The organism is Actinoallomurus sp. NPDC052308 (assembly GCF_040679195.1).
Taxonomy (GTDB): domain Bacteria; phylum Actinomycetota; class Actinomycetes; order Streptosporangiales; family Streptosporangiaceae; genus Actinoallomurus; species Actinoallomurus liliacearum.
On sequence record NZ_JBFAUM010000030.1, the window covers coordinates 1 to 56570 of the forward strand.

The following is a 56570-nucleotide window of genomic DNA, read 5'->3' on the forward strand; positions in this document are numbered from 1 at the left end:
CCAGTGGCCCGAGCACCTCGCGGACCAGGCCGCCCCTGTCGAGCCAGTCCGTGTAGAACGCGTCCGGGTCCTCCCGGCCGTACTCGAAACGGAGCACCGACCGGCCACCGGCCCGCGCGGGTCTGGGACGCGTTCCGCCTCAGTTGGTGGCCACCAGGTGGTCCCGGAGGCCGACGCCGTACGACGTGGGCGTGCCGTCGTACGAGCTGATCAGCGACGGGCCGCTGCTGCAGTCCCAGGTGTTCCACGTCCACCCCAGGTAGCCGACGGCGTGCGCGTCGGCCCAGTTCATCAGGGTGTCGACGAAGCCGTGCGAGCAGTCGTTCTCGCCGATCTCGCTGAGCGTCAGCGGCACCTGCGCCGCGACCGGCCCGAGCTGGCCGTCGTAGCAGGACGTGCTCGAGCAGGTGTTGAAGTTGTAGATGTGCGCGAACGCGGCAAGGTTGTTCTTCGGGTCGGTCGGCCGGTACTGCAGCCACTGCGTGAGGTCGTTGGAGTACGCCAGCCCGCCGACGAGGATCACGTTGCCGGCGCCGGTCGCCCGTACGGCGTTCACGAGGCTCTGGAAGCCGGCCACCTGGTAGGGAATGCCGGAGCAGGTCCCGCCGTCCCGCCAGCAGGTCCAGCCGGAGGTCTCACTGCCGGTCGCGCGCTCCGGGTACGGCTCGTTGAACAGGTCGAAGACCACCGCGCCGTCGCCCTTGAAGGCGTTCGCGAGACCCGTCCAGAACGACGGCGCGTACTGGGCGTCCGGCATCGGCTTCTGGCAGGTGGCATGGACGTCCGAGCAGCCGGACGAGGGACCGGTGTAGGTGCCGTAGTTCCAGTGCATCTCGAGGATCGGGGTCATGCCGTGCGCCTCGAGCCGCGACACGAAGGACTTCACCTCGGCCTGGTACGCCGTGCCACCGTACCGCGAGTCGATGTTGCTCAGGCCGAGCCAGCACTCCTCGTTCAGCGGGACCCGGACCGCCGTGATCTTCCACGCGGCCATGGCGTTGATCGACGCGTCGTCGACCGGGCCGTCCCAGATGCCCCGGCCCTGGACGCACATGAACTCGCCGCCGGAGCGGTTCGCCCCGCGAAGGCGTACGGTCGTGCCGCTCGTGGTGACGAGCTTGTTCCCCGAGACGTGCAGCGCGGGCGCGGGTCCGGTCGTCCCGCCACCGCCGCCACCGCCGCCGCCTCCACCGCCGCCTCCGCCGCCGGAGCCCGAGCCGGTGCACACGGTGCCGTTGATCGAGAAGGACGTCGGATCGGTGTTCGTGCCGGTGTAGGTGAAGTTGGCGCCGATCTGGGCGCTGGCGCCGCTCGCCAGCGTGCCGTTCCAGCCGGCGTTGGTGACGGTGATGTTCTTACCGCTCTGGGACCACGTGCCGCTCCAGCCCTGGGTCAGCTTCTGGTCGCCGGTGTAGGCGTAGGTCAGCGTCCATCCGTTCAGCGAATCGCCGAGGTTCTTCAGCGTGATGGTGGCGCTGAAGCCCGACCCCCAGTCGTTCTTCGCGTAACCGACGTCGCAGGCCACGGCGGCGTGCGCGGCGCCGGTGACGAGGCCGACCCCGCAGACGCTGAGCAGGAAGGCCACGAGAAACGGGATCACGCGTCGAGGTCGCATTGACGGCTCCATGGCAGGTTGCGGGAGAGGTGTGGGAGCGCTCCCAAGCTGCCCGAAGGTAACCCTGGGGACCGGAGCCGGGAAAGACCCTTTCATCGCCGTTCACACCGGAGACCTCGCAGGATCCGACCCTGGGCCGCTCGACCCCCGCGGGTACGCTGACAGGACACGCGGCGACACTCCGGGCCCGGCGCCCGCCGTCGCCCCGACTCGAGGAGCGCGACGGCGCGAACCCCGGCAGGGGCGCGCGACGGGAGTCGCGCGTCACGCAGCCGCCGGGACCACCGGACCGGGATCCGCGCGAATGGGCGCTGGCCGTTTCCGGCCATCGTTAATGTGATTAACAAATAATGTTAATGTGGTTAACGATCATCGCAGGAGATCCCTGCCGGATGCGATCCGACGATCTTCAGGAGGCGCCGTGACCAGGTTGAGGTCACATCCGATCATCCTGGCGGCATGCGCCGTGCTCGCCCTGGCCGCGCCCGCGTCGGCGGCCGCCCGCCCCTCCTCCCCCGCAGGCGGCGCGACGAACCGGGCCGGTGCGCTCGCCGTCGCGCCCACTCCACCGCCCGGCACCGCCTCGGTCACGACCTCGGCCACTCCCTCCTCCGCCGCCGACCTGAGCTCCGGCTGGAAGATCCAGTCCTCGGCCGTCGCGGGCGCGTCGGGCGCGACGATCTCCCGCCCCGACTACGCGACCACGGGCTGGCTGGCGATCAGCCGCCCGGAGACGCTGATGGCGGGGCTGCTGGAGAACGGGCGCTACCCGAACGTCTTCTACTCCGACAACCTGGCCAAGGTCCCCACCGACCAGTTCAACGCGAACTGGTGGTACCGCACGCAGCTCACCGTCCACCCGCGGCGTGACGGCCGCACCGTCCTGATCATGAACGGGGTGCTCGGCACCGCGGACCTGTGGGTCAACGGCACCAAGGTCGCCGACCGGTCACAGCTCCAGGGCGCGTACTCCCGGTTCGAGTACGACATCACGCCGTACGTCCGGGACGGCCAGAACGCCATCGCGCTCGACGTCGCCAAGAACGACCCGAAGACGTACCTGACCGACAGCCTGCTCGACTGGAACCCGCCGGCGCCGGACCGCAACACCGGTCTGCGCTTCGCGCCCCAGCTCGCCCAGGCCGGCCCGGTCGCGCTGCGCAACGTGCACGTCGTCCAGCACAACGCCGCGGACCTCGGCAGCTCGGACCTCACCGTCAGAGCCGACCTGCGCAACGACACGGACGCCGAGCAGAAGGCGCGGCTGGACGCCACGATCAGCCGCGGCGGAACGCGGATCGCCGTGTCCGCGAACGCGAGCGTCCCCGCCAAGTCGACCCGGACGGTGACGCTGACGCCGGCGGACCACCGGGCGCTGCACCTGGCGCACCCCGCCGTCTGGTGGCCGTACCAGCTCGGCGCGCAGCCGCTCTACCACCTGACCGTGAGCGCGAACGCCGGCGGCCGGGTCTCCGACCGCACCGACGAGGACTTCGGCATCCGTACCGTCACCTCGTACCTGACGCCGGTCAAGCCGGGCACCCACACCACGCACGGCGGGCGGCAGTTCGTGATCAACGGCGTCCCGCTGGTGATCCGCGGCGGCGGGTGGTCGCCGGACATGTTCATGCGCTACTCGCCGCAGAACATCCGCGACCAGCTCGCCTACGTCAAGAACCTGGGACTGAACACCCTGCGGTTCGAGGGGAACCTGCCGCCCGACGACATGTTCGCCCAGCTGGACCGCGTCGGCCTCCTGGCCATGCCCGGCTGGCAGTGCTGCGATCGGTGGGAGGACCCGTCCTCCAAGTGGCCGGACGCCCTCAAGGCGAACGCCGGCGTCCAGGCGACCCACGTGGCGCAGTGGCTGCGCGACCACCCGAGCGTCTTCACCTTCTACCAGGGCAGTGACGAGGCGCCCGACGCGGTCAAGGAGGCCATCTACCTGAAGGCGTTCGCGGCGGCCGACTGGCCGACGCCGCAGGTCGCCGCCGCGGAGTACAAGGCGTCGCCGCAGCTCGGCATGTCCGGTTCGAAGGAGGGCCCGTACAACTATGTCCCGCCGGGCTACTGGTGGGCGAACGGGCCGGAGACGGTCGATCGCGGCGACCCGACGTTCACCAACCAGGGGAGCGCCTGGGCGTACGGCAGCGAGACGAGCGCCGGCAACACGGTGCCGACCCAGGACTCCCTCAACCGGTTCCTGACACCGGAGGAGCAGAAGAAGATCTGGGATCTGAGCACGACGAACGGGCCGGGGACCGGGCCGGACCTGTTCCACGTGTACCCGAAGTTCAACAGCTACACGAAGACCGCCCGGATGGGGCAGTACAACACCCCGCTGTGGAACCGCTACGGCCACTGGTCCGACATGGCGTCCTACCAGCGGATCGCGCAGATGGGCGGGTACGAGGTCACCCGCGCGCAGTTCGAGGCGTACCTCGGCCATTCCAAGGATCCGGCCAATCCCAGCACCGGCGTCATCTACTGGATGCTGAACAAGGCCTGGCCGTCATTGCACTGGAATCTCTACAATTACGACCTCGACCAGCCCGGCGTGTACTTCGGCGCGCAGAAGGCCGGCGAGCCCGTCCACGTGATGTACGACTACGCCGACGGCTCGATCAGGGTCGCCAACCTGACGAACGCCCGGCAGTCCGGCCTGACCGCCACCGCGCGGTTCATCGATCTGAACGGCACGGTCAAGGCGACGGCCCGGCAGACGGTGCCCGCACTGGCGAGCCAGGACGTACGGACCGTGCTGACGCCGAAGGTGCCGGCGGGCATCTCCCGCACGTACTTCCTGGAGCTGACGCTGACGCGTCCGGGCGCGACGGTGAGCCGTAACGTCTACTGGCTCTCCACGAAGACGGACGAGGTCGACTGGCCCAAGTCGCTCGGCCAGGGCAGCGGCGCGGTCTTCAAGTCCGACGGTTACGCCGACCTCACGGGTCTGCAGAGCCTGCCCGCCGCGAACGTCAAGGTGTCCGCGTCGACGCACCGGAGCGGCGGGGAGGCGACCACCACGGTGACCATCCGCAACGTGGGTTCCAAGCCGGTGCCCGCGGTGTTCACCCGCGCCGACGTGCGCCGGGGCACCTCGGACGGCCGCGCGCTGGGCGGCGACGACCAGGTCCTGCCGATCGAGTGGAGCGACAACGCCGTCACGCTCTGGCCGGGACAGAGTCAGACGCTGACCGCGCGCTACCGCGTCGCGGACCTGCGGGGCGCGGCGCCGGTGGTCGGGATCACCGGCTGGAACCTCGCCGGTCTCACCGTCCCCGCACGCGGCTGACACCCTTCGCTCCTTATTTCACACGTCCGGAATCATGACCGGATCCGGACAATGGACACCGCCCGGCGGCGCGTGTTCGGCGGAAAAGGTGGCCTCGAAGGCCGTCCGCCCGGCCGAATCGCGCCCCGGGCGCTCCTTCGCGTCCCCTTCGGGAAATGGCCCGATGGCCGCCGATCCGCGCGATCGGCGGCACCGCGTAACCGTCTCGTCCCGCTCCGCTCATAATGACGGTGCGCATGACGACTTTTCACTTTTCGGCACTTTAAATGTCCGTACCGCCCTAAACTCCTCTCGCAATCCGGTCTCGATCACCATGCGATCGGCCCTCTGGAGAGGCAGGTCGATGCCGAGGACGCGCCACAGGCAAGGACGGCTCGACCCCCCACGGCGCCGGAGGCTGACGGCGTCGCTGGGCGACAGGATCTCCGCGCTGGGCGGAGTGGTCGTCATCGCGGTGGGTCTCGCACTGGCCGCCATCGTCGAGCAGGCCGTCATGCCGCCGGCCGCCCGGCACGCCGTCGCCGGCCGCCGCCCCGTGCACGTCAGGCACTCGCGCACGCCGCGTCCGGCCCCGTCCCGATCCTCGCCGTCGCGGGCTCCGGTGAGCCCGGCCGTCCAGCTCAGCCGGAAGGTCGAGACGGTCGTCCTCGCCGAGCGCAGCCGCGTGGCCCGGCGGGACTACGGAGTCGGGGCGCTGCCGACCCCCATCGTGCGGCTGACCAGGATGGACCGCGCCCGCACCTGGGCGTTCGGCACCGAGACGATCCCGCCGCCGAGCGGGATGACGGTCATGCCGGAGTCCTCGCTCTATGTCGCGCAGCGCACCCGTGCCGGCTGGCAGGTGGCCCTGGCCGGCACCCCGCAGTTCACCACGCTCCTGCGGAAGGCGCCCGCCGCGGTCGTTCCGGCCGGCGAACGACCGGTGCTCGAGCGGTTCAGCGCCGCGGCCGACCCGCCGCTGGACACCGGCCTGATGCTCCCCTGGGGAGTCGGCCAGTCCTGGACCCTCCTGGCCACGGACGACGGCGTGTCCGGCTTCGACGGCGGTGACGGGCGGGTCCTCGCCCCGGGCGACGGCCGGATCTACCGGCTCTGCTCCTCCGCGGCCGGCCACGGGCTCGTGCTCCTCATCCACCCGAACGGCCTGGCCACCGAGTACTACCAGATGTCCGACGTGACGAAGGTCCGCGACGGCGGCCTCGTGAAGCGCGGCGACTACCTCGGCCGAACCGGTACGGAACAGCCGTGCGGAGGCGGGGAGGCGCCGCAGCGGATGGTGCGGTTCGCGGTCACCGACGCGACCGGCACGATGCGGCTCGACCACTTCCAGCTGGGCGGCTGGACACTGCGCGAGACGGCGGCGGCGACGTTCGCCGAGCGCGCCGGCGTCCGCGTCGACGCCGGCAACCCGCTGCTGAACTTCGGGGCCACTCCCCCGTCTCCCGCCCCCGCGCCGTCCGGGAGCCCCTCCCCCGGCCGTACGCCCAAGTCGGGCCCGCCGAGCGTGCGCGTTCCCGACGTTCCTCTGCCCGGTGGGAGTCCCGGTGCCGTCGTCTGAGCGGGCCGCCGCCCCGCGGCACGCTCCCAGGGAGCCCGGGGCGCGGCGGAGGCGGGCGCGGCGCCGCCCCTCCCGAAGACCCGGGCGTACCCGGGCGACGTTCCTCACGCTGGTGCTCCTCGCGGTCGTCCTGGTCGTCGGCCGGACCTCGTGGGGAGCGGCGGAGATCGAGCGGCTGCGGCGGTTCCTGGAGTTCTACGTCGGCGTGTTCACCCTGCTGGCGGCGACCGCGGCGGTCGTCGCCGGGGTGGCCGCCGCGCAGCGCACCCTGCCGATCGGACTGCGCATCCTCGCCCAGGGCGCCCACCGCGCGACCGCGGTCATGGCCGTCGGTTTCCTGGTCACGCACATCGCCTTGAAGGTCATGGAGGCGCACGCGACCGTCTTCGACGCGTTCCTGCCCTTCACCGGCCACGGGCGGCGCGCCGTCCTGGTCGGCCTGGGCACCATCGCCGGCGACCTGCTGATCGTCATCGTCGCCACCGGCGTGCTGCGCGGCCGGTTCGTCACCGCCCCCCGGCCATGGCTGTGGCGCACGGTGCACGCGCTCGCGTACGTCATGTGGGCCGTGGCGATCGTCCACGGCCTGGCGGCCGGCCGCACCCCCAAGGCCTGGGTCACCTGGAGCTATCTGGTCTGCGTCGCCCTGGTGCTGGTCGCGGCGACGAGCCGGCTGCCGCGCCTGGCCCGTGACCGTCGCATGCTGCGCGCGCGCAAGGCCAGAGGCGACGGCCGGGTGACGGGGACCGGGCCGCGTCACGGCGCCGCCGACCCCCGCGACCGGGTGAGCGCGGAGGCCCGGGCCGCCGCGGAGACCGGCGACCTGCCCGACGAGCAGTTCTGGGCGGCGTTGCGCGCCGAGACCGCCCCATGGCTCGGTGACCGGAGATGACGGACTTCCGGTACGTGGGGCCGCCGCGCCTCGGCCGTGGACTGGACCGGCACCAGCGCATCGACCAGACGGCCCACCGCGCGGTGCACGGGGAGTTCCGGCGGCGCGGCCTGCGCGAACTGCTGGCACTGGCCGAAGAGGTCGACCTGCGCGGCCGCGGCGGCGCGGCCTTCCCCTTCGCCCGCAAGCTGAAGGCGGTCGTGTCGGCGGCCCGCCGTCAAGACGCCCAGACCGTCGTCCTGGTCAACGCGACCGAGGGCGAGCCGGCCAGCGCCAAGGACAAGCTGCTGATGTCCCGCGCCCCGCACCTCATCCTCGACGGGGCGATGCTCGCCGCCCTCGCGCTCGGCGCCCGCGAGGTGGTCATCGGCGTGACCGACGGCGGCCGGGCCGGCCGGTCCATCCGCAGCGCGGTCGTGGAGAGCAACCTCGGCGGGTTCGTCCGCGTCGTCCGCCTCCCGGAGCGGTTCGTCACCGGTGAGGGCGGCGCGCTGGTCAACGGCGTCAACGGCGCCCCGGCGCTGCCCCCGGGCCGCAAGGTGCGGGCCGCGGACCGCGGCGTGGACGGGCTGCCCACCCTGTTGTCGAACGCCGAGACGTTCGCCCAGCTGGCGCTGTTGTCCCAGCTCGGCGCGGACCTCTACCGGGCGATCGGAACGCCCGAGGAACCGGGCACCGTCCTCCTCACCGTCTGGGGTCCGAGCGGCCGGCCCGTCGTCGTCGAGGCCCCGGCCGGCACCCCCCTGTTCCAGGTGCTCGACCTGGGCCGCGCGGACGTCGGCCAGGGCGTCCTGATGGGCGGCTACCACGGCGCGTGGCTCACTCCCACCGCCGCGAACCGGGCCCGCGTCTCCCGCGCGGACATCGCCCGGGCGGGCGCCGCCCTCGGGGCCGGCATCATCCTGCCGCTCGCCGCGGACGTCTGCCCGCTGGGCGAGGTCGCCCGGGTCGCCGTCTACATGGGCATGGAGACCGCCGGGCAGTGCGGTCCCTGCCGCCTGGGGCTGCCGGCCCTCGCCCGGTCGCTGCGCGCGCTGGCGGAAGGCGACTCGCGCTCCGAGGCCCTCGCGGCCGTACGGCAGGGCATGCAGGTCGTCAAGGGACGCGGAGCCTGCCACCACCCGGACGGCACGTCCCGGTTCATCGCCTCGGCGCTCGAGGTCTTCGAGGAGGACGTCGCCACCCACCTGGCCGCGGGAGGCTGCGGCCGCCCGGTACGCGGGCTGCTGCCGATCGACGGCGAGGAGGCGGCCGCGGAGGAGTCCGAGGACACCGGGCTGCGGCTGACCGTGGACTGGACCCGCTGCGCCGGGCACGGCCTGTGCGGGCACCTCGTCCCCGACCTCGTGAGCCTCGACGAACACGGCTTCCCGGTCGTCGAGAGCACGTCGGTGCCACGGCGACTGCTCCGTCAGGCCCATCAGGCGATCGAGATGTGCCCCGCCCTCGCCCTGCGCTTCAGAGACCCCTGATCACGCCTCCGGAGGTCCCGTCTCCCCGCCGGTCGCGTCCAGGTGGTCCGCGAGGATCCGGCTGATCGTGCCGAGCGACTGGACCTGTTCGGCGTCGAGCGCGTCGAACAGCGCCCGGCGGACGGCCTCGACGTGCCCCGGTGCCGCGGCGGCCAGCGCGGCGAACCCCTCGTCGGTGAGCACGGCGAGCTGACCGCGCCGGTCGGTGGGGCAGTCCTCCCGGCGCACCCAGCCGCGCTCCTCGAGCCGGGTGATCGCGTGGGACAGCCGGCTCGCGGAGACACGGGTGCCCTCGGCGAGCACGGACATCCGCAGCGTACGACCGGGCGTCTCCGAGAGGCGCACCAGGATCTCGTAGTAGGCGTGCGGGATGCCCGAGTCGCGGCGCAGCTGCGCGTCGATCTCGTCGAGCAGCAGGCGGTGCGCCGTCAGGTACGCACGCCAGGTGCGCTGCTCATCGGGGCTCAGCCATCGGGTCTCGCTCACCCGGACGAGTCTAGTCCTGTTGTTGAGCTTTCAAATAGCTGGTAGGTTCCTTGAACGTTCAAGTACTCGCTTTTACGGAGGAGCCCCGACTCATGTCCCGTCGCATTCCCTCACCCGTGGTCGACGTGGCCCTGCTCGTCGCCCGTGTCGCGATCGGCGTCGTCTTCGTCGCGCACGGCTGGCAGAAGCTGCACACCAACGGCCTGACCGCGACCGGGCACGCGTTCAAGATGATGGGCGTCCCCGCGCCGACGCTGTCGGCCTACTACGCCACCTTCGTCGAGCTCGGCGCGGGACTGCTGCTGATCCTCGGGCTCCTGACGCCCATTGCCGGCGTGCTGCTCTTCCTCGACATGGTCGGCGCGTTCCTGACGGTGCACGTCGACAAGGGCCTGTTCGTGGACAAGGGCGGCTACGAGCTCGTCCTCACCCTCGCCGCCGTCACCCTGGCCTTCGCGGCGGTGGGCGCCGGCCGCCTCAGCGTCGACGGGCTGTTCCGCCGGCGCACCCCCACGACCGCGTCCTGAGCGAGCGCGCCTGAGCGACCGCGCCCGGCCTGGCGGGGCCGCCTACCGCTCCGGCGCGGCGGGCGGCCCGTCCTCGCTCAGGTCGTGCAGGCCGATCCCGTGCCGCCGCAGCAGCCGTTCCAGCTCGGCCAGGTGGTAGCAGTAGCCGTCGCCGACGAGATAGCCCCGCCGGCTGACGCGATAGCAGGGACGGTCGTCGAGGACGATCGCCTCGATGACCCAGCCGCCCGCCGCGCTCCAGCGTCCCGCCACGCCGCAAAGGCTATGTGACCTGCGACGATGCCCGGACTGCGAGGAGCGCGGCGACCCCAGGTGGCCGGCGTTACGCCGGCAGGACGTCGCGCGCGGCGATCGCGGCGCCGCGGGCCCCGGCCATGTCGAGGTCGGGGACCAGGGCGAATCGCGCGGCGCGGGCCTGCTCGTCCCGGAGCACCGTGTGCTCGCGGACCTTGCCCAGGAACCACTCGCGGAACTTCGGTCCGGTCTCGACGACGCCCCCGCCGACGAAGTACGCGCTCGGGTCGGTGAAGTTCGCAGCGATCGTGAAGAGGCGGCCGAGCGCGATCGCCTGCTGCTCGAAGATCTTCAGGGCGAGCGGGTCCTCCTTCTCGGCGTACCCCCGCACGAGCTTGGCCGCCTTGCCCGGTGTCTCGTCCGCCAGCGGATGCCCCTCGAACCGCGTGAGCCAGTACGGCAGCAGGTTGTTGGCGATGCCGGTGAGCGAGGCCACGCTCTCGGCGTCGGCGGAGAAGCCGCAGTTGCAGGCGGGCATCGGCTGGGCGTCCTCCAGCAGCCCGTGCATCGGGATGTGGACGTGCCCGAGCTCGCCGGCCATCCCGGCGGCGCCCTTGACGACCTTCCCGGCCTCGACCACGCCGCCGCCCAGGCCCGTGCCGACGATCGCGGAGACCGACGAGTGCCGGAACGCGTCGGCCCCGAAGTGAGCGTGGTGGGCGTACAGCGCCGCGGCGTTCCCGTCGTTGTTGTAGACGACCGGCAGCCGCAGGCGCTCCTCGAGAGCGGTGCGGATGTCGAAGCCCCACCACTCGGGCTGGGGGAAGTTGGTGGCGCCCTTGCTCGAGATCACGCCGGTCGCGCTCGCCGGGCCCGGGGTGTCCAGACCGACGGCGCGTACCCGCGCCGGGTCGACACCGGTCACCTCGAGGACCCCCGCCAGGGACGCGGCCAGGGCCTCCACCGCCACCTCGGGCCCTTCCAGTACCCGGCTGGGGGTTTCCACGAGACGATCGACGAGGAAGTTCCCTCCGGCGTCCAGCACCGTCGCGTTGTTGCTGGTCCCGCCGTTGTCCAACCCGACGACCACCCACGTCTCCGGCATTCCACATCCCCTTTCGGCCCCATGATGGTAAGGCTCGTGACGACACGCACGGGAGGGGCCTGATCCGGCCGCGGTCGTCCCGCACTCGCTCACCCCGATCGGCCGGTCGCTCCCCTGTCCCAGCGGTGGCTCGCGCACGCGGTCCGGCGGCGGTGACTCACCCGGTTCAGCGCTCGGGGACCGCGTCGGCGGGCGGCTTGACCGCGACGCCGCCGTACCCCCAGATGTTCCGGACGGCGCGTTCCAGTATCTCCGCGGGCTCCCCGTCGGGGTTCCAGGTGGCGGCCAGGCCGGGCTCGACCAGGTCCAGGCCGTCGAAGAACCGCAGGATCTCGTCGTAGGTCCGCATGTTCATCGTCGACGAGGCGTTGGCCCAGCCGGCGGAGGCGGCCAGGCCGGTCTCCGGGTCCGGGTCCAGTGACGCGTGCGTCAGGATGAGCATGCTGCCGGGCGCGAGCCCGGCCCAGAGCCGCTTCACCAGGCCGTACGGGTCCTCGTCGTCGCGGACGAAGTGCAGCACCGACACCAGCATCAGCGCGACCGGCCGGTCGAAGTCGATGACGTCCCGTATCTCGGGAGTCGCGAGGATCTTCTCCGGCTCGCGCAGGTCGGCCAGGACGATGGTGACGCGGTCCCGGTGCTCGCCGGACAGCAGGGCCCGCGCGTGGGTCAGCACGATCGGGTCATGGTCGACGTAGGCGATGCGGGCGTCGGGCGCCAGCTCGTGGGCGACCTCGTGCACGTTGCCGGCGGTCGGGATCCCGGTGCCGATGTCGAGGAACTGGGTGACGCCCCGGCGCACGGCGTACCGGACCGCGCGGCGCAGGAACAGCCGGCTCAGCCGGATGCTCTGCGGCATGTCCGGCATCGCCTCGAGCACCTTCTTCACGGCCGCCCGGTCGACCGCGAAGTTGTCCTTGCCGCCCAGCAGGTAGTCGTACATGCGAGCCGTGTGCGGCACCGAGGTGTCGAGGCCGGGGCCCCGGCGGGCGTGCGCGTCGGCGTCGGCGGGTGACGAGTCCCCGGGTCCTGCGGATTCGGACGCCATGGCACCTCCAGCTTCAAACCACCACCGATCCGGCGCGGTGATCAAGGATACGACGACGCGCGCCGCACGATCACGCCGCGACGTGGCGTTCCCGAGCGGGTCCGCTCACTTGCGCATGACCTCCGGCTCTTGGCGGCGGAGCATCCGGGCGACCAGGAAGGACAGCACGATCACCTGCAGGAGCATGACGCCCATGTCCAGGCTCCAGGTGCCGAGGTCCTGCTTCCACAGCGGGTCCGGCGGGTTGTCCCGGTGGGGGATCAGCTGACCGGCGTCGAGCGTGCCGGCCATCGCGGCGAGCGCCCATCGGGCGGGCACCAGCCACGAGATCTGCTCCAGCACCGGCTTGCCGTCCAGGTGGACGAGGGCACCGCAGAACACCACCTGGACCAGCGTCGACATCACCAGGAGCGGCATCGTCATCTCGCTGGTCTTGACCAGCGCGGAGATCAGCAGGCCCATCGTCATCGCGGTGAAGGACAGCAGCGCGATCGCGAGCACCAGCTCGATGAGCGGAGTCGTGAGCACGCCCTTGTCGTGCGTCGTGACGCCGAGCATGGCCACCAGGGTCAGCACGATCCCCTGCCCGATGGTGATCAGGCCGAGCACCAGCAGCTTCGAGGCGAGATACGCGGATCTGGACAGCCCGACCGCGCGTTCTCGCTGATAGATCGGTCTTTCCTTGACGAGTTCGCGCACCGCGTTGGCGGCGCCGGTGAGACATCCGCCGATGCACAGGATGAGCAGGAGGTTGGCCGCCTGACCGTTCGTGCCCGGGCGTGCGAGCAGATCGCCGGTCGGCACCACACGGGCCAGCAGGCCCATGATGATCGGGAGCAGCACGGTGATGCCGAGGAACATCGGGTCCGCGACGATGCCCCGCACATACCGGCGGATCAGCGTGCTGAGCTGCTCCGGCCAGCTCTGCGGCTTGGGCGTCTGCTGGTACTCCGCGACCGGCCCGGTCTGCGGGGCGGCCGGCTGGACCAGCTCCGCCTGGACGTACCGCTGGTGCTCGGCGGACCGCAGGTAGCGGCCGCCCCAGTCGATGGACGGGTCGTCGAACGCCTGGAAGACGTCCGCCCAGTCGTCGAAGCCCAGGAACGGCAGCGCCTCCTTCGGCGGGCCGAAGTAGGCGATCCGGCCACCCGGCGCCATGACGAGCAGGCGGTCGCAGATGTCGAGGTTCGCGACGCTGTGGGTGACCACCGCGACCGTACGGCCGTCGTCGGCCAGGCCGCGCAGCATCTGCATCACCGACTTGTCCAGGCCCGGGTCCAGACCGGAGGTCGGTTCGTCGAGGAAGAGCAGCGACGGCTTGGTCAGCAGCTCCAGGGCGACGCTGACGCGCTTGCGCTGGCCGCCGGACAGCGCGGAGACCTTGTTGTCCCTGCGGTGGTCCAGCGAGAGTTCCTTGAGCACCTCGTCGACGCGCGCCTTGCGCTCGCTCTGCCGGGTGTCGTCGGGGAACCGCAGCTCCGCGGCGTACAGGAGCGCCCGGCGCACCGTCAGCTGGGTGTGCAGGATGTCGTCCTGGGGCACGAGCCCGATCCGGGAGCGCAGCTCGGCGTAGTCGCGGTACAGGTCGCGCCCGTCGTAGGACACCACGCCCTGGTCGGCGGGGCGCAGACCGGTGAGGGCGCGCAGCAGCGTCGACTTGCCCGAGCCGCTTGGCCCGATGACCGCGACGAGGCACTTCTCCCCGAGCGGAAACGTGACGTGGTCGAGCAGCACCTTGCCCTTGTCGACGGTGACGGTGAGGTCGTGCGCGCTGAGCCGCACCGCGCCGGCGTCGACGTACTCCATGAGGACGTCGTCGACGAGGTGGAACGTCGAGGGTCCGATGCCGATGATGTCCTGCGGGCCGATCGGCGCGCGCTGCACCAGCCGCCCGTTGACGTAGGTGCCGCTCCGGCTGCCCAGGTCGACGATCTCGTACGTTCCGCCGGTGGAGCGCAGCTCGGCGTGCTGACGTGACACCCGCAGGTCCGCGATGACCATGTCGTTCTCGGGGCCGCGGCCGATGCGCACCACCCGCGAGCCGTCGAGCCGGCGGATCTGCGTGGGCTCGCGGTACTGGCCGCTCATCGTCTGCACGATCGGCGACCGCGGCCGTGGACCGTGCGCCGGCCGGCCGGGGGCGCCACCGGGACCGGGCGCAGCCTGCTGGTACGGGGCCGTGCCGCCGCCGTGTCCGGGGGGCGCCTGGGGAGCGGTGCCGCCGTACGGGGCGGGACGGCCCGCGGTGGACGGATCCGCCGCCGGACGCTGACCGGGGTAGGTCTCGGGGGTGGGCGGGTATCCCTGCGGCGCGGTCCCGCCCGGGGTGGCGCCGGAGGCGGGCGGATACCCCTGCGGCGCGGTCCTACCCGGCGTGGCACCGGAGGCCGGCGGGTATCCGTACGGCGCGGTGCCGCCCGCCGGGGTGCCCCCGGAGGTCTGCGGATAGCCGTGCGGCGCGGTCCCGCCCTGCGGCGGCGCCTCGGGCGCGGGCGGCTGGCCGTAGGGCGCGGTCCCGCCCGTGGCGGCCTGCGGAGGCGGGGGGTACTGGCCGGGGACTCCCGGCTGCGACGGGCCGGCGGGCGACGCCGCCTGCCAGGAGCCGTCCTGCTGGTACGGTGTGGCCGGGCGGGGGGACGGCTCGGACGCGGGCGGCCGGCCGGGGGACGTGTAGCCGCCGCTCTGCCCGGCGGGCGACGCGCCGGGAGAGCCCGGCTGTACGGGTCCCGGCCCGGACGGCGAGGCCTGCGCGGCCCGGAAGACGAGCGGGACGCCCTCCTCCGGGTGGCCGAGGCGGACCTGGGCGCCCGGAGCGACGACGGTCCGCTGGACCCGCCGGCCGTTCTGGAAGGTGCCGTTCGCGCTGCCGTTGTCCTCCAGCACCCACTGGCCGGCTTCGAATCGAAGGATCGCGTGCGTTCGGGAGACCCCGTCGACGGCGACGACGATGTCCGATCCCGGATCCCGGCCCACGCGGTAGGCGCGTCGTGGATCCAGAGCCACCGAAGTGCCGTTGCCATCCACGAAAAGCTGAGTCACGAAACCGCCTTCCCGTCAACGCCCCGTAGCCCGGCGGAGCGGCTTGCCAGACCCGCGCACCCCACTGGCCGAGGCTAAACACTAGGGCTTCGCCGACATAAGCTGCAATCTTTCGGAAAAGTGGTCGGCATCCCCCAGGATTGCCATGTTGTGAGGGACATCCGATGTCCTGGCGGCGCGCCGGATTTGCCCCCGGGCCGCCTATCCTCGATCATTGACCGAATGTCCCCCGAGCCTCAGGCGTCTCATCAGGCGCATCCGGAGAGTGCCCCCGGGCGATGACCACCACGCTGCAGCCGGCCCCCAGGGCCGATATTCCACGTACCCGCCGGGCGACCCATCGGCGATGGCTGTTCCATCCGATCGTGCTCGCGACGGCCGCCGCGGCGATCCTGCACCTGCTGTGGGCCAGGTTCGCCGCGACCGACGGCGGCGACCTCGCCGCGCAGTACGCCTGGACGCACTTCGCGCTGCGACATCCCGGCTCCGCCTACGACTTCGCGTGGTACGGCGGCATGCACCCGGCGTCCTACAGCGTCATCTCGGCGTACCTCATGGCGCTGATCGGCGTGCGCACGGCCGCGGTGATCGCCGGCACACTATCAGCCGCCCTGGTCGCGCTGCTGCTCGTTCGCTCCGGCGTCTCCCGCCCGCTGGCGCCGGCCCTCTGGGCCGCGTTCTCGCTGTCCTGCAACGCCGTGTCCGGCCGCGTGACGTTCGCGCTGGGCGTCCTCTTCGGGCTGGCCGCCGTCACCGTGGTGTTCGTGCCGCGCGGGCCGCGGGCGCTCCGCGCCGTCGCCGTCGTCGCCCTCGGCGTGCTGGCGACGCTCGCCAGCCCGGTCGCGGGACTGTTCCTGGAGGTCGTCGCCGCCGCGCTGTTCGTCACCCGGCGCCGTCCGGCCGCCTACGCGGTGGCCGTCGGCCCGCCGGTGGTCGTGGGGGGCTCCGCGCTGTTCTTCCCCTTCTCGGGCGTCCAGCCGTTCCCCTGGTACCTCGTGGTGGCCCCCGTCGTCGCCTCGGTGGCGGTGGTCGCGTTCGCGCCGCGCGGCTGGCGCGCCGTACGCATGGGAGCGGTGGTCTACGCGATCGGGACCGTCCTCACCTGGGCGATCCCCTCCCAGGTGGGCAGCAACGTCGATCGGATGGCGCTGCTGTTCGGCGGCACCGTGCTGCTGGCCGCGGCACTGCACCGGCGCGCGGCCGTCCTGTACATCGCCTTCGCGGCCACGGTCGTCTCCCAGGTGGCGCGGCCGGTCTTCGACCTCGTCAACACGGCCGCGACCGGCGGGCACACGGCGAGCCTGGTGGCCGAGCTGCGCCGGGTGCGCGCCGACCAGAGCCGGGTCGAGGTGGTGCCGGAGCGCACCCACCTGGAGGCGTCCGCGCTCGCCACGGAGGTGAACCTGGCACGCGGCTGGAACCGCCAGGCCGACGTGCAGCGCAACGCCGTGTTCTACGACGGGACCCTCAACCCGGACACCTACCACGCCTGGCTGCGCCGCTGGGCCGTGGGCTACGTCGTCCTGCCCTCCGCCCAGCCCGACTGGCAGGCCATCGACGAGGCGCACATCGTCCGGGCGGGCCAGCCCTGGCTGCGGCCGGTGTGGCACAACCGGCACTGGCGGCTGTACCGCGTCACGGACGCCGTCCCGCTCGCCGACCCGCCGGCGACGGTGAACCAGGCGCTCGACAACGAGCTGGACGTCACGGTCCCGGCCGGAGGGTCGGTGCTGATCCGGGTCCCCTGGTCCCCGTGGATGAAGGTCCTCGACGGCCGGCCGGGCTGCCTGGCCAAGGACGGCGACTGGACCCGCCTGTACGCCCCCGAACCCGGCCGCTACCGCATCGGCGCGCCGTACCGCCTCCCCCGCGGCTCCTCCTGCCCGAGCTGAGCGACGCCCCCGGCGGCACGACCCGCAGGCCGCCGGATCGTCGCTGCCGGTGTCGCCCGCGCGACGAGGACGAGCGGGATGACGGTCGGCCCACCGCGGCGGCGCAGCGACCGCCGAGTCGTCCGAGTCGAGTCGTCAAGGCGGCGTCACGGCGCGCCACGGTCGCGTCACACGCCGAGGCACCCGCTCAGCCGACGGAGCCCGGAGTGAGTCCGCGGACGCGTCGCACGCCGAGGAGCCGAGGGAACCCGGAGTGAGTCCGCGGACGCCTCACACGCCGAGGAGCTCACTCAGCCGACGGAGCGCGGAGTGAGCCGGCGGGCGCCTCACACGCCGAGGCGGCCGTTCAGCCAGCGGAGCGCGGGGGTGAGCTCGCGGTTCCACACGCTGAAGTGGTGCCCGCCCGTGGGCAGGGTGATCGAGGCGACGCGCATCGGGGAACGGGCGAGCGCGATGAACCGCATCGTGGCCTGGTAGTCCTTCTCCCCCACCTTGCTGGTGGTGACCAGGACGTCGACCGGCGGGGCGGGCCGGTGCCGGAGCCGCCAGTCCAGGTCGTTCTCGTTCCGGTAGGCCGGGCTCCCGCCGTACAGGTCGCCGGTGGTGATGTCGCGCAGCGCCTTGTAGTAGCCCGACAGGGAGATCGCGGCGGCGAACCGGTCGGAGTGGCGCATCGCGAGCTTCAGCGCGCAGTATCCGCCGGTCGAGTCCCCCATCGCGCTCCACCCGGTCGGCGCGGGCACGGTGCGGTACGCCGTCTCGACCGCGGCGGGCAGGTCCCGCGCGAAGAACGTCTCGGCGAGCGGGCCGTTCGGGACGTCGGTGCACTCGGTGTCGCGCGGGGGAGTGAGCATGGGCCGCATCATGACGAAGATCATCGGCTTGAGGCGGCGGGCGGCGATCTCCTGGGCGGCGGTCTGCGGCAGGCGCAGGCGGGTGACGAGGTTCTGGGCGTTCCCCGGGTAGCCGGTGAGCGCCAGCGTCACGGGGAAGCGGCGGGTCCGGTCCTGGAAGTACTGCGGCGGCAGGTAGACGTAGGCCAGGGCGGTGATCCCCGATCGCGCGCCGTGGATCGTCACGGCCTCCAGCCGGCCGTCCTTGGCGGGCAGCTGGTGGCCGTCGACGAAGGCGTCGTGCGTCGGAACGAGCAGCGGATCCGGTCCGGTGGAGGCGCTCGCGGCCCGGGCATGCGGGCCGACCGGATCGCCGGTGCCGCCGCCCCCGGCTCCGGACATGCCGAGCAGGTCGCCCCAGGATCCGTAGAAGGCGAAGTACGCGTTGGCGACGGTGAGCAGGGCGGCCAGGAGCAGGACCTGGGAGACCAGCAGCAGGCCGACCCGCGCCGGGACCCGGCGCGCGGCGCGCGGCGCGACCCATATGACACCGGCCAGCGCGGCCAGGGCGAGGACGCAGACGAACAGGATGAAGGGGGTGCCGGTGAGGCCCATCGACGTCAGCTCTCCGGACTCAGCCGGCCGCTGAGCCATCGCAGTACGGCAGGAAGGTCCCGCTGCCAGGTCGGGAGCGTGCCGCCGCCGGTGACGGTGAGGGAGTCGGCACTCGTCGGCGGGCGGATCAGGGCGGTGAGCCGCCGGGCCGGCTCGATGGCCCCGCCGGCGGTGATGACGAGCAGGTGCGCCGGGGGCGGCGGGCGGTGGCCCAGCGTCCAGAGCAGATCGTTCTCGTTCCGGATGGCCGCGCTACGCCCGTAGAGGTCGCCGGGCGGCGCGCCGTACGACGACGCCGCGCAGGCCGCCGCGGTGAACCGGTCGCCGGCCCGCAGGGCGAGCCGGGCCGCGCAGTAGCCGCCGGCCGCGTCACCGATCACCCCCCAGCCGGGGCCGTCCCGCGCGACCCGGTACGAGGCCGTCACCGCCATCGGCACGTCCTCGGCGAAGAACGTGCCGGCCTGCGGGCCGCCGGGCGCGTCGACGCAGCCGCCGACCGGGCTCATGAGGACGTACACGGTCGGCTGCACCGCGCCGCCCGCGATCTGGCCGGCCGCGACCGACGGCAAGCGCAGCCGGGTGAGCGTGCCCGGCACGTCCGCCGTGAGGACCAGGACGACGGGCAGGCGCCGACTCCGGTAGGCGTGATGGGAGTACTGCGGCGGCACGTACACGTAACCCGTGGCCGTGATGCCGGAGCGGAGGCCGTGGAAGACGACCGCGTCCAGGCGTCCCTCGCCGGCGGGCAGACCACGCGACAGCGTGTCGGACCGGGGCCGCAGGGACGGCTGCGCCGCCGCGGCGGGCGGCGCCGTCGCATCCGTTCCGCCGACGACCCGTACCCGGCTCTTGTCCGTGCCGAGCAGGTCGGCCCAGGAGCCGAAGAAGCCGAACGAGGAGTTGACCGCCACGAGCACCGCGAACACCACCACGGACTGGGTGCCCACGACGAGGCCCGCCCGCGCCGACGCCTGGCGCACGCCGCGGCCCGCGACCAGGGGCAGCAGGACGACGCAGGTCACGAACGCGGCGAACCCCAGGACGCCGAGCAGAATGACGAACGGGCCGTCGGTCAAACCCATCAGGAGACCTTCCCCGGCCCGGCGATCGGCCGCAGCCGGGTCCGGCGGGCACGCGCGACGAGACGCCGTACCGGCCCCTCGAACAAGACGAAACCGATCAACGTCACCGTCGCCCCGACGACGGCGCCGCCCGCGATGTCCTTCAGCGGAACGCCACCGACGGCGAAGGTCACAGCCATGATCGCCGCGACGCCGCCCGCCAGCAGGCCCAGCCGGCGGCTCACGAGGAGCAGCCCGACGGCGGTGGCCGCCGCGACCGCCACGTGGTCGCTCGGGGCGGGCAGCTCCGCCGTACGCGCCGCCATGCCGTGCGGCAGGGGCAGCGGTACGGTCGTCAGGTGCTCGATCGGCTGGTTGACCAGGGCGGCGGCGACGGCGCCGACGGGCGCCCAGATCGCCGCGGCCATGACCGGGGCGCGCCGGTGCCGGGCCGTCCACCACCCGGCCACGAGCAGCACGGCGTACAGGCCCGGCCCAAAGGTCACCCAGCCCACCAGGGCCAGATGCGACCAGTGGCCGCCGGGCGAATAAGCGCTCATTACGTGTTCTCGCTCCCGTAGGAGCATTGATCCCCTCGACATCGCTGCCGTAAGCGTAGGAACACGTTGGTCAGCACTCGTTCAACGCATGGTTAGCGTGATCCTCACCTTTCCCGCCGCCGCCCGGCCGCGCGAGAAGCATGATCACCCACAGCAGTCACGTTGTACCATTCAGGCAGTGAGTGCCCACGGCGGCCGGTGGTCGGCCATGGCCCCGTCCGCCAGTGGATCTGGAGGAACCATCACGTCAGCCGTCCCTCATCCCCTGTTTCACCGATGCTTCATTCGACAGGGGAGGTTGAGGCCATGAGCCCGCGAATCCTGACCCGCCGACGCGAGACCGAGCCGCTCGTCGAACGGTTCGACGGGTCGGTCGTGGGGCGGCTCCCGGTGCGGACCTGGGTCGCCGCCGGACTGCTCGCCGCCGCGCTGTGCGGGGTGGTCGTCGGCACCCGGCTGACCGACCTCGGCTTCCGCGACATCGACGTGCACGGTTGGGCCGGGGCGCTGTCCGCCCGCGCCGGCCGGATCCGGTGGGAGTTCGTGCCGCTGGTCGCCGCCCTGGCGACGCTGCACTACCTCGCGTCGGGGCTCGGCGTGCGCGCCGCGGCCGACGGTGTGTCCGGCCGGCGGCTCCGCCTGTGGGAGGTGACGGCGTCGCAGTTCGCCGGGGCCGCGGCCAACCGCCTGGCGCCCAGCGGGCTCGGCTCCGCCGCGGTCACCTGCCGGTACCTCACCCGGCGCGGCCTGCCGATGTACGAGGCGACGGCGGCGATGGCCGCGGCCGGCCTCATGCGGGGCGTGACGAAGCTCGGCCTCGTCGTGCTGGCCGTCGGCGTGTGCAACGGCCTGGACGACCCGTCGATGCCGGACATCCGCATCGGCCGGATCATGAGCCGCCACTCCGGGATCATCGTCCCCGTCCTCCTCTCCGCCGCGGGCGTGGCCGTCCTGCTCGCCCTCGTCGTGTTCTACTGGCCGGGCGGCCGGGGACGCGCCTGGGCCCGTGCCACGGTCACGGGTGTCGGCAGGTCGCTGCGGCACCTCGTCCACCGGCCGCGCTGCCTGCTGTGGACGGTCGCCGCGTCGACCGGCGCGCACATCGCGCTGGCGCTGGCATTCGCGGTCAGCCTGCTCGCCGTGCCCGGTACGCACAGCGGCGCCTTCGGCGCGCTGCTGGCCGTCTATCTGCTCGGCGCCACGGCCGGTGCCGCGATCCCGACCCCCGCCGGGGTGGGGTCGACCGAGGCCGCGCTGATCACCGCGCTGGCGGCCGCGCACGTCCCGACCGGCCAGGCGGCCGAGGGGGTCCTGCTGTTCCGGGCCATGACGTTCTGGGCGCCCGTCCCGGTGGGCGTGCTCAGCACCCGGCTCCTGCGCCGCACGCACGCCCTGTAGCCCGCCCCGCGAGGCCGCCCCGCCGGTCGCCTCGGCCCTGGTCGGCCCGACCCTGGACGGCTCGTCTCAGGTCTGCTCGGCGCTGGACGGCTCGGCGCCGGTCGGCTCGGCTCAGGTGAGGCCGTTCCGGGCGGCGAAGACCGCGAGCCGCACGCGGTTCGGGCATCCCGTCTTCGTCATCAGACCCGCCACGTGCGTCTTCACCGTCGTGACGCCGATGTGCAGGCGTTCGGCGATCTCCCCGTTGGACAGGCCCTCCGCCAGGAGGGCCAGGACCGCGCGCTCCCGTGCCGTGATGGCCGGTTCGGGTGCCGCCGGGTCGTCCCGCCGGGCGCCGACCGCCTGGGCGACCAGCCGCCGCAGCACCGGCGTGCTGAACGGGCTGTCCCCGTCGGCCGCCCGCCGGATGGCGTCCACGAGCGTCTCCGGTGCGACGTCCTTGGCGAGGAAACCGCAGGCCCCGGCGGCGAGCGCGGGGTAGAGATGGTCGTCGTCGTCGAAGGTCGTGAGGATGACGACGCGCGTCGCGGGCCGTTCGGCGAGGATCCGCGTCGTCGCGGCGATGCCGTCCACGCCCGGCATGCGCAGATCCATGATGACGACGTCCGGTGCCAGCCGCGCCGCGAGCCGTACGGCCTCGGCGCCGCCCGTGGCCTCGCCGGTCACCTCGATGTCGTCGGTCGACTCGCACAGCATCCGCAGACCCGCCCGCACGAGATGCTGGTCGTCCACGATGAGCACCCGGATCACGCCGTCATCCGATCAGGACCCGATTCGGGCAGCAGAGCCGACAGGCGCCATCCGCCGGGAGCGGGCCCGACCTCGAGGCTGCCGCCGACCAGGTCCACGCGTTCGCGCATGCCGAGCAGGCCGTGCCCGGCGCCGGCCGCCGGTGGGCCGCCGGCCGGTGGAAGGACGCCGGCCATGTCATTGCTGATCTCCAGGCTGACGGCGCCGTCCCCGGTCATCGCCGCGGCGAGGCGTACGGACGCCTGCCGGCCGGCGTGCTTCACGACATTGGTGAGGCCCTCCTGGACGAGGCGCAGCAGGGTCAGGCCGCGTACGGCGTCGAGTCCGGCGAGTTCGGGGGCGACCGAGGAGTCCACGGTGAGCCCCGACTGCCGGGCCCGGTCGACGAGACCGTCCAGGGCGACGGGCAGGTCCGTCGGCTCGGTGAGCAGGCGGCCCGGGTCGTCCGGGTCACGCAGCGCGGTGAGCAGACGGCGCAGGTCGGCGAGGGCGCTGGACGCGCTGGCGTGCACGTCGTCGAGGACCTCGGTCACTCTCGGGTCGGTGCGCGGGATGACGTGGCGGGCCACGCCGACCCGGAGCGCCATCGAGGCCATGTGGTGGGCGACCATGTCGTGCAGTTCGCGGGCGATCGCGGTGCGCTCGCTCATGCGGGCGGCCCGCTCGGCCTCCGCGGCGCGTTCCTGCGCGCTGCGCGCGACCTGTTCGAGCGAACGGACGTACGCGGCGAGCAGCACCGGGCCGCCCACGACGGCGGCCACCTTGTACAGCAGGGCCGGAACGTCGCCCGGCAGGCCGATGGCGGCGTAGACCACGGTGAGCGCCGCCGCGGCGAGCAGGGCGGGCACACCCCACCGGCGGAGCGCCACCTCGAACAGCGCCACGCTCGCCATGATCTTGATGCCGATCGGCGGCACGTGACCGAACGCCTCGGCCAGGGCGAGGAGCGCCGGCTGGCCGAGGGCCACGGTCAGCGGCAGCCGCCCGCCCGCCGCGCCCAGCGCGAGCGAGCAGAGCGCGAACCCCCAGTCCGCCGGGGCCTGCGGAGCGCCGGTCCGGTGCAGGAGGAGACAGCCGAACGCGCAGGCGAGCAGGACCGCCCGGATCGGGGCGAACCCGCCGCCGAGCAGAACGGCCCACGCCGGGGCGAACCTGGTCCCGAGCGGGATCGCGCGCGCCGGGGCTGTCCCGTTCCCGCGCAGGCGACCGAGCCGGAGTCTCTCCACACCGCAGAGGTTATGGCCTGACGGCATCGGCGCCGTCCTCCTCCGGGAGGAGGGGCGGCTCCTACGACCGGCCGCCGGGTCGGGCCGCCCGGCGGAGGCGGCACCCGTACGGCGCCGCCGAGGGTGGGGGCATGACGACACACCTCGCCCACCGGGACGGCGCGCTCGCGGCGTTCGTCTTCCTCGGCGGCGCCATCGCCGTCGGGGTATGGACCGTGCTGCTCGGCTTCTACGCCTCCGCCGCCGCCCGTCCCCTCTGGATCGGTTTCGACCTGCTGCTCGTCGCCGGCATGGCGCTGACCGGATGGCTGGCCCGCCGCCGGGACGGACGGGCCGCCCTGACCGCCGCCGGGCTGACCGCCCTGATGCTCGCCGACGTGTGGTTCGACGTGATGACGGCGCGGCCCGGTTACCGGCCCACGTCGATCGTGATGGCGCTCACGCTGGAGCTGCCGTTCGCCGCCGCCTGCGCCGCCTTCGCGCTGCGGGTCCGGGCGCAGGGGTGGAGGTGACCGTAGGGACGCGGGGCTCGGGTCCGGCTCAGTGGGGTGCGGTCCGGCGCAGCCAGAGCAGGCCGAGCACCGGCAGCACGAGCGGCACGAAGCCGTACCCGCTGCCGTAGCCGGACCACACCGTCGGGTCGGGGAAGGCGGCGCGGTCGGTGAGGCTGTACGTGCCGACCGCCAGCACGCCGATGAACTCGACCGTGCAGGAGACGACGGCGACGCGATGCGAGGTACGGCCGGAGCGGGCCAGCATCACGGTGGCGAGCACGTACACGACCGCGGCGAACGCCGACAGCAGGTAGGCCACCGGCGCCTGGTGGAACTTGGTGGCGATCTGCACGCCGGCCCGCGACGAGGCGGCGAGGGCGAACACTCCGTACACGGCGACCAGCACCCGCCCCGGTCCGGATCGCCGCGCGGTCGGCTCAGCCATGCCACACCTGCTGCATGCGGACGATGAGGACCGCGATCACGAGGAAACCGGCGGCCAGGACGACCGGGCCCCAGCGGGTGCGCTCGGCCAGTCCCCAGAACGCGGCGATGGGCAGGATCACCAGCGACCCGGCGAGGTAGCCGATGAACATCGGCATCCCGCCGACCGGCCGGGCGCCGCCCGCCAGCCGGACGATCGCCCAGACGACCTGGACGAGCAGACCGGCCTCGCCCAGCGCGGCGGCGCCCAGCAGGACCACGCCGACCCGGCGGTTCAGGGCGGCCGTCACGAGCGCCAGACCGGCGAGCACGAGCACGCCGATGATCAGTGACACCGCCAGGGCCTGGACCACGCGTCAGCCTTCCTCAGGGATTCGCCGTTCGGTTCGCCTTCGGACGAAGACCGTACTACGGGATGTAGTACACGCCGTCGGCGACCCCGGGGCGCCGTTCGACGCGGCTCTCAGCGCTTCACGAGCTCGACGTCGAGTTCGACCCGGAGAGTGCCCCCGACCGTGGCGATCCCGACGCGCACGGCCTGGTTCCAGTCGACGGCGAACTCGTCGCGGTTCAGCTCCGTGACCGCGTGGAAGCCGCAGCGCGTGCCGCCCCACGGGTCCGGCCCGGTGCCGAGGTACGTCGTGTCCAGCGTCACCGGGCGCGTCGTGCCGCGGATGGTCAGCTCGCTGTCCATCGCCCACCGGTCGTCGGCGAGCCGCCGCAGCCCCTTGCTGCGGAAGGTGATGTCGGGGTACTCCTCGACGTACAGGAAGTCCTTGCTGCGCAGGTGGGTGTCGCGGTCGGGATTCCCGGTGTCGATGCTGGCCGGCCGCAGGGTGACCTCCACGGTGGAGTTCTCCACGGGGTCGGTGACGACGATCTCGCCGCTGAAGTCGGTGATCCGCCCGCGGACGCTGACGAGCCCGATGTGGCGGGCCCGGATCTGGACGGAGGAGTGCACCGGGTCGATGTCCCAGACCCCCGGTTCGGGGAAGCGGCGCCCGCCGGTCCCGGCGATCTCGATGTCCCCGAGGTCGAGGCCGGCCGGGCCGACGACCGCGGTCCGGGCCTCCGGCTGGTGTCCCGCGGCCGAGACGATGAGCGTGTAGACGCCGGGCGGGACGCCCTCCATGGAGGCGCGGCCGCTCGTGTCGACCGCGACGCGGGCCGCCTGGCGGCCCGTGGAGTCGGTGAGTGTCAGGATCGCGTGCTCGACCGGCCATCCCCCGGGGGCGACGATCCGGGCCGTCACAGCGGCGTTCGCGTAGTTCACTGAGAGGCCCCTTTCAGGCGGTCAGCGTGACGTCGGCGTCCACGGGCCGGCCGCCGGTGATCTGGACGGGGACGGCGGCCGGGCCATGACCGGCGGCGACGAGGGTGTACGTCCCCGGTTCGAGGTCTTCGAAGGAGAACTCACCGGCCACGCCGCTCACCGCGGTGCCGACGATCCTCCCGGACTGGTCCATCAGCGTGAGCCGCGCGCCGTCGTACGGCCGGTCCTGCAGCCATACCTCGCCGTTCAGCGTGCCGCGCGCCAGGAGCTCCAGGTCCTGCCGGGTCTGCGTGCCCTGCCGGACCGTGACCGCGGCGGCCACCGGCCGCTGGCCGGGAGCGGAGGCGACCAGCGTGTAGGAGCCTTCGGGGAGGCTGATGAACGAGAAGCCGCCGCCCTCGGTGCTGCGCGCCGTCGCGACGACGTCGCCCTGGACGTCGGTCACGGTGATCGCCGCGTCCGCGACGGGCTGGCGGGTGCCGGACAGCCGGACGATGCCGATCAGCCCGCCGACGCCGGCGATGGTCATGTCGTGGCGTACGGTCCCGGTCCCGACCGCCACGAGCGAGGCGATCGGCTCGTGGCCGGGCGCCGAGGCGATGATCAGGTAGGTGCCGCCCTTCTGCACGGTGAGGCGGTACTCCCCGTCCATCCCGGTGTACGCGGAACCGATCTTGCGGCCGGCCATGTCGGCCAGCGTGACCACCGCGTCGGCGACCGGCGGGCCCTCCGTCCGCTGCACCGTGCCGAAGACGGTGAGCGTCTCGCTCAGCGCCGTGTTCTCAGTCATCGGTCCATTCCTCCGTTGTGCGGCCGTTCCGGGGCCGCGGCCAAGGCTTCGAGGGCGGGCAGGGCGACGGCGAGGCCGGCCCGCTGATCCGCCGGCAGCAGGCGGATCCGGTCCGCGAGGAACCCGGTGGTGCGCCGCCCGAGATCGTCCAGCAGTTCGTCACCGGCGTCGCTCAGGACGAGCCGGCACACCCGGCGGTCCCGTGGGTCGGGCCGCCGGTCGATCAGTTGCAGCTTCGCCAGGGCGTCCACGATGTGGGAGACGGTCGGGGTGCTGACCGCCATCCGGCGGGCGAGCTCCCCCACGGGGAGCGGCCCGCCGGCGGCGATGGTGGTCAGCGCCGACAGCCGGCTCGGGGTCAGGTGATCCGGCCAGTCCTTGCGCAACCGGCGGTTGAGGGCTTCGAGCGCGACCCGGAGCCGTCCGGCGACCTCGGCGGACTCCTCGGCGGCGTCGGCGGGGGGCTGCTCCACGCGGGACTCGGCCTCCCCGCCCGGCGCCGGACCGGCGTCCGCGCCGGCGCCCTCAGGACGGGGTGCCGCCTCCCCGTCCGGGCCGGGGCCGGTGGCCGGGCGGTGCACGTTCACGCGGTCCGCCCGGGGATCGGCGTCCATGGTCACTCGCCCAGCGCGACGCGCACGGTGGACGGCACTCCGGACGGGACGCGGACGGTCGTCGTCACGGGACGGTGACCCGCCGCGACCAGCGTGTAGCCGCCGTCCGCGAGGCCGGTGATCCGGTAGGCGCCGTTCTCGTCGGTGACCGTGGTCGCGACCACCTCACCGCTCTCGTCGGTGACGGTCGTGGTGATCCCGCCGACCGGCTCGCCGTGCGGAGACCGCACCACGCCGGACAGCACGCCGGTCGGGGGCGCGCTGTCGAGTACGAGCGGGAAGTCCCGGACGATCGACGCCTCTCCCACGAGGACGGTCGCGGCCTGCGGGACGCGGCCCGGCGCGGTGACGATGACGAGGTGGTCGCCGTCGGTGACCGCGATCGAGTACCGGCCGTCCGGTCCGGTCGTGGCCCGCCCGAGCTGGTGCCCGTCCGGCCCGGTGACCGTGACGGCGGCGCCGGGCACGGGCGTGCCCGCCCCGTCGTGGATGAGGCCCGCGATGACCGGCCCGGGCCGGCCGTTCGACATCGCCCGCTGGGCGGCGGCCGGCGCGTGGGAGGTCGTCGGCACCATCTGCGGGACGGTGGGCTCGCTGAGCGCCAGCCCGGCCTCGCCGGTCACCCCGGCCAGCTCCGAGCCGAGCGACTCGTGCTCGGCGGGCTGCTCGCCGGGCTTGTTCCGCTTGGTCAGCAGCGACGCGATCGCGGCGACGACGCAGGCGGCGATCGCGAACCAGAACGCGATCGTCAGGCCGTCGTGGAACGGCTCGGTGATCAGGTGCGGGAAGAAGCCGCGCCCGGTGAGGTAGGAGGCGTGGTCGGCGGGCAGCTTGTGCAGTTCCGGGCCGAGGAGCTGCTTCATCGGGTTGTAGCCGAGGAAGGCCGCGAACAGCACCGCGATCGGCGGCAGGTGCGAGATCGACTGGGCGGTCTGATCCGGGACGCCCTGGGCGGTCAGGCCGCTGTACATCGACGACGGCAGGCTGTGCGACAGACCCGCCACCATGAGGCTGAAGAAGATGCCGATGGACAGCACCATCGCGGAGTTCTGGAACGTGGCGGTCATGCCGGCGCCGACGCCGCGCTGGTCGGCCGGGACCGAGTTCATGATGTCGGCGCGGTTCGGGGAGGCGAACATGCCGGAGCCGATGCCGTTGACGACGAGCAGCACGGCGAACACCCAGTAGGAGAAGTTCACCGGGATGGCGAGGAGCAGCAGGAAGCTGAGCCCCGTGACGAGCGCGCCTCCCACCGTGAACACCCGGGCGCCGAGCCGGTCCGACAGGATCCCGGACAGCGGCGCCGACAGCAGGAAGCCGACGGTCAGCGGAATCATGTAGATGCCCGCCCACAGCGGCGTGTCCTCGAAGCTGTAGCCGTGCTGGGGCAGCCAGATGCCCTGCAGCCAGATGATCAGCATGAACTGCAGGCCGCCGCGGCCGAGCGCGGTCAGCAGGCTCGCCAGGTTCCCCGCGGTGAAGGTGCGGTTCTTGAAGAGCGAGAGGTTGAACAGCGGCTCAGCGATCTTCGTCTCGATGTAGAGGAAGGCGCACAGGACAAGCGCGCCGCCGATCAGCGCGGTGAGCACCCACGGGTTGGTCCATCCCATGGTGTGATCTTTGTACGGCTGGATGCCGTACGTGATGCCAATCAGAACCGAGATCAAACCGATAGCGAAGGTCAGGTTCCCCCACCAGTCGATCCGCGCCTTCTTGCGGACGCCGGTGTCGTGCAGCTTGACGTAGGCCCAGAACGTTCCAAAGACGCCGAACGGCACCGAGACCAGGAACACATAGTGCCAGTTGACCGGGCCGAGGATGCCGCCGAGGATCAGTCCGATGAAGGATCCGGCGATGCCCGCGATGGCGTTGATGCCGAGCGCCATGCCGCGCTTGGAGGCGGGGAACGCGTCGGTGAGGATGGCGGTGGAGTTCGCGAACAGCAGCGCGCCGCCGACGCCTTGGACGATCCGCCAGCCGATGAGCCAGAGGGCCGCCGACGACCCGTGCATCCAGCTGATCGACAGCAGGATCGAACAGATCGTGAAGACGGCGAAGCCCAGGTTGTACATCTTGACCCGGCCGTACATGTCACCGAGGCGGCCGAAGGACACCACCAGCACCGCGGTGACGACCATGAAGCCCATCATCATCCACAGCAGGTAGCTGGTGTTTCCAGCACCGAGGGGGTCGAGGCCGATGCCGTCGAAGATGTTCGGCAGCGCGATGAGCACGATCGACTGATTGATCATGACCATCAGCACGCCGAGCGTCGTGTTCGACAGCGCGATCCACTTGTACCCGGGACCGAGGGCCCGGTGGTCCGGCCGTCCCGGCGCGTGGGCGCCCGTCGTCATCAGGGATTCGCTCCTGTAGTTCGTCAGCGCAAATGTTGCTTAGTGCTAACTAACTATAGAGCAAGGTGATTCGTCCGAGACGCCCGGCCAGGGAGGAACATCCCCGGACGCACCGTCGGAGAGCGGCGCTCCGGCCGTACGACCTGCGGAAACGCCGCAGAGTCACCCGAGGGGACGGGCGGGCCTCAGGCCCCGTACACCGGCTCCGGTGACACGGCGTCGGCCAGCAGTCCCCGCACCACGGGCCCCAGCTCCGCGGGCTCCCACCGCGCTCCCCTGTCGGCGGCCGGCCCGTGCCGGAAGCCCTCCATCACGCAGATCCGGCCGCCCTCGACCTCGAACACCCGGCCGGTGACGTCACAGTCGGCCGAACCGAGCCAGGCGACGAGCGGCGACACGTTCTCCGGCGCCATCGCGTCGAAGCCGCCGTCCCCGGGCGCCGTCATGGTCGCGGCGAACACCTCCTCGGTCATGCGGGTGCGCGCGGCCGGCGCGATCGCGTTGACCCGCACGCCGTAGCGCCCCAGCTCGGCCGCCGCCACCAGAGCCAGTCCGACGATGCCCGCCTTGGCCGCCGCGTAGTTGCCCTGGCCGACGCTGCCCAGCAGCCCCGCCCCCGAGGAGGTCATCACCACGCGGCCGGTCCCCGGACGGCCCGCCTTCGCCTCGGCCCGCCAGTGCAGGCCCGCGTGCTTCAGCGGCAGGAAGTGCCCTTTGAGGTGCACGCGCGTGACCGCGTCCCACTCCTCCTCCGACAGGTTGACCAGCATGCGATCCCGCAGGAACCCGGCGTTGCAGACCAGGGTGTCGAGCCGCCCGAACGCGTCGAGCGCGGCCCGCACCAGCGCCTCCGCGCCCTCGGCGGTCGCGATGTCGTACGGCGCGGCGACCGCCTTGCCGCCCGCCCCCCGGATCTCCGCGACCACGTCGTCGGCCGGGCCCGAGGAGCCGCCGGACCCGTCCAGCCCCACCCCGATGTCGTTGACCACGACGGCCGCGCCCTGCCGGGCGAACTCCAGCGCGTGGGCGCGACCGAGCCCGCGCCCGGCTCCGGTCACGACGACGACTCGACCCTGGCAGATCATTCGCCCTCCCGGTTCGTCCGGTCCGCGTTGGCCGCGTCGAGGAAGGCGGGGCGCTCTCCCCCGCCGTGCACCAGCAGTGCCGAGCCGCTGACGTAGCCGGCGAGGTCGGAGGCGAGGAAGACGCACGCGGCCCCGGCGTCGTACGGGTCGGCCAGCCGCCCCAGGGGCACGGTGCGCTCGACGGCGGCGACGCCCGCCTCGTCGCCGTAGTGCAGGTGCGACCGCTCGGTGCGGACCATCCCGAGGGTCAGCGCGTTGACGCGCACCTTCGGCGCCCACTCGACGGCGAGGCTGCGGGTGAGGTTGTCCAGGCCCGCCTTCGCCGCGCCGTACGCCGCCGTGCCCGGTGAGGGGCGCACGCCGCTCACGCTGCCGACCATGATGATCGATCCGCCGTCGCCGCGCTGCATGACCGCGTTGGCCGCCCGGGCGACGTAGAGGGGCGCGACGAGGTTCAGCTCGATGATCTTGGCGTGGGTGCGGGGGTCGCCGTCGGCGGCCGGCAGGTAGGGGGTGCCGCCCGCGTTGTTGACCACGACGTCGAGCCGGTCGAGACCCTCGGCGAAGTCCCGTACTGCGGCGGCGTCGCGTACGTCGAGCGGGACGAACCGCAGACCGGACGGCAGCCGGTCCGGCGCGTGGCGGGCGACGGCGATCACCTCGGCGCCGGCGTCGAGGAACGCCCGGCTGATGCCGAGGCCGACCCCGCGCACTCCCCCGGTGACGACCGCGACCTTGCCGCTGAGATCGAGCGTGTAGGGCATGGCACCCCCTTCCTCTGTACACTACTTCTAACAAACGTTTGGTGGAAAGGTAGCGCAATGGGCATCTCCACCACGCTTCATCGATCGGGCGTCGCCGACATCGTCGTGAACGCCCCACCCGTCAACGCGCTGACCGTCCAGGGCTGGCACGACCTGGCCGACGCCGTCACGGCGGCCGGCCGCGACCCGGCCGTCCGCGTGGTCGTGCTCCGCGCCGAGGGGCGCGGTTTCAACGCCGGCGTCGACATCAAGGAGATGCAGGCCACCGAAGGGCACACGGCGCTGCTCGGCGCCAACCGCGGCTGCTACGCGGCGTTCGCCGCCGTCTACGAGTGCGCGGTCCCGGTCATCGCGGCGGTGCACGGCTTCTGCCTGGGCGGCGGCATCGGCCTGGTCGGCAACGCCGACATCGTCGTGGCCGCCGAGGACGCCTACTTCGGCCTGCCGGAGGTCGATCGCGGGGCGCTGGGTGCGGCGACCCACCTGGCCCGGCTGGTCCCGCAGCACCTGATGCGGGCGATGGTCTACACCTGCCGCACCGTCACCGCGGCGGAACTGCACCGGCACGGGTCCGTGCTCGAGGTCGTGCCCGCCGCCGAACTGCGCGACACCGCCCTGCGGCTCGCCGGGACGATCGCCGAGAAGGACCCGTACGTCATCCGCCGGGCCAAGGAGTCGCTGAACGGCATCGACCCGGTCGACCCGAAACGGAGCTACCGGTTCGAGCAGGGCTTCACCTTCGAGCTCAACCTGGCCGGCGCCGGCGACCGCCACCGCGCCGCCTTCGTCGCGGACAAGGAGGCCACGTGACCCCCGCGCCCCCTCGCGCGCACGCGCCCACGAAAGAACTCTCTATCGAGGAGGTCGTCGGCTCGATCGAGTCCGGAATGACCGTCGGCATCGGCGGGTGGGGGTCGCGGCGCAAGCCGATGGCGCTGGTCCGGGCGATCTGCCGATCCGGCCTGCGCGACCTCACCGTGGTGTCCTACGGCGGCCCGGACGTCGGGCTGCTCTGCGCGTACGGAAAGGTCCGGCGCGTCGTCGCGCCGTTCGCGACGCTCGACTCGATCCCTCTCGAACCGCACTTCCGCCGGGCCCGGCAGCAGGGGACGATCGCTTTCACCGAGTACGACGAGGGCATGTTCATGCTCGGGCTGCACGCGGCGGCGCACCGGCTGCCGTTCCTGCCCACCCGCGCCGGACTCGGCTCCGACGTCATGCGGGTGAACCCGGAGCTGAGGACGGTCCGCTCCCCGTACGGGGACGGCGAGGAACTCGTCGCGATGCCCGCGCTGACGATGGACGTCGCCCTGATCCACCTGAACCGGGCGGACCGGCGCGGCAACGCGCAGTACCTCGGCCCGGACCCGTACCTCGACGACCTGTTCGCCAAGGCGGCGGCCCGGACGTACGTCTCCTGCGAACGTCTCGTCGAGACGGCCGACCTGCGCAAGGAGGGCCCGGTGCAGAGCCTGCTGATCAGCCGGTCCCACGTCACGGGCGTCGTCGAGACCCCGAACGGCGCCCACTTCACCTCCTGTGAACCGGACCACGACCGCGACGAGGCATTCCAGAAGGCGTACGCCGCCGCGGCCGGCGACCCGGCGGCCTGGGAGGGGTTCCGCGAGCGGTTCCTGACCGGCGACGAGGCGGCCTACCAGTCCGCCGTCCGCGCCTGGCGGAGGGAGGAGGGGCGATGACCGAGCGGAGAGAGGGAATCGATCGACACGGCGCCTTGGCCATGGGGCCGGCGGAGGAGGGTCCATGAGCGCGACGAGGGCCGAGGTGTGCGTGACGGCGTGCGCGGAGGCGTTCCGCGGCGACGGCGAGATCCTCGCGGCGGGCATCGGCGGCGCCGTCACCGTCCTGGCCGCCCGGCTCGCGCGGCTGACGTTCGAGCCCGGCCTGCTGACGCACGACGGCACGTGCCTGCTGACCGGTGACGTTCCCGCGCTCGGCGAGAGGCCGGGCGAGATCGAGGGCTGGCTGCCGTTCCGCGAGCACCTGTGGCTGGTGCTGAACGGCCGCCGTCACGTCATGCTCGGCGCGAGCCAGATCGACCGGTTCGGCAACACGAACATCTCGTGCATCGGCGACTGGGCGCGCCCGAAGGCCCAGTTGCTCGGCGTGCGCGGCGTGCCCGGCAACACCCGGTGCGACACGAGCAGCTACTGGATCCCCCGCCACTCCCCCCGGGTGTTCGTGGAGACGGTCGACATGGTCAGCGGCGTCGGGTACGACCGGGGCGCCCATGAGATCCGCGTCGTGGTGACCGACCTGGCCGTCCTCGACTTCGCCACGCCGGACCGGCGGATGCGATTGCGCTCGGTCCACCCCGGCGTGACGGTCGAGGAGGTCGTCGCGGCCACCGGCTTCGCCCTCTCCGTCCCCGAGGACGTCCCCGCGACGCGGGTCCCGGACGCGGAGGAGCTGCGGATCATCCGCGAGGTCCTCGACCCGAACGGCCTGCGCGACCGGGAGGTCCCGGAGGGCTCCCGCCGATGAGGGCGGGGACGGGACGACGCGCCGGCCGGGGTGAGACGCGTCCGGCGATGGCCGCACCGGTCGACGACGAAAGGGGCACCGACCCATGCGGACGGCGCTGACCGAACTGACGGGCGTCCGGCACCCGGTCGTGCAGACCGGCATGGGCTGGGTGGCCGGCCCGCGCCTCGTCTCGGCCGTCGCGAACGCGGGCGGCCTGGGCATCCTCGCCTCCGCCACCATGACCCTGGACGCCCTGTCCGCCGCGATCCGCGAGGTCAGGGAGCGCACGACGGCCCCCTTCGGGGTGAACCTGCGGGCGGACGCCACGGACGCCGGGCAGCGGATCGACCTGCTCATCGAGGAAGGCGTACGGGTCGCGTCCTTCGCGCTCGCGCCCAGGCCCGAACTGATCGCGCGGCTGAAGGACGCCGGTGTGGTCGTCATCCCGTCCGTGGGGGCGCGCCGGCACGCCGAGAAGGTGGCGGCGTGGGGCGCCGACGCCGTCCTCGTCCAGGGCGGCGAGGGCGGCGGGCACACCGGCCCGGTCGCCACCACGCTGCTGCTCCCCCAGATCGTCGACGCCGTGGACATCCCGGTGATCGCGGCGGGCGGTTTCTTCGACGGCCGGGGCCTGGCGGCGGCCCTGGCGTACGGGGCGGCGGGCGTGGCGATGGGCACCCGTTTCCTGCTGACCTCCGACAGTTCGGTGCCCGAGGCGGTGAAGCGGGTCTACCTCGGCATGACCGAGACCGTCGTCACGCGGCAGGTCGACGGCATGCCGCACCGGGTGCTGCGCACGGACCTGGTCGACTCGCTGGAGCGCTCGGGCCGGGCCACCGGCCTGGCCCGCGCCCTCCGCAATGCCGCCCGCTTCAAGCGGGTGTCCGGGATGTCATGGCGGGCGATGGTCCGCGACGGGCTGGCGATGCGGCACGGCAGGGAGCTGTCCTGGTCGCAGGTGCTGATGGCCGCCAACACCCCGATGCTGCTGAAGGCCGCCATGGTCGACGGCCGCCCCGACCTCGGCGTGATGGCCTCCGGCCAGGCCGTCGCCGTCATCGCCGACCTGCCCTCCTGCCAGGAGCTGATCGACGGCATCGTCGCCCAGGCCACCGAGATCACGGCCCGCCTCGCCGACCTGACCGCCGGCTGATCGGAACGGCCGCCGGAAAACAGCTCGCCCGCGACCGGACCGCTCGTGCAGGATCGATCCCGGCCGCGAGCCGAGGAGGGCAGGAAGATGCGGAAGATCCCGACCGTGTTCGTCCGCGACTGGGACGGTGACCGGCGCTACGTCACCCGCACCCCGAACCCCGAGTGCGGCTGGGTCCTCGACGGCCACGGCCAGGCGACGCGAAAGTTCGACGGCACCTGCGTCCGCTACGACGGCGAGCGCTGGTGGGCGCGCCGCGAGGTCAAGCAGGGCAAGGGGCGGCCGCGCGGCTTCGTCGAGATCGCCCACGACGAGCAGACCGGCAAGACGGTCGGCTGGGAGCCCGCCGAGCAGTCGGGCTTCCAGAAGTTCCTCGCCGAGGCGATCGGCGCCGATCGCTGGGAACCCGGCACGTACGAACTCGTCGGGCCCAAGGTCAACGGCAACCCGGAGGGCCTGGACCGCCATGCCCTGGTGCGCCACGGCGTGGAGGACCTCGGTGATGTCCCCCGCGACTACGCCGGCCTGGCCGCCTGGCTGCGCGCCCACCCATGGGAGGGCATCGTCTGGCACCACCCGGACGGCCGAATGGCCAAGCTCAAGCGCCGCGATCTCCCGCCGGCCTGAACCTGGGCGCCGAGGATCTCCGTCGTTCCGGCGACGAGGATCCTCGGCCGTGCCCGGGAGGACCGCGGGCCGGTCGGCCACGGTCACAGCTCACCGCGGTACCAGGCGTCGATCTCGGCGTCGAGGGCCGCCTGGTCGAGGCGGGCGGGCCTGGCGTTCTCGATCCACCGCCGGATGAGCCGGGCGAGAACATCCACGGTCCGGTCGGTCGCGATCTCATGGACGGCGAAGAACGTGACGATCGGCCCGGTGATCGGGTCATCGACGTCGCAGCGGGCGCACAGCACGATCTCCGTGAAGCCGGTGACCTCGGTGCCCTGTTCGGTCCGCCAGCCATGCGGAAGCCGCAGTACGGCGAGGACGTCCCCGGCGCACCGCGGGCACGCGTGGTGCGTCCAGAGCCGTCGCCGCGCGCGGTGGCGCGTGGGCTCGGCGGTCATGCGCCGATCGCGTTCGCGCCCAGCAGGGACTTGATGTCCCCGAAGAACGACGGTTCCGGCTGGACGCGAAACCGGTCGAGGGCGATCAGCAGGCCCTTCGCGCCGGGGCGCCCCGGCCGCAGCCTCAGGTGCACAGGGGCGTGGCCGGGGTGGGAGTCCAGGATGCGTTTCAGCTCGAGGACGACGTCGGCGGACACGCGGGCCTCCGAGAGGGAGATCACCACGGGCGGCTCGGCGGCGGTGACCTGGGAGACGTCGAGGACGGTGACCTCCTCCCCGTAGACGCTCAGCGTCTCGTCCCGCACGTTGACACGGCCGCGGATCGTGACCACCCGGTCCTCGGCCAGCGTCTCGCCGTACAGGACGTAGCTCTTGGGGAAGATCAGGCACTCGACCGAGGCGTCATGGTCTTCGAGGTTGACGATCGCCCAGGTGTCCCCGTTCTTGGTGATCTTGCGTTGCAGGCCGGAGATGATCCCGGCGACCCGCACGAAGCCCTCCGTACGACCGGAGGCGAGCAGTTCGGCGAGCGTGGTGTCGCGGGCGTCCTCCAGGACGCGCTCGGCGCCGTCGAGGGGATGAGACGAGACGTACAGGCCGAGCATCTCCCGTTCGAAGGTCAGCAGGCTGCTCTTGTCCCATTCCTCTTCGGAGATCGCGACGGAGAACATGCCGCCGGTCTCGTCCTCCGGCTCGTCGAGCGCGCCGAACAGGGAGTCCTGGCCGCGGGCCTCGTTGCGTTTCACGTCGATGACCGCGTCGACGGCCTGCTCGTGGATCAGCACGAGGGCCTTGCGGCGGTGGCCGAGGCCGTCGAACGCGCCGGCCTTGGCGAGGGATTCGATGACGCGCTTGTTGCAGACACTCGTCGGGACCTTGTTCAGGAAGTCGTTGAAGTCGTTGAACGCACCCTTGCCGCGGCGGCTCTGGACGATCGCCTCGACGACGTTGGCGCCGACGTTGCGGATCGCGCCGAGGCCGAAGCGGATGTCCTCGCCGACGGCGGCGAAGTTCAGTTCGGACTCGTTGACGTCCGGCGGCAGGACCTTGATGCCGAGGCGGCGGCAGTCCGACAGGTAGACCGCCATCTTGTCCTTGTCGTCACCGACCGAGGTGAGCAGCGCGGCGAGGTACTCGGCGGGGTGGTTCGCCTTCAGGTAGGCGGTCCAGTACGACACGACGCCGTACCCGGCGGTGTGCGACTTGTTGAACCCGTATCCGGAGAAGGGGACGAGGACGTCCCAGACGGCCTTGACGGCCTCATCGGAGAAGCCGCGTTCCCTCATGCCGGCAGAGAATCTGCCCCACTCCGCGTCCAGGACATCCTTCTTCTTCTTGCCCATCGCGCGACGCAGCATGTCCGCGCCGCCGAGGGAGTATCCGGCGAGCTGCTGGGCGATCGCCATGACCTGCTCCTGGAAGACCACCAGGTGGTAGGTGTCGCCCAGGATCGGGTCGAGCGCCTCTTTCAGGTCCGGATGGATCGGCTCGACATCCTGTCTGCCGGTCTTGCGCAGCGCGTAGTTGGTGTGCGCGTTCATCTCCATCGGGCCGGGCCGGTACAGGGCCGAGACCGCGGCGATGTCGGTGAACTCGCTCGGCTGCATCAGCTTGAGGAGCGTGCGCATGCCGCCACCGTCGAGCTGGAACACCCCGAGAGTGTCTCCGCGGGCCAGCAGCTCGTAGGTCTTCCGGTCATCGAGAGGAACTTCGAGGATGTCGATCTCGATGCCCTTGTTGGCTCTGACGTTGGCGATGGCGTCGTTGATGACGGTGAGGTTCCGCAGGCCGAGGAAGTCCATCTTGAGCAGGCCCATGTCCTCGGCCTGGGTGAACGGGAACCCGGTGATGATCGGCCCGTCGGCCTTCGGCCGCACCAGGGGGAGGACGTCGACCAGCGGCTCGGAGGACAGGATCACGCCGGCGGCGTGGATTCCGGTGCCGCGGGTCAGGCCCTCCACGCCCACGGCGGTGTCGACGACCCGCTTGACGTCCGGCTCCTCCTCGTACATCTTCCGCAGCTCGGCGGCCTCCCCGTGGCGGGGGTGGTTCTCGTCGTGGATCGCCGACAGCGGGATCTCCTTGCCGCCGACGGCGGCGGGGAACGCCTTGGTGATGCGGTCACCGAGCGCGTAGGGGTAGCCGAGGACACGGCAGGCGTCCTTGACTGCGGCCTTGGCCTTGATGGTGCCGAAGGTGACGATCTGGCAGACCCGGTCGTCGCCGTACTTCCCGGTGACGTAGTCGATCATCTCGTCGCGGCGACGGTCGTCGAAGTCGAGGTCGACGTCCGGCATGGTGATGCGTTCGGGGTTGAGGAACCGCTCGAAGATCAGCTTGTGCTCGATCGGGTCGAGTTCGGTGATCCCGGTGCAGTAGGCGACCATGGAGCCGGTGGCCGAGCCTCGGCCGGGTCCGAGTCCGATGCCGTTCGCCCGTGCGTACCGGCAGATGTCGGCGACGACGAGGAAGTAGCCGGGGAAGCCCATGTCGTCGATGACGGACAGCTCGTAGTCGATGCGGTCCAGGACCTCCTGCGGCGGGGTCCCCTTGTAGCGGCGGCGCGCGCCGGCCAGGGTCTCCTTCCGCAGCCACGACGACTCGCTCTCCCCGTCCGGGACGGGGAACCTCGGCATGAGATCCCGGTGGGCGAAGACCTCGCCGTAGTCGCCGACGCGTTCGGCGATCAGGAGGGTGTTGTCGCAGGCGCCGGGAACCTGGCCGTCCCACAGGGACCGCATCTCCTCGGCGGTCTTGAGGTAGTAGCCGGAGCCGGAGAACCGGAAGCGGTTCCGGTCGGCGAGCTGCTTGCCGGTGCCGATGCACAGGAGCGCGTCGTGCGCACCCGCCTGGTCCTCGGTGACGTAGTGGGAGTCGTTGGTGGCCAGCGGTGGCAGGCCGAGCCGTTCGCCCAGGCGCAGGAGGTCGTCGCGGACCCGGCGTTCGATGGGGATGCCGTGGTCCATCAGCTCCAGGAAGTAGTTGTCCCTGCCGAAGAGATCCCGGTACGTCGCGGCGGTCTCGACCGCCTTGTCGTACTGCCCGAGGCGGATCCGGGTCTGCACCGCGCCCGACGGGCAGCCGGTCGTGGCGATGATCCCCCTGCCGTGCTCGGCGAGAAGCTCGTCGTCCATCCGGGGGTACTTCTGGACGTGGCCTTCGAGCCAGGCGCGCGACTGGAGGCGGAACAGGTTCCGCAGGCCCTCGGCGTCGGCGGCCCACATCGTCATGTGGGTGTAGAGGCCACGGCCGGCGACGTCCCCGCCCGCACCGGTGTCATCGTCGGACCTGCGCAGTGAGAGGTTGTCGCTCCAGTACACGGCCTGTTTGTGGTACCGGGACGCGGGAGCGACATAGCCCTCGATGCCGATGATCGGCTTGACGCCCGCTCTGTTCGCCGAGTGGTAGAACTCGTACGCCCCGTGCACGTTGCCGTGATCGCTCATCGCGACGGCCGGCATCCCCAGGCGGCCCGCCTCCTCCATGAGGCGCCCGACCTTCGCGGCGCCGTCGAGCATCGAGTACTCGGTGTGGACGTGCAGATGGACGAACGAATCCACCGCCACACTCCCTTCGGTTGTACGGCGTCATGGACGTCCGACATTCGACCGAAGGTAAGGACGGGTTGTCCAACAACCAACAGCCCGACCTGCGACAACTTACGGTTGTGAAACAAGACGAGCGGTCTCCCCCGTCATCGGGGATGCCGGCCCCGGCGCGCGGCCGGGGTGTCAAGGCAGCGCGGCCAGGACGCGGGCGCGGTGCTCGGCGGGGGCGCCCCAGGCCGAGCGCAGCGCCCGTACCTTGCGGATCCACAGGGACGGGTCGTACTCGTCGGTGTAGCCGATCGCGCCGTGCGCCTGCAGGGCGATCCGGGCGACGGCGTAGGCCGCGTCGGAGGCCGCGGCCTTGGCCGCCGACACGTCGCGCGGGAGATCCGGTGAGCCGAAGGACAGCGCGGCGCCGTAGACGAGCGGCCGGGCGAACTCCAACCCGGTCAGGGCGTTCGCCAGCTGGTGCTTGACCGCCTGGAACTCCCCGATCGGACGGCCGAACTGCCGACGTGTCCGCGCGTATTCCACCGTCGCGTCGAGCAACGCCCGACCCAGGCCGAGCAACTGCGCGGCGCAGGAGAGCGCGGCCAGGTCGTACGCCGCCGCGGCGGCCCGGCGCACGGCCGGTCCGGCCGCCAGGCGCTCGGCCGCGCGCACGGGGAACAGCCGGCGTGCGGGGTCCAGGGAGCGTACGGCGGGACCGTCGGGCGCCGCCGACCACAGGTCCGCGCCGTCCGCGAGCAGGACCAGGTCGGCGGCGTCCACGTCGAGGGCGCGGCGGACCGGGCCCGGAGACACCAGTGAGACGACGGCCTCGCCCTCGGCGATCCGCGGCAGCCATTCGGCGGCCGGGCCCGCGTCGCCGGTCCCGTCGAGGAGCGTGGCCGCGGCGAGCGTCTCGACGACCGGGCCGGGTACCGCGTGGCGGCCCAGCTCGTGCGCCGCGACGACGAGTTCCACCGGGAGCGGCCCGGCGCCGCCGTGGCGTTCGGGCACCGCGAGGGCGAACACCCCGGCCTCCGCGAGCGCGGACCACAGCGCACGGTCGTGGTCGCCGGCGGCCCACCGGCGGATCAGGGCGGGCGTGCCAGCCTCGGTGAGGAGCTTGCGCAGGGTGTCGCCGAACAGGCGCTGCTCGGCGTCGAGGACGAACCTCATCTCCTCGCCTCCTTGGGCAGGCCGAGGACGCGCTCGGCGATGACGTTGCGCTGGATCTCGTTGGTGCCGGCGTAGATCGGACCGGCGAGGGAGAAGACATAGCCCTCCAGCCAGTCCCCCTCGAGCTCCGCGTCCGGCCCCAGGATCTCCAGCGCGGTCTCGTGCAGCTCGACGTCCAGCTCGGACCAGAAGACCTTGTTCACGCTGGCCTCGGCGCCGACGTCGTCGGCGCGGGAGATCGTCTCGAACGCCTTGAGCCGGTAGGCGCGCGCCTTGATCCAGGCTTCGGCGACGCGGTCGCGCAGCAGCGGGTCGGCGCCGTGCTCGCGCCACAGGGCCACGAGGCGGTCGGCGGCGGCGAGGAACCGGCCGGGGCTGCGGAGGGTGAGACCGCGCTCGTTGCCGGCGGTGCTCATCGCGACCCTCCAGCCCTGGCCGGGCGCGCCGATGACATCCCGGTCGGGCACGAACACGTCGTCGAGGAACAGCTCGGCGAACGCGGGCTTGCCGTCGAGCCGCCCGATGGGCCGTACGGTCACGCCGTCGGCGTCGAGCGGGAACATCAGGTAGGTCAGCCCGCGGTGGCGTTCGGCCGCGGGGTCGGAGCGGAACAGCCCGAACGCGCGGTCGGCGAAGGCGGCGCGGGAGCTCCAGGTCTTCTGCCCGTTCAGCCGCCACCCGCCGTCGACGCGCGTGGCGGTCGCCCGCAGGGCGGCCAGGTCGCTGCCGGCGCCGGGCTCCGACCACGCCTGGGCCCAGATCACCTCGCCGGAGGCCATCGGCGGCAGGACGCGTTCCAGCTGGTCGGGGGTGCCGTGGGCGAACAGCGTCGGGGCGAGCAGGTTGATGCCGTTCTGGCTCACCCGTCCCGGGGCGCCGGCGGCGTAGTACTCCTCCTCGAGGACGAGCCACTCCAGCGGTGACGCGCCCCGGCCGCCGTACGCCTCCGGCCAGGAGACCACGGACAGCCGGGCCGCGGCGAGCGTCCGCTCCCACTCCCGGTGGGCGGCGAAGCCCTCCTCGGTCTCCAGCGACGGCAGCGGCGTCGCGGGAACGTTGCGGCGCAGCCAGGCGCGCACCTCGGCCCGGAAGGGCTCCACCGACGACAGGTCGAGATCCATGGCCGTCCGCCTCAATTCTTTCTAACAACTGTTTGGTAGAGTAACTCACGTGAGCGAGACCGGCATTCCCTCCACCCGGGCGACGCCCGTCCCCGGTCACGGACTCCTGCGCGACCGCGTCGTGGTGGTGACGGCGGCGGCCGGCGCGGGCATCGGCGGGGCGACGGCCCGGCGCTGCCTGGAGGAGGGCGCGCGGGTGGTGATCAGCGACGCGCACGAGCGACGGCTCGACCGGTCGCTGGCCGACCTGGAACGGGAGTTCGGCGCGGAGTCGGTGGCCGCGGTCCCGTGCGACGTGACCTCCGAGGGCGACGTGCGGGCGCTGTTCGCCGTGGCCGCCGAGCGCTTCGGCCGGATCGACGTCACGGTCAACAACGCCGGCCTCGGCGGGACGGCCGATCTCGTGGAGATGACCGACGAGCAGTGGTCACGGGTGCTGGACGTCACCCTCGGCGGCACCATGCGCTGCACGCGGGCGGCCCTGCGGGTGATGCGCGAGCAGGGGCACGGCGTGATCGTGAACAACGCCTCGGTGATCGGCTGGCGGGCGCAGCGCGGGCAGTCGCACTACGCGGCGGCCAAGGCCGGGGTGATGGCGCTGACCCGCTGTGCCGCGCTGGAGGCTGCGGAGTACGGCGTGCGGATCAACGCGGTGGCGCCCAGCCTGGCCATGCACCCGCACCTGGTGAAGGTGACGAGTGAGGAGCTGCTGACGGAGCTGACGCGCCGGGAGGCGTACGGCCGGTACGCCGAGCCGTGGGAGGTGGCCAACGTTATCGTCTTCCTGGCCACCGACTACTCGTCGTACATGACGGGCGAGGTCGTCGCCGTCTCCAGCCAGCACCCCTGAGTCAGCTCCGAGGAAGTCCCATGAGTCCACGACGGCGTGACGCCGAGGGCACCGCCGCCGCCCGAGCCGAGCGGCGGGCCGAACTGCTCGCCACCGCCGCGGAGGTCTTCGCCACCCGCGGATACGCCGCCACCACCGTGCGGGAGGTCGCGGACGCCGCCGGCATCCTCGGCGGCAGCCTCTACTACCACTTCGACTCCAAGGAGTCGATGGCCGATGAGATCCTCTCGACCTTCCTGAACGAGATGTGGGCGGCGTACGACCGCGTGCTCGCCGCGGACCTGGGCGCGCGCGACACGCTCACCGCCCTCGTCGCCGAGTCGTTCGGCTGCATCGACCGGCACCGGCCGGCGGTCGTGATGTACCAGAACGAGTCGCGGCACCTGGCGACCGGTCCGCGGTTCGCGTACCTGACCGAGTCGCGGCGGCGGTTCGAGGAGATGTGGATGACGCTGCTCGAGCGCGGCGTCCGTGAGGGCGCGTTCCGCTCCGACCTGGACACCGCCCTGGTCTACCGCTTCATCCGCGACACCGTGTGGGTGGCGGCGACCTGGTACCAGCCCGGTGGGCGGCTCACCGCCGCACAGATCGCCGAGCAGTACCTCGCCATGGTCCTCGGGGGGATCCAGCACGAGTAGGAGACAGGCCGTGGGGCCGGCCATGCCCTCCGGCGACCCAGTAGGAGCAGGAGGCGTGTGATGGCGGAGGCGTACATCGTCGAGGCGGTCCGTACTCCCGTCGGCCGGCGGAACGGCGGACTGGCCGAGGTGCATCCGGCGGATCTCGGCGCGCACGTGCTTACGGCGCTGGTCGAACGGTCCGGCGTCGACCCGGCGGCGGTCGAGGACGTGATCTTCGGATGCGTCGACACGGTGGGGCCGCAGGCCGGTGACATCGCCCGTACCTGCTGGCTGGCGGCGGGGCTGCCGGAGGAGGTCCCGGGCGTGACCGTCGACCGCCAGTGCGGTTCCTCGCAGCAGGCGGTGCACTTCGCCGCCCAGGCCGTGCTCAGCGGCACCTGCGACCTCGTCGTCGCGGGCGGCCTACAGAACATGTCGAAGATCCCGATCGCGTACGCGATGGTCGCGGGAGCGCAGCTGGGGTTCGCCGGTCCGTTCGCGGGCTCGCGCGGCTGGGAGGCCCGCTACGGCGACCAGGAGGTCTCGCAGTTCCGCGGCGCCGAGATGATCGCCGAGCGGTGGGACATCGGCCGGGCGGAGATGGAGGAGTTCGCGCTGGAGTCGCACCGGCGCGCGATCCGCGCCATCGACGAGGGCCGGTTCGGCCGGGAGATCGCCCCGTACGGCGACGTCACGGCCGACGAGGGTCCCCGCCGCGACACGTCACTGGAGAAGATGGCCGCGCTGAAACCCCTGGTCGAGGGCGGCCGGCTGACCGCCGCGCTGGCCTCGCAGATCTCCGACGGGTCCGCGGCGCTGCTCCTCGCCTCCGAACGCGCCGTACGCGACCACGCCCTGACCCCGCGCGCCCGCGTCCACCACCTGTCCGTACGCGGCGAGGACCCGATCCGGATGCTGTCCGCCCCCATCCCCGCCACCGCGTACGCGCTCAAGAAGGCCGGGATGACGATCGGCGACATCGACGTCGTCGAGATCAACGAGGCGTTCGCTCCGGTCGTGCTGGCCTGGCTGAAGGAGACCGGCGCCGACCCGGCCGTGACCAACCCCAACGGCGGCGCGATCGCGCTCGGTCATCCGCTCGGCGCCACCGGCGCCCGGCTGATGACGTCGCTGCTGCACGAGCTGGAGCGCACCGGCGGGCGGTACGGCCTGCAGACCATGTGCGAGGGCGGTGGCCAGGCCAACGTCACCGTCATCGAACGCCTCTGACGCCGGGCCGCCGCGCGAGCCGGGCCGGCGTCGCGAACCAGGCCGGCGTCGCGGCCGTCCGGCATCCCGAGCAGGTCCATTAGTGTGGGCCGGTGGCACACCGGCAGAGCGCTCGAACGGTCGAGGCGAAGGTCGACTCGGGCACCGCGGAGCTGGTCCCCGATCCCTACCGCCCGCGCGCCCACGTCCTCATGCTGGACGGCGCACCGCAGTCCCACGTGGACCTCGACGACCCCACCTATCTCGACTTCGAGTACGTACGGCGCCTCGGCCACGTCGTGGACCTCGCGGCCCCGGCGCGGCGGCCGCTGCGGGTGCTGCACCTGGGCGGCGGCGCCCTGACCCTGCCGCGCTACGTCGCCGCGACCCGGCCGCGTTCGACCCAGCAGGTCGTCGAGATCGACGCGGCGCTCATCGAGTTCGTCCGCCGGGAACTGCCCCTGGAGCGGGGCCACCGGATCCGGATCCGGCACGGCGACGCGCGCGAGGTCCTGACGCGCGCTCCCGAGGACTCCTTCGACCTGGTGATCGGGGACGCGTACGCGGGAGCCCGGTCGCCCGCGCACCTGACCACCGTGGAGTTCGTCGCGGCCGTCGCCCGGGTCCTGCGCCCGGGCGGGTGGTACGCCGCCAACGTCGCCGACGGGGCGCCGCTGTCCTTCGCCCGGGCGCAGGTGGCGACGCTGCGGTCCGTGCTCCCGGAGGCCGCTCTCATCGCCGACCCCGCCGTGCTGCGCGGCCGCCGGTTCGGCAACCTGGTCCTCATCGCCGGGCGGACGCCGCCGCCCGTGGCGGAGCTCACCCGCAGCGCCGCCGGGGACCCCTTCCCGGGACGGGTCCTGGACGGGGAGGAACTGGTCGGGTTCGCAGCCGGGGCGGTCCCGGCCACCGACGCGACCGCCCGCCCGTCACCGCCTCCGCCCAAGGGCGTCTTCGACCGGAGCTGACCGTCGCCGGCCCCGGAAGCGCGACGGACCCGGCCGGAACGTCTCAGTCCTTGCGGCCGGTGACCGCGACGCCGAGGCCCAGGCCGATCATGGCGAGACCGCCGGCCCCGCCGACCAGCCGCAGCCGCCGGGGCGAGCGGCCGAACCAGGCCCGCGCCATGCCGGCGATGACGCTCCACACCGAGTCGGCGGCGAGCGCGACCAGGACGAAGATCAGGCCGAGCGTGAACATCTGGACGGGGACGTGCCCGCGTGCCGGATCGACGAACTGCGGCAGCACCGCGGCGAAGAACACCACCGACTTCGGATTGGTCACCCCGACCAGGAAACCGTCGAGGCACGCGCGCCATCCGCCGCGTGCCTCGGTGGCCGCGGCCGCCAGATCGGCGTGCGCGCCCCGGCGCATGAAGGCCCGTACGCCGAGAAGGACGAGGTAGGCGGCCCCGGCCAGCTTGACCGTGGTGAAGATCAGCACGGATCGCTCCACCAGCGAGCCGATTCCCAGCGCCACCGCTCCGGCCATGACCAGGGCACCGAGCTCGTTGCCGACGACGGAGACGAGCGCGGTGCGCCGCCCGTACGCCAGCGCGCGTCCGACGATGAACAGCACGCTGGGTCCGGGGATGACGATGATGAGGAAGGAGGCGAGGCCGAAGGACAGCGCCTGGGAGAGCGTGATCATGAGCCGTACGCTACGCCCCGAGGCCCACGATCCGCCTCGGGTCAGAACATGGGGGCGGCTCCGACGTAGTTCTCGGCGAGCGTCGTCGCGGCGGCCTTCGACGCGGCCACGTACTCCAGGTGGGACAGCTGGAGGCGATGCCCGAAGGCGTCCTGACGAGGGTCCTTGTGCAGCAGGGTCGTCATCCAGTACGAGAAGTGCTCGGCCCGCCACACCCGCCGGAGGCAGGTGTCGGAATACACGTCGAGCAGTTCGGTCGTGCCGGAGTCGTACCAGGCGCCCAGCGCCTCGGCGAGGACGATGACGTCGGAGATCGCGAGATTCAGGCCCTTCGCGCCGGTGGGCGGGACGATGTGCGCGGCGTCTCCGGCGAGGAACAGGCGGTCGTGCCGCATCGGCTCCGCGACGAAGCTGCGCATCGGCGTGATCGACTTCTCCAGGATCGGCCCGTCCCGCAGTTCCCAGCCGTCGTCGGTGGCGAACCGCGCCCGAAGCTCGGACCAGATCCGCTCGTCAGGCCACGCGGCGACGTCCTCCGCCGGGTCGACCTGGAGATAGAGCCTGCTGATCTTCGGGGACCGCAGGCTGTGCAGCGCGAATCCGCGCTCGCTGTACGCGTAGATCAACTCGTCCGTGGACGGCGGGACGTCGGCGAGGATGCCCAGCCACGCGAAGGGGTACTCGCGCTCGTGGATCCGGGTGTCCGGAACCGCCGGGCGGCAGACCCCGTGGAAGCCGTCACAGCCCGCGATGACGTCGCACTCCAACGTCTCGACGCGACCGTCACGGCGGTAGGTCACCGACGGCGCGCTCGGGTCCACCGAGAGGACCTCGGTCTCGAAATGGAGCTCTCCCCCGGCGGCCGGCCGCGCGGCGATCAGGTCCTTGACGATCTCGGTCTGCGCGTAGATCGTCACCGTGCGCCCGCCCGTCAGCTCGGACAGCGGGATCCGGTGCCCGGCGCCGCCGAATCGAAGCTCGAGGCCGTGATGGGTGAGGCCTTCGCGGTCGAGCCGCTCACCGACGCCGCTGCCGCGAAGGACGTCCACGGTGCCCTGCTCGAGCAACCCGGCCCGCTGGCGCCGCTCCACGTACGCGCGGTCGCGGCTCTCCAGTACGACCGAATCGATGCCGCGCAGCCGCAGCAGGTGAGAGAGCAGCAGTCCGGCCGGTCCGGCCCCGGCGATCGCCACTTGCGTGCGCATCGATCATCCTCTTTCGACGTCCTTCGACACGATCCTCGCGTCGGCGCCCCGGCCGTCACCCCCAGTCCTTCCACTCAGCGGAACCGCCGTGCGCGCTCACGTCCCGGGCCAGGGCGTTCGCCGCGGCGAGGACCGCCGGCACCAGGCGCCGCAGGTCCACGACGTTCCGGCGGGTGACGAGCGACAGCGCCGCGAAGACCGCGCCGCCGGGATCACGGACCGGCGCGGCCACCGAGCACGTCCCGAGGGACATCTCCTCACGGGTCACGGCGTATCCGCAACGCCGGATCCCGGTGAGGCAGGCCCGCAGCCGGTCGGCGTCGGTGACGGTGTGCGCGGTGTACGGCGGCAGCCCCCGCGCGATGACCTTCTCCGCGAACTCCTCCTCGGCGAAGGCGAGCAGGACCTTCCCGACCCCGGTGGCGTGCAGCGGGAGCTCGGCCGCGACCCGGGTCACGATCGGCACCGACCGTGGCCCGCGCAATCGTTCGAGGTACAGCGCCTTGTCGCCGCTGAGCACCGCGAGCTGGACGTTCTCGTGGGTGGCGGCGTACAGCTCCTCCATGTGGGGCAGGGCGAGCTCGCGCAGGCTCCGCGCCGCCGAGGCCTGCGCGCCGATGCGCCACAGCCGCGTTCCGATGCGGTACGACCCGTCGGTCAGGCGCTCGAGGAAGCCGCCGTCGGTCAGCTCCCGGACGAGCCGGTGTCCCGTCGCGAGCGGCAGACCGGCCCGGGCGCAGATCTCGGTGAGGGTCAACCGGACACCGCCGGGCACGAACGACTCGAGAATCGCCATCACCTTGCCCGCCACGCTGGGCGGGCGCTGGACGCCCGTCATGGTCCCGCCTCCTCATCCGAGGCCTTCACGATAGGCAACGCCCCGCGTCCCGATGCCGGGTCGCGGGGCGCCGAGAAAGCCGGTCAGCCGGCGTCGATCTTCAACGCCTCGAGGATCAGGTCGAGCTTCCTGTCCTGCTCGTCGAACCGCCGGTCGACCTGCTCGAACCGCTGATCGATCTGGCCGAACCGCTGGTCGATCTGGCCGAACCGCTCGTCGTGCCCGGCGACCTGCTCGACGAGGACCGCGACCGCGCTGTCCAGGTGTTTCAGCCGCTCGCCGTGCTCCTGCTGGGTGGCCCAGACCCGCGTGACCGTGTCGGTGAGCGTCGCCAACTGCCGGCCCTGCTCGTCGAGCTGGCGTCCCTGTGTCTCGAGCTGAAGACCTTGCGCCTCGAGCTGACGGCCCTGCGCCTCGAGCTGACGACCCTGTGAGGCCAGCTGACGACCGTGCGTCTGCTGCGTCCGCTGGATGATCGTGAGCTGGTCGTAGATGGCGTTGACGTCGTTGTACAGCTGGTTGATCCGCCGCTCTGTGTCCGCCACGTCCATGACCCTACCTCCCGTGCCGAGCGTTCCCTGGGGGGATCGGGGAACTCGATCACGCACCCGCCGACGCGGAGCGTGAGCGACAGATTACGCTCTGAGTGAACACGACGCGAAATCGATCATTCACTCTGAGCGAACAGCCCCTCCTCCACGAGCACCCGATGGGCGACCGCGAAGGCGGCGTTGGCCGCCGGGACACCGCAATATACCGCGGTCTGCAGCAGGACTTCCTTGATCTCGTCGGCGGTGAGCCCGTTGCGGAGGGCGGCGCGCACATGCATCGCGAGTTCGTCCAGGTGGCCGCGGGCGACCAGCGCGGTGAGCGTGACACAGCTGCGCGTCCGGCGGTCCAGGCCCGGCCGGGTCCAGATCTCCCCCCACGCGTACCGCGTGATGAAGTCCTGGAAGTCGGCGGTGAACTCCGTCGTACGCGCCTGCGCGCGATCGACGTGCGCGTCCCCGAGGACCTCCCGGCGAACCCTCATCCCCTCGCTCATGCTGTCGTCCTCTCCAAGTGGCGTACCAACGCCTCGGTGACCGGCTCGGCGCATTCCAGGCCGGCCAGGTGGGCCCCGGGCACCACGACCAGCTCCGCACCGGGGATCCCCCCGGCGAGGACATCGGCGTGGTCCAGCGGAGTGGCCATGTCCTCCGCGCCCGCCACGACCAGGGTGGGAACGTTCACGTCGCCGAGCCGGTCCCGGACGTCGAAGCCGGCGAGCGCCTCGCAGCAGGCGGCGTAGCCCTCGGTGTCGATCCGCTGGAGCATGTCCCGTACGGCGGCCACGCCGGGGCCCGCGTAACCGGCGGTGAACCAGCGGCTCAGGAACATGTCGGTCAGCGGCTCCAGCCCTTCCGCCCGCACCCGCGCGGCGCGCTCGTGCCACGGCCCCGCGTCCCCGAACCGAGCGGAGGTGCAGCACAGCGCCAGGCTCGTCAGCCGATCCGGGTGGCGCAGAGCCAGCGTCGTGCCGATCGCTCCGCCCAGGGACACTCCGGCGTAGGCCGCGCGGCCGACGCCGAGTGCGTCGAGCAGGTCCACGACCGCGTCCGCGAAGTCCGCGACCGAGCCGTGGATCGGAAGGGAGCCGTCGTGGCCGGGCAGGTCGAACCGGAGGGTCCGCCAGGAGGCGGTCAGCGCCGGAAGCTGCGGCCGCCACAGGTCGAGCGTCGTGCCGAGGGAGGGACCGAGGACCAGGACCGGCGCGTCCCCCGGACCGTCGAGACGATGGTTCAGCGCGCTCACCGCCGGTTCCTCCTCGCGTAGGCGTCGAGGGCGCGGTCCACCAGTTCGGGCGCGCAGCCGATCACGGCGGCCAGGTCGACCCCGCAAGCCGCCCCGGGCCCGCTCCGTTCGGGACCGGCGCCGGCGGCGTCCTCCGGTTCCGCACGCCCCTCGGCCCCCGCGTCCTGCTCGGAACCGGTTCCGGTGGTCCCGCCCCGCTCCGCGCGATCGCCTTCCGGGAGCAGGTCGCCGAGCGGACGCCCCTCGCGCACCGCCCGCGCGACCGTCTCCTTGGCGGCCGCCCGGCCGTCTCGTTCGGCGAGCCGGCCGGCGACGTACTCCGCGAGGAGCTCCTCGCGGAGGTTCGCGCGCATGCGGTCCGGGAACACCTCCAGGCCCGTGGTCAGTTCGGCCGCGGTCTCGGCGGCGCCGCCGACCAGGCGCAGGCAGTCACTGAACGGCTGCCACTCCGCGTGCCACTCCCCCGCCGGCCGGTCGAGGCCCGCGGCCTGGGCGGCGTACAGGATCTGGGCGTACGCGGGGACGCGCAGCGCGGCCGACCGGATCATCGTGGCGAGGACCGGGTTGCGCTTGTGCGGCATCGCCGAAGAACCTCCGCGTCCGGGGGCGGCCGGTTCGGCGACCTCACCGAACTCGGTCTGGGCGAGCAGCACGACATCGGTGGCGATCTTGCCGAGGGCGCCGGCGACGAGGGCGAGCGCGCCGCCGAGCTCGGCGACGGGCGTGCGCAGCGTGTGCCACGGCAATACCGGCTCGGCCAGGCCGGTCTCCTCGGCGAACAGCGGCAGCAGTTCTGTCGTCCTGAGCGCGGCCAGCGTCCCGGCGGCCCCGCCGAGCTGGGCCGGCAGCCGTACCGCGGTGAGCCGGTCCCGGGCCTCCGCGACCGCGGCCAGCCAGCCCGCGGCCCGCAACCCGAACGTCGTGGGCACGGCCTGCTGTCCGAGCGTGCGCCCCGCCATCGGAGTGTCCCGATGCCGCCGGGCCAGGTCGGCGAGGGCGTCCGCCGTACGGCCGAGGTCCGCCAGGATCGTCCCGCGGACGCGCGACGCCACCAGCATGGCGGCGGTGTCCATGATGTCCTGGCTGGTCGCGCCCGCGTGGACCTGGTCGCCGGCGACCTCGCGCAGCGCGGCGACGAGGGGCACCACCGGGTTGCCCGCGCCGCGGGCCCGTACGGCCAGGTCGGCCGGGTCGATCCGGGCACCGGCGACGGCGCGCGCCACGTCACCGGGGATCAGTCCGAGCCGGGCCTGCGCGCGGGCCAGCGCCGCCTCCGCGTCGATCAGGGCGCGCACCCACGCCTCGGCGGACGTCGCCGCCTCGGCCGCGGTGCCGGCGGCGACCGGCGACAGCAGATCAGCCGAAGTACCGCTCAAAGAAGACCGTCTCCCGTTCTCCACTGAGGTGGACGTCGAAGCGGTAGGACCGCTCGCCCTCCCGCACCGCGACGAGCGTGTCACGCCGTTCCGCCGGCACCCCGGACAGCACCGGATCGGTGGTGTTGCCCGGTTCGCCGGGGAAGTACAGGCGGGTCGCGACCGGCTTGAGCAGGCCCCGGGCGAAGACCAGCACCGCGATGTGCGGGGCCGGGCCGCCGGGCTTGATCGTGGAGAACCGGTAGTTCCCGGCCGCGTCGGTCCCGCAGCGGCCGAACCCGGAGAAGTCCTCGCCGGCCCGCCGCAGCGCGCCGCCGCTCCGGGGAACGTTCCCGTCCGCGTCGGCCTGCCAGATCTCCACCAGCGCGTCCGGCAGCGGCTCGCCGGCGCCGTCCAGGACCCGGCCGCGGATCCGGATCGCGTCCGGACGCCACTCCGGGACGACGTACGGACCGTCGGCGTACGGGAGGGCGTAGCCGAAGAACGGGCCGACCGTCTGCGAGGGGGTGGCCATGTGACCTCCTTCGTCGGCCCCATGACCACCCAAGGTGCTGTGCTCATCGATGCCCTCGCTTCGCTCGGTCATCAGGCCTCCATCGGGGTCGCGCCGAGGACGATGTCCCACTGGTAGGCGAGGGCCCACTCCGGCACGGTGGTGTCGATGTCGAACCGGGAGATGAGACGTTCCCTGGCCTTCTCGTCGGGAATCGACTGGAAGATCGGGTCGTAGGCGAACAGCGGATCTCCCGGGAAATACATCTGCGTGACCAGCCGCTGGGTGAACGCCGTGCCGAACACCGAGAAGTGGATGTGCGCGGGCCTCCACGCGTTGTGGTGGTTCCCCCACGGGTAGGCGCCCGGCTTGACGGTGACGAAACGGTACCGGCCGTCGGCGTCGGTGAGGCAGCGGCCGGCGCCGGTGAAGTTCGGGTCCAGCGGAGCGGGATGCTGCTCGCGCAGGTGGACGTACCGCCCGGCGGCGTTCGCCTGCCAGATCTCGACCAGCGCGCCCGGCACGGGGCGTCCGCCGGAGTCCAGGACCCGTCCGGTGACGACGATCCGTTCGCCGAGCGGCTCACCGGAGTGCTGCCTGGTCAGATCGTCGTCGAGCAGGCCCAGCTCCTCGTGGCCGAAGACGGGGCCGGCCAGCTCGATCGCATCGGGCCCGTACTCGGGCATCACCAGCGGCCGGGCCGGCGCCCGCAGCGGCGTGCTCCGGTACGGCGGGTAGAGGTAAGGCGGATTCGGGTCGGTCATCGGGTCACTCCGATCGGGGGTTCGGTGCGGTCGCGGATCTCCTGCTCGCTCACGCCGGGCGCGGTCTCGACCAGCGCCAGACCGTCGGGGGTGACGTCCAGGACCCCCATGTCGGTGATGATCCGCTGGACGCACGCCGCCCCGGTCAGCGGCAGCGAGCACTCCTGGACGATCTTCGGGCCGCCGTCCTTGGCGGTGTGCTCCATCACCACGATCACCCGCCGCGCGCCGTGAACGAGGTCCATCGCCCCGCCCATCCCCTTGATCATCTTGCCGGGGACCGCCCAGTTCGCCAGGTCACCGCGGGCCGATACCTGCATGGCGCCGAGCACCGCGACGTCGACGTGACCGCCGCGGATCATCCCGAACGACAGCGCCGAGTCGAAGAACGACGCCCCACGGCGGACGGTCACCGTCTCCTTGCCCGCGTTGATCAGGTCCGGGTCGACCTCGTCCTCGGCCGGGTACGGGCCGACACCCAGCACGCCGTTCTCCGAGTGGATCACCACGTCGACGCCCGCGGGCAGGTGTCCGGGGATGAGCGTCGGCAGCCCGATCCCGAGGTTGACGTACATCCCGTCCGACAGCTCCGCCGCCGCCCGCGCGGCGATCTCATCCCTGTTCCAGCTCATTTCCCGCTCCGGCTCGATGGTCGCTGGGCCCTCTCGCTCGCCGCGGCGGCCTCGCTCACGGTGCGTTTCTCGATCGGCTTGTCCGCGGCCTGCTCCGGGGTCAGTGCGACCACGCGCCGGACGAAGATCCCCGGCAGGTGCACGTCGTCCGGATCGAGGAAGTCGACCAGTTCCTCGACCTCGGCGATCGCGGTCCGCGCCGCCATGGCGCACAGGGGGTTGAAGTTACGGGCGGCCTTGTCGAAGACCAGGTTGCCGTGCCGGTCCCCGCGCACGGCGCGGACGAGCGCGAAGTCGGTCCGGACGCTCTCCTCCAGGACGTACGACCGGCCGCCGAACTCGCGGACCTCCTTCGGCGGGGAGGCCACGACCACGTCGCCGTCCGGCCCGTAGCGCCACGGCAGGCCGCCCTCCGCGACGAGCGTGCCCACGCCCGCCGGGGTGTAGAACGCCGGGATGCCGCACCCGCCGGCGCGCAGCCGCTCCGAGAGCGTCCCCTGCGGTACGAGCTCGAGTTCGATCTCTCCGGACAGGTAGCGACGGGCGAGTTCCTTGTTCTCCCCGACGTAGGACCCCATCGCCCGGGTGATCCGGCCGGCGTCCAGCAACCGTCCCAGGCCGCGTCCGATGGTGCCGCAGTTGTTCGACACGATCGACAGCTCCGAGCTGCCCCGTTCGTACAGCGCGTCGATCAGTGTGAACGGGACGCCGCACAGCCCGAACCCGCCGACCGCGATCGACGCGCCGTCGCCGATGTCCGCCACCGCCTCCGCCGCCGAGGGAAGCACCTTGTCCATGCCTTCACCCTGCCAACCCGCGCCGTTTCCGCCGCCGCCGCCTTCCGCTGAGCGGAAACCCCCAGGTTCCGCAGGCGTGCCGCACTCCGCCCCGGACAGGCGTGCGCCGTCCGCCGCGCGCGAACATCGCGCACCGCGGCGATCGAGGTGATCATGATCGAGGACATGCGACTTCTGGTGATCGGCGGATCCCTCTTCCTCGGCCGTGCCTTCGTGACACAGGCGCTGCGGCAGGGACACCGGGTCACGACCTTCAATCGTGGGCGGAGCGGCACGGACGTGCCCGGAGCGGAGGTGATCCGCGGCGATCGGGAGAACGACGAGGACCTGCGCCGGCTCGTCGAGGGCCGCCGCTGGGACGCGGTCATCGACACCTGCGGGTACGTGCCGCGGATCGTCGAACGGTCGGCGCGCGCTGTCGGGACACGCGGGCGCCTACCTGTTCGTCTCGTCCGTCCACGCCTATGCCGACTGGCCGGCACGCCGGGTCGACGAGAGTTCCGCGCTCCTGCCGTGCCCGCCGGACGCCGGGCCGGACGCCGACGTCCCGTACAACGCCCTCAAGGCCGGGTGCGAACGCGCCGTCGAGTCCGGATTCGACGGCCGGGTCCTGATCCTGAACCCGGGCCTGATCATCGGGCCGGAGGAACAGGTGCCGCGGCTGACGTGGTGGCTGACCCGGATCGCCACCGGCGGGCCGGTCCTCGCGCCCGGCGACCCCGGCCGCGCCATGCAGCTGATCGACGTACGGGACATCGCCGAATTCGGCCTGGCCCGCCTGGCGGCCGGGGCGGCCGGCCGGTCCCTGGTGAGCGGGGTACCGGGCAACACCACCTTCGGCGCGCTCCTGGACGAGTGCGTCCGCGTCACCGGGTCGGACGCCGAGCCGACCTGGGTCGACGACACGTTCCTCCTCGAACGCGACGTGGCCGCGTGGACGGAGCTGCCGATGTGGACTCCGGACGGTCCCGAGGACGCGGGCGTCTGGCTGCCGTCCTCGGCGAAGGCTCTCGAGGAGGGGTTGCGCTGCCGCCCGGTCGCCGACACCGTCCGCGACATGTGGTCCTGGATCCGCGAGGAGAACATCACCGCGGATCGGGCCACGGAGGGCGGCCAGGGCATCGCTCCGGAGAAGGAGCGCCGCGTCCTCAACGCCTGGGCGGCGGCACACGGCACCGGCGCCGGCTGAGGCCCCTCACCCTCTCGACGACGATGCCCCGGCCGTCGGCGCGGACGGAGTCCACGACGAGCCGGCCCCGCCGACGGGTCGGACGCGCCGGCGGACGTTACGCGGGAAGGGTGATCGGGGCGGTTGATTGATAACGTCGGGGCGGAAGTGAGGAGGAGCGGCTGATGCAGCTGGCCGATGGTGTGGGCGCCGTCATCTCCGACCGGTCGGGCGGGACGAGCGCCGCGCCGTACGACTCGCGCAACCTCGGGGGCGGCGTCGGAGACGATCCGGCCATGGTCCGGGAGAACCGCGCCAAGACGGCGGCCGAGCTCGGTGTCGAGCGGGTGGTCTACATGCGTCAGGTGCACAGCGCCGACGTCCGGTACGTCACCGGGCCGTTCGGCGACGATCCACCGGCCCTCGACGGCGTCTACACGGACGAGACGGGCCTGGCGCTGGCGGTGCTCGTCGCCGACTGCGCGCCGGTGCTGGTCGCCGACCCGGTCGCGCGGCTGGTGGGCGGCGCCCACGCGGGCCGCGCGGGCACGGCCGCCGGGGTCGTACCCGCGCTGGTCGAGGCGATGGCGGGGCGCGGCGCCGACCCGGCCCGGATGGTCGCGCTGATCGGCCCGAACGCCTGCGGTTCGTGTTACGAGGTGTCCGCCGAGCTGCGGGACGAGGTGGCGGCCGTGCTGCCCGCCGCCTGGTCGACGACCCGTCAGGGGACGCCCGCGCTGGACGTCAGAGCGGGGATCACCGCCCAGCTCACCGCCGCCGGTGTGACCGACGTACGGCACGACGCGCGCTGCACCATCGAGAGCCCCGAGCTGTACTCCTACCGCCGCGAGGGCCGTACCGGCCGGTTCGCGGCCTTCATCTGGCTGGATTGAGGAGATCCGGCACCGTTCGTCGTCCTGGAACAGATCACGACGAACCGGTGTTGGAACGGTGGCCCCGGTCCGCCGGCCTGAGGGCGGCGGAAATCGGGTGGCGCGATGTCCGCCGATCGGGCACGGTGGACGCCGGAGGCTGGACTTGTCCGGCTGCCTGCCTATCCTTCCGGTTGCGATGGGATCTTCGATTACCGACCTGCAGACCCGCCTGCCCGAGCTGATGCTGCGCGACCGGCATCGGCTACGTCGTCGTCTCGACGGACTGCGCAAGGTGCGCGCCGCCGAGGCCCGGGACAAGATCCTCGCGGAGG

The 56570-nt window shown here is 72.6% G+C and carries 53 protein-coding genes and 1 pseudogene (1 of these 54 running past the window's edge); 20 read left to right on the top strand and 34 right to left on the bottom strand.

Annotated features, from left to right (window positions below):
* Window positions 1-139: 139 nt before the first annotated feature.
* Window positions 140-1615, bottom strand: a complete 1476-nt coding sequence (locus AB0L00_RS38700; RefSeq protein WP_364442500.1) for a cellulose binding domain-containing protein — start codon at window positions 1613-1615, stop codon at window positions 140-142.
* A gap of 421 nt (window positions 1616-2036) precedes the next feature.
* On the opposite strand from AB0L00_RS38700, the gene AB0L00_RS38705 reads away from it, so the two are divergent.
* From AB0L00_RS38705 to AB0L00_RS38720, 4 genes are all read left to right on the top strand, one after another.
* Window positions 2037-4910: a sugar-binding domain-containing protein gene (locus tag AB0L00_RS38705; protein WP_364442502.1), complete on the top strand. Its 2874-nt coding sequence runs from the start codon at window positions 2037-2039 to the stop codon at window positions 4908-4910.
* A gap of 343 nt (window positions 4911-5253) precedes the next feature.
* Window positions 5254-6468, top strand: a complete 1215-nt coding sequence (locus tag AB0L00_RS38710; RefSeq protein WP_364442503.1) for a M23 family metallopeptidase — start codon at window positions 5254-5256, stop codon at window positions 6466-6468.
* Window positions 6469-6580: 112 nt separating this feature from the next.
* A complete protein-coding gene (locus tag AB0L00_RS38715) occupies window positions 6581-7360 on the top strand; it encodes a hypothetical protein (RefSeq protein WP_364442504.1) in 780 nt (259 codons plus the stop codon).
* Window positions 7357-8832, top strand: coding sequence for an NADH-ubiquinone oxidoreductase-F iron-sulfur binding region domain-containing protein (locus AB0L00_RS38720; RefSeq protein WP_364442505.1), 1476 nt, complete (start codon window positions 7357-7359; stop codon window positions 8830-8832). Before AB0L00_RS38715 ends, AB0L00_RS38720 begins: the two co-directional genes overlap by 4 nt.
* Here the strand turns inward: AB0L00_RS38720 and AB0L00_RS38725 are convergent, their stop codons facing one another.
* Entirely contained in the window at window positions 8833-9318 is a 486-nt protein-coding gene (locus tag AB0L00_RS38725; protein ID WP_364442506.1) for a MarR family transcriptional regulator, read from the bottom strand.
* 92 nt (window positions 9319-9410) lie between these two features.
* On the opposite strand from AB0L00_RS38725, the gene AB0L00_RS38730 reads away from it, so the two are divergent.
* The gene (locus AB0L00_RS38730) at window positions 9411-9845 is read left to right on the top strand and encodes a DoxX family protein (RefSeq protein ID WP_345364474.1); all 435 of its coding nucleotides are present in this window, start codon (window positions 9411-9413) and stop codon (window positions 9843-9845) included.
* Window positions 9846-9887: 42 nt separating this feature from the next.
* Here AB0L00_RS38730 and AB0L00_RS38735 read toward each other — a convergent pair whose 3' ends face one another.
* The 4 genes from AB0L00_RS38735 to AB0L00_RS38750 form a co-directional block, all read right to left on the bottom strand.
* Window positions 9888-10097 carry a hypothetical protein gene (locus AB0L00_RS38735; RefSeq protein ID WP_345364476.1) on the bottom strand — a complete coding sequence of 70 codons (210 nt, stop codon included), beginning with the start codon at window positions 10095-10097 and terminating at the stop codon, window positions 9888-9890.
* Between the two features lie 70 nt (window positions 10098-10167).
* A complete protein-coding gene (locus tag AB0L00_RS38740; protein WP_364442508.1) occupies window positions 10168-11184 on the bottom strand; it encodes an ROK family protein in 1017 nt (338 codons plus the stop codon).
* Between the two features lie 166 nt (window positions 11185-11350).
* Entirely contained in the window at window positions 11351-12232 is an 882-nt protein-coding gene (locus AB0L00_RS38745; protein WP_364442510.1) for an SAM-dependent methyltransferase, read from the bottom strand.
* Window positions 12233-12337: 105 nt separating this feature from the next.
* Window positions 12338-15271 (bottom strand): FHA domain-containing protein, encoded by a 2934-nt coding sequence (locus AB0L00_RS38750; RefSeq protein WP_364442512.1) that lies wholly within the window; start codon window positions 15269-15271, stop codon window positions 12338-12340.
* 278 nt (window positions 15272-15549) lie between these two features.
* Here AB0L00_RS38750 and AB0L00_RS38755 point away from each other — a divergent pair, with 278 nt between their 5' ends.
* A complete protein-coding gene (locus tag AB0L00_RS38755) occupies window positions 15550-17163 on the top strand; it encodes an MFS transporter (protein WP_364442513.1) in 1614 nt (537 codons plus the stop codon).
* 326 nt (window positions 17164-17489) lie between these two features.
* Here AB0L00_RS38755 and AB0L00_RS38760 read toward each other — a convergent pair whose 3' ends face one another.
* The 3 genes from AB0L00_RS38760 to AB0L00_RS38770 are packed head-to-tail and all read right to left on the bottom strand — an operon-like array spanning window position 17490 to window position 20232.
* Window positions 17490-18650 (bottom strand): alpha/beta hydrolase-fold protein, encoded by a 1161-nt coding sequence (locus AB0L00_RS38760; RefSeq protein WP_364442514.1) that lies wholly within the window; start codon window positions 18648-18650, stop codon window positions 17490-17492.
* Entirely contained in the window at window positions 18617-19693 is a 1077-nt protein-coding gene (locus tag AB0L00_RS38765; RefSeq protein ID WP_364442515.1) for an alpha/beta hydrolase-fold protein, read from the bottom strand. Before AB0L00_RS38765 ends, AB0L00_RS38760 begins: the two co-directional genes overlap by 34 nt.
* The gene (locus AB0L00_RS38770; RefSeq protein ID WP_364442516.1) at window positions 19693-20232 is read right to left on the bottom strand and encodes a hypothetical protein; all 540 of its coding nucleotides are present in this window, start codon (window positions 20230-20232) and stop codon (window positions 19693-19695) included. Before AB0L00_RS38770 ends, AB0L00_RS38765 begins: the two co-directional genes overlap by 1 nt.
* Window positions 20233-20538: 306 nt before the next feature.
* Here AB0L00_RS38770 and AB0L00_RS38775 point away from each other — a divergent pair, with 306 nt between their 5' ends.
* A complete protein-coding gene (locus AB0L00_RS38775; RefSeq protein WP_364442517.1) occupies window positions 20539-21630 on the top strand; it encodes a lysylphosphatidylglycerol synthase transmembrane domain-containing protein in 1092 nt (363 codons plus the stop codon).
* A gap of 111 nt (window positions 21631-21741) precedes the next feature.
* Here AB0L00_RS38775 and AB0L00_RS38780 read toward each other — a convergent pair whose 3' ends face one another.
* A complete protein-coding gene (locus AB0L00_RS38780; protein WP_364442518.1) occupies window positions 21742-22380 on the bottom strand; it encodes a response regulator transcription factor in 639 nt (212 codons plus the stop codon).
* Window positions 22377-23606 (bottom strand): histidine kinase, encoded by a 1230-nt coding sequence (locus AB0L00_RS38785; RefSeq protein WP_364442519.1) that lies wholly within the window; start codon window positions 23604-23606, stop codon window positions 22377-22379. Before AB0L00_RS38785 ends, AB0L00_RS38780 begins: the two co-directional genes overlap by 4 nt.
* Window positions 23607-23737: 131 nt before the next feature.
* Between AB0L00_RS38785 and AB0L00_RS38790 the strand changes: the two genes are divergently transcribed.
* Complete coding sequence (locus AB0L00_RS38790) at window positions 23738-24118, top strand: hypothetical protein (RefSeq protein ID WP_345364498.1); 381 nt, start codon at window positions 23738-23740, stop codon at window positions 24116-24118.
* A gap of 28 nt (window positions 24119-24146) precedes the next feature.
* On the opposite strand, the gene AB0L00_RS38795 is transcribed toward AB0L00_RS38790, so the two are convergent.
* From AB0L00_RS38795 to AB0L00_RS38830, 8 genes are all read right to left on the bottom strand, one after another.
* A complete protein-coding gene (locus AB0L00_RS38795) occupies window positions 24147-24545 on the bottom strand; it encodes a hypothetical protein (RefSeq protein ID WP_364442520.1) in 399 nt (132 codons plus the stop codon).
* Window positions 24538-24897 carry a hypothetical protein gene (locus tag AB0L00_RS38800; protein ID WP_345364504.1) on the bottom strand — a complete coding sequence of 120 codons (360 nt, stop codon included), beginning with the start codon at window positions 24895-24897 and terminating at the stop codon, window positions 24538-24540. Before AB0L00_RS38800 ends, AB0L00_RS38795 begins: the two co-directional genes overlap by 8 nt.
* Window positions 24898-25007: 110 nt before the next feature.
* Complete coding sequence (locus tag AB0L00_RS38805) at window positions 25008-25817, bottom strand: YceI family protein (RefSeq protein WP_364442522.1); 810 nt, start codon at window positions 25815-25817, stop codon at window positions 25008-25010.
* Window positions 25818-25830: 13 nt separating this feature from the next.
* Window positions 25831-26607, bottom strand: a complete 777-nt coding sequence (locus AB0L00_RS38810; protein ID WP_364442523.1) for a carboxypeptidase regulatory-like domain-containing protein — start codon at window positions 26605-26607, stop codon at window positions 25831-25833.
* A complete protein-coding gene (locus AB0L00_RS38815; RefSeq protein WP_364442524.1) occupies window positions 26604-27221 on the bottom strand; it encodes a MarR family transcriptional regulator in 618 nt (205 codons plus the stop codon). The genes AB0L00_RS38810 and AB0L00_RS38815 overlap by 4 nt, the downstream gene beginning before the upstream one ends.
* A gap of 2 nt (window positions 27222-27223) precedes the next feature.
* Complete coding sequence (locus AB0L00_RS38820) at window positions 27224-29578, bottom strand: MFS transporter (RefSeq protein ID WP_364442526.1); 2355 nt, start codon at window positions 29576-29578, stop codon at window positions 27224-27226.
* Window positions 29579-29763: 185 nt separating this feature from the next.
* Window positions 29764-30663 (bottom strand): SDR family oxidoreductase, encoded by a 900-nt coding sequence (locus AB0L00_RS38825; RefSeq protein WP_364442527.1) that lies wholly within the window; start codon window positions 30661-30663, stop codon window positions 29764-29766.
* The gene (locus AB0L00_RS38830; protein ID WP_364442529.1) at window positions 30660-31427 is read right to left on the bottom strand and encodes an SDR family oxidoreductase; all 768 of its coding nucleotides are present in this window, start codon (window positions 31425-31427) and stop codon (window positions 30660-30662) included. Before AB0L00_RS38830 ends, AB0L00_RS38825 begins: the two co-directional genes overlap by 4 nt.
* Before the next feature lie 57 nt (window positions 31428-31484).
* Between AB0L00_RS38830 and AB0L00_RS38835 the strand changes: the two genes are divergently transcribed.
* From AB0L00_RS38835 to AB0L00_RS38855, 5 genes are all read left to right on the top strand, one after another.
* Complete coding sequence (locus AB0L00_RS38835; RefSeq protein ID WP_364442530.1) at window positions 31485-32237, top strand: enoyl-CoA hydratase family protein; 753 nt, start codon at window positions 31485-31487, stop codon at window positions 32235-32237.
* Window positions 32234-33127 (top strand): CoA-transferase, encoded by an 894-nt coding sequence (locus AB0L00_RS38840; protein ID WP_364442531.1) that lies wholly within the window; start codon window positions 32234-32236, stop codon window positions 33125-33127. The genes AB0L00_RS38835 and AB0L00_RS38840 overlap by 4 nt, the downstream gene beginning before the upstream one ends.
* Window positions 33128-33191: 64 nt before the next feature.
* Entirely contained in the window at window positions 33192-33932 is a 741-nt protein-coding gene (locus tag AB0L00_RS38845) for a CoA-transferase (RefSeq protein ID WP_364442533.1), read from the top strand.
* A gap of 85 nt (window positions 33933-34017) precedes the next feature.
* Window positions 34018-35067: a nitronate monooxygenase gene (locus AB0L00_RS38850; protein WP_364442534.1), complete on the top strand. Its 1050-nt coding sequence runs from the start codon at window positions 34018-34020 to the stop codon at window positions 35065-35067.
* Between the two features lie 87 nt (window positions 35068-35154).
* Window positions 35155-35694, top strand: a complete 540-nt coding sequence (locus AB0L00_RS38855) for a DUF5565 family protein (protein WP_364442536.1) — start codon at window positions 35155-35157, stop codon at window positions 35692-35694.
* Between the two features lie 83 nt (window positions 35695-35777).
* Here the strand turns inward: AB0L00_RS38855 and AB0L00_RS38860 are convergent, their stop codons facing one another.
* The 4 genes from AB0L00_RS38860 to AB0L00_RS38875 all read right to left on the bottom strand — a co-directional run bounded on the left by AB0L00_RS38860 (window position 35778) and on the right by AB0L00_RS38875 (window position 41967).
* A complete protein-coding gene (locus AB0L00_RS38860; protein WP_364442537.1) occupies window positions 35778-36134 on the bottom strand; it encodes a DUF6300 family protein in 357 nt (118 codons plus the stop codon).
* Window positions 36131-39700: a DNA polymerase III subunit alpha gene (gene dnaE, locus AB0L00_RS38865; RefSeq protein WP_364442538.1), complete on the bottom strand. Its 3570-nt coding sequence runs from the start codon at window positions 39698-39700 to the stop codon at window positions 36131-36133. Before dnaE ends, AB0L00_RS38860 begins: the two co-directional genes overlap by 4 nt.
* A gap of 165 nt (window positions 39701-39865) precedes the next feature.
* Window positions 39866-40846, bottom strand: coding sequence for an acyl-CoA dehydrogenase family protein (locus tag AB0L00_RS38870; protein ID WP_364442540.1), 981 nt, complete (start codon window positions 40844-40846; stop codon window positions 39866-39868).
* Complete coding sequence (locus AB0L00_RS38875; protein WP_364442541.1) at window positions 40843-41967, bottom strand: acyl-CoA dehydrogenase family protein; 1125 nt, start codon at window positions 41965-41967, stop codon at window positions 40843-40845. The genes AB0L00_RS38870 and AB0L00_RS38875 overlap by 4 nt, the downstream gene beginning before the upstream one ends.
* 49 nt (window positions 41968-42016) lie before the next feature.
* On the opposite strand from AB0L00_RS38875, the gene AB0L00_RS38880 reads away from it, so the two are divergent.
* From AB0L00_RS38880 to AB0L00_RS38895, 4 genes are all read left to right on the top strand, one after another.
* Window positions 42017-42817 carry an SDR family oxidoreductase gene (locus AB0L00_RS38880; protein ID WP_364442542.1) on the top strand — a complete coding sequence of 267 codons (801 nt, stop codon included), beginning with the start codon at window positions 42017-42019 and terminating at the stop codon, window positions 42815-42817.
* 20 nt (window positions 42818-42837) lie between these two features.
* On the top strand, window positions 42838-43455 hold the full coding sequence (locus tag AB0L00_RS38885; RefSeq protein ID WP_364442543.1) for a TetR/AcrR family transcriptional regulator: 618 nt from the start codon (window positions 42838-42840) through the stop codon (window positions 43453-43455).
* Between the two features lie 60 nt (window positions 43456-43515).
* Window positions 43516-44667, top strand: coding sequence for an acetyl-CoA C-acetyltransferase (locus AB0L00_RS38890; protein ID WP_364442544.1), 1152 nt, complete (start codon window positions 43516-43518; stop codon window positions 44665-44667).
* Between the two features lie 92 nt (window positions 44668-44759).
* Window positions 44760-45614 carry a fused MFS/spermidine synthase gene (locus AB0L00_RS38895; RefSeq protein WP_364442545.1) on the top strand — a complete coding sequence of 285 codons (855 nt, stop codon included), beginning with the start codon at window positions 44760-44762 and terminating at the stop codon, window positions 45612-45614.
* 43 nt (window positions 45615-45657) lie between these two features.
* Here the strand turns inward: AB0L00_RS38895 and AB0L00_RS38900 are convergent, their stop codons facing one another.
* The 11 genes from AB0L00_RS38900 to AB0L00_RS38950 form a co-directional block, all read right to left on the bottom strand.
* Window positions 45658-46296 (bottom strand): LysE family translocator, encoded by a 639-nt coding sequence (locus AB0L00_RS38900; RefSeq protein ID WP_364442546.1) that lies wholly within the window; start codon window positions 46294-46296, stop codon window positions 45658-45660.
* 41 nt (window positions 46297-46337) lie between these two features.
* Window positions 46338-47501, bottom strand: coding sequence for a 4-hydroxybenzoate 3-monooxygenase (locus AB0L00_RS38905; protein WP_364442547.1), 1164 nt, complete (start codon window positions 47499-47501; stop codon window positions 46338-46340).
* Between the two features lie 55 nt (window positions 47502-47556).
* Entirely contained in the window at window positions 47557-48339 is a 783-nt protein-coding gene (locus AB0L00_RS38910; protein WP_364442548.1) for an IclR family transcriptional regulator, read from the bottom strand.
* An 83-nt stretch (window positions 48340-48422) separates the two neighbouring features.
* Complete coding sequence (locus AB0L00_RS38915) at window positions 48423-48884, bottom strand: hypothetical protein (RefSeq protein WP_364442550.1); 462 nt, start codon at window positions 48882-48884, stop codon at window positions 48423-48425.
* 122 nt (window positions 48885-49006) lie between these two features.
* On the bottom strand, window positions 49007-49384 hold the full coding sequence (pcaC, locus tag AB0L00_RS38920; protein ID WP_364442551.1) for a 4-carboxymuconolactone decarboxylase: 378 nt from the start codon (window positions 49382-49384) through the stop codon (window positions 49007-49009).
* Window positions 49381-50133 carry a 3-oxoadipate enol-lactonase gene (pcaD, locus tag AB0L00_RS38925; RefSeq protein WP_364442552.1) on the bottom strand — a complete coding sequence of 251 codons (753 nt, stop codon included), beginning with the start codon at window positions 50131-50133 and terminating at the stop codon, window positions 49381-49383. The genes pcaC and pcaD overlap by 4 nt, the downstream gene beginning before the upstream one ends.
* Complete coding sequence (gene pcaB / locus AB0L00_RS38930) at window positions 50130-51509, bottom strand: 3-carboxy-cis,cis-muconate cycloisomerase (RefSeq protein ID WP_364442553.1); 1380 nt, start codon at window positions 51507-51509, stop codon at window positions 50130-50132. Before pcaB ends, pcaD begins: the two co-directional genes overlap by 4 nt.
* Entirely contained in the window at window positions 51490-52023 is a 534-nt protein-coding gene (gene pcaG / locus AB0L00_RS38935; protein ID WP_364442607.1) for a protocatechuate 3,4-dioxygenase subunit alpha, read from the bottom strand. The genes pcaB and pcaG overlap by 20 nt, the downstream gene beginning before the upstream one ends.
* Window positions 52024-52094: 71 nt before the next feature.
* Window positions 52095-52766 carry a protocatechuate 3,4-dioxygenase subunit beta gene (pcaH, locus tag AB0L00_RS38940; RefSeq protein ID WP_364442555.1) on the bottom strand — a complete coding sequence of 224 codons (672 nt, stop codon included), beginning with the start codon at window positions 52764-52766 and terminating at the stop codon, window positions 52095-52097.
* Window positions 52763-53398 carry a CoA transferase subunit B gene (locus AB0L00_RS38945; protein WP_364442557.1) on the bottom strand — a complete coding sequence of 212 codons (636 nt, stop codon included), beginning with the start codon at window positions 53396-53398 and terminating at the stop codon, window positions 52763-52765. The genes pcaH and AB0L00_RS38945 overlap by 4 nt, the downstream gene beginning before the upstream one ends.
* The gene (locus AB0L00_RS38950) at window positions 53395-54195 is read right to left on the bottom strand and encodes a CoA transferase subunit A (protein ID WP_364442558.1); all 801 of its coding nucleotides are present in this window, start codon (window positions 54193-54195) and stop codon (window positions 53395-53397) included. The genes AB0L00_RS38945 and AB0L00_RS38950 overlap by 4 nt, the downstream gene beginning before the upstream one ends.
* A 165-nt stretch (window positions 54196-54360) precedes the next feature.
* Here AB0L00_RS38950 and AB0L00_RS38955 point away from each other — a divergent pair.
* From AB0L00_RS38955 to hrpA, 3 genes and pseudogenes are all read left to right on the top strand, one after another.
* Window positions 54361-55384, top strand: a pseudogene (locus AB0L00_RS38955) (NAD-dependent epimerase/dehydratase family protein).
* A 164-nt stretch (window positions 55385-55548) separates the two neighbouring features.
* Window positions 55549-56256, top strand: coding sequence for a peptidoglycan editing factor PgeF (gene pgeF, locus AB0L00_RS38960; protein WP_364442560.1), 708 nt, complete (start codon window positions 55549-55551; stop codon window positions 56254-56256).
* Between the two features lie 178 nt (window positions 56257-56434).
* A protein-coding gene (hrpA, locus tag AB0L00_RS38965; protein ID WP_364442561.1) for an ATP-dependent RNA helicase HrpA crosses the window boundary here: on the top strand, window positions 56435-56570 show its beginning. Its footprint extends 3731 nt past the window's final position; the window shows 136 of its 3867 coding nt (coding positions 1-136); its start codon is at window positions 56435-56437; its stop codon lies beyond the right edge, outside the window.

Coding starts and splice junctions, on each gene's coding strand:
- AB0L00_RS38700 (WP_364442500.1), bottom strand. CDS start 1,615: ATGCGACCTCGACGCGTGATCCCGTTTCTCGTGGCCTTCCTGCTCAGC.
- AB0L00_RS38710 (WP_364442503.1), top strand. CDS start 5,254: ATGCCGAGGACGCGCCACAGGCAAGGACGGCTCGACCCCCCACGGCGC.
- AB0L00_RS38720 (WP_364442505.1), top strand. CDS start 7,357: ATGACGGACTTCCGGTACGTGGGGCCGCCGCGCCTCGGCCGTGGACTG.
- AB0L00_RS38730 (WP_345364474.1), top strand. CDS start 9,411: ATGTCCCGTCGCATTCCCTCACCCGTGGTCGACGTGGCCCTGCTCGTC.
- AB0L00_RS38740 (WP_364442508.1), bottom strand. CDS start 11,184: ATGCCGGAGACGTGGGTGGTCGTCGGGTTGGACAACGGCGGGACCAGC.
- AB0L00_RS38745 (WP_364442510.1), bottom strand. CDS start 12,232: ATGGCGTCCGAATCCGCAGGACCCGGGGACTCGTCACCCGCCGACGCC.
- AB0L00_RS38755 (WP_364442513.1), top strand. CDS start 15,550: ATGACCACCACGCTGCAGCCGGCCCCCAGGGCCGATATTCCACGTACC.
- AB0L00_RS38760 (WP_364442514.1), bottom strand. CDS start 18,650: ATGGCTCAGCGGCCGGCTGAGTCCGGAGAGCTGACGTCGATGGGCCTC.
- AB0L00_RS38765 (WP_364442515.1), bottom strand. CDS start 19,693: ATGGGTTTGACCGACGGCCCGTTCGTCATTCTGCTCGGCGTCCTGGGG.
- AB0L00_RS38770 (WP_364442516.1), bottom strand. CDS start 20,232: ATGAGCGCTTATTCGCCCGGCGGCCACTGGTCGCATCTGGCCCTGGTG.
- AB0L00_RS38775 (WP_364442517.1), top strand. CDS start 20,539: ATGAGCCCGCGAATCCTGACCCGCCGACGCGAGACCGAGCCGCTCGTC.
- AB0L00_RS38790 (WP_345364498.1), top strand. CDS start 23,738: ATGACGACACACCTCGCCCACCGGGACGGCGCGCTCGCGGCGTTCGTC.
- AB0L00_RS38795 (WP_364442520.1), bottom strand. CDS start 24,545: ATGGCTGAGCCGACCGCGCGGCGATCCGGACCGGGGCGGGTGCTGGTC.
- AB0L00_RS38810 (WP_364442523.1), bottom strand. CDS start 26,607: ATGACTGAGAACACGGCGCTGAGCGAGACGCTCACCGTCTTCGGCACG.
- AB0L00_RS38815 (WP_364442524.1), bottom strand. CDS start 27,221: ATGGACGCCGATCCCCGGGCGGACCGCGTGAACGTGCACCGCCCGGCC.
- AB0L00_RS38820 (WP_364442526.1), bottom strand. CDS start 29,578: ATGACGACGGGCGCCCACGCGCCGGGACGGCCGGACCACCGGGCCCTC.
- AB0L00_RS38825 (WP_364442527.1), bottom strand. CDS start 30,663: ATGATCTGCCAGGGTCGAGTCGTCGTCGTGACCGGAGCCGGGCGCGGG.
- AB0L00_RS38830 (WP_364442529.1), bottom strand. CDS start 31,427: ATGCCCTACACGCTCGATCTCAGCGGCAAGGTCGCGGTCGTCACCGGG.
- AB0L00_RS38835 (WP_364442530.1), top strand. CDS start 31,485: ATGGGCATCTCCACCACGCTTCATCGATCGGGCGTCGCCGACATCGTC.
- AB0L00_RS38845 (WP_364442533.1), top strand. CDS start 33,192: ATGAGCGCGACGAGGGCCGAGGTGTGCGTGACGGCGTGCGCGGAGGCG.
- AB0L00_RS38850 (WP_364442534.1), top strand. CDS start 34,018: ATGCGGACGGCGCTGACCGAACTGACGGGCGTCCGGCACCCGGTCGTG.
- AB0L00_RS38855 (WP_364442536.1), top strand. CDS start 35,155: ATGCGGAAGATCCCGACCGTGTTCGTCCGCGACTGGGACGGTGACCGG.
- AB0L00_RS38860 (WP_364442537.1), bottom strand. CDS start 36,134: ATGACCGCCGAGCCCACGCGCCACCGCGCGCGGCGACGGCTCTGGACG.
- AB0L00_RS38870 (WP_364442540.1), bottom strand. CDS start 40,846: ATGAGGTTCGTCCTCGACGCCGAGCAGCGCCTGTTCGGCGACACCCTG.
- AB0L00_RS38875 (WP_364442541.1), bottom strand. CDS start 41,967: ATGGATCTCGACCTGTCGTCGGTGGAGCCCTTCCGGGCCGAGGTGCGC.
- AB0L00_RS38885 (WP_364442543.1), top strand. CDS start 42,838: ATGAGTCCACGACGGCGTGACGCCGAGGGCACCGCCGCCGCCCGAGCC.
- AB0L00_RS38890 (WP_364442544.1), top strand. CDS start 43,516: ATGGCGGAGGCGTACATCGTCGAGGCGGTCCGTACTCCCGTCGGCCGG.
- AB0L00_RS38900 (WP_364442546.1), bottom strand. CDS start 46,296: ATGATCACGCTCTCCCAGGCGCTGTCCTTCGGCCTCGCCTCCTTCCTC.
- AB0L00_RS38905 (WP_364442547.1), bottom strand. CDS start 47,501: ATGCGCACGCAAGTGGCGATCGCCGGGGCCGGACCGGCCGGACTGCTG.
- AB0L00_RS38910 (WP_364442548.1), bottom strand. CDS start 48,339: ATGACGGGCGTCCAGCGCCCGCCCAGCGTGGCGGGCAAGGTGATGGCG.
- pcaC (WP_364442551.1), bottom strand. CDS start 49,384: ATGAGCGAGGGGATGAGGGTTCGCCGGGAGGTCCTCGGGGACGCGCAC.
- pcaG (WP_364442607.1), bottom strand. CDS start 52,023: ATGGCCACCCCCTCGCAGACGGTCGGCCCGTTCTTCGGCTACGCCCTC.
- pcaH (WP_364442555.1), bottom strand. CDS start 52,766: ATGACCGACCCGAATCCGCCTTACCTCTACCCGCCGTACCGGAGCACG.
- AB0L00_RS38945 (WP_364442557.1), bottom strand. CDS start 53,398: ATGAGCTGGAACAGGGATGAGATCGCCGCGCGGGCGGCGGCGGAGCTG.
- AB0L00_RS38950 (WP_364442558.1), bottom strand. CDS start 54,195: ATGGACAAGGTGCTTCCCTCGGCGGCGGAGGCGGTGGCGGACATCGGC.
- pgeF (WP_364442560.1), top strand. CDS start 55,549: ATGCAGCTGGCCGATGGTGTGGGCGCCGTCATCTCCGACCGGTCGGGC.